Origin of the sequence: Ensifer sp. (genome assembly GCF_031989085.1) — a bacterium.
Classification (GTDB): Bacteria; Pseudomonadota; Alphaproteobacteria; order Rhizobiales; family Rhizobiaceae; genus Ensifer.
Map to the genome: position 1 here is coordinate 2,591,831 of NZ_DALZXU010000001.1, position 55,346 is coordinate 2,647,176.

Annotated in this window: 56 protein-coding genes and 1 riboswitch (1 of these 57 cut by a window edge); of the genes, 33 read left to right on the plus strand and 23 right to left on the minus strand. The window is 62.8% G+C overall.

The genetic code is table 11. The features are described from left to right. The 7 genes from RTP54_RS12620 to RTP54_RS12650 all read left to right on the plus strand — a co-directional run. Window positions 1-1,154 carry the 3' portion of an ABC transporter substrate-binding protein gene (locus tag RTP54_RS12620; protein WP_312362995.1) on the plus strand. 439 nt of this gene lie to the left of the window's left edge, so the window shows 1,154 of its 1,593 coding nt (coding positions 440-1,593); its start codon lies beyond the left edge, outside the window; it ends in the stop codon at window positions 1,152-1,154. A gap of 111 nt (window positions 1,155-1,265) precedes the next feature. Further along, window positions 1,266-3,260, plus strand: coding sequence for a CocE/NonD family hydrolase (locus RTP54_RS12625; protein WP_312362996.1), 1,995 nt, complete (start codon window positions 1,266-1,268; stop codon window positions 3,258-3,260). Window positions 3,261-3,326: 66 nt separating this feature from the next. Further along, window positions 3,327-3,821, plus strand: coding sequence for an HPP family protein (locus RTP54_RS12630; protein ID WP_112818040.1), 495 nt, complete (start codon window positions 3,327-3,329; stop codon window positions 3,819-3,821). Further along, complete coding sequence (locus tag RTP54_RS12635; protein WP_312363000.1) at window positions 3,818-4,384, plus strand: TetR/AcrR family transcriptional regulator; 567 nt, start codon at window positions 3,818-3,820, stop codon at window positions 4,382-4,384. The genes RTP54_RS12630 and RTP54_RS12635 overlap by 4 nt, the downstream gene beginning before the upstream one ends. A gap of 134 nt (window positions 4,385-4,518) precedes the next feature. Further along, window positions 4,519-4,986: an SRPBCC domain-containing protein gene (locus RTP54_RS12640; RefSeq protein WP_312363002.1), complete on the plus strand. Its 468-nt coding sequence runs from the start codon at window positions 4,519-4,521 to the stop codon at window positions 4,984-4,986. 13 nt (window positions 4,987-4,999) lie between these two features. Continuing rightward, window positions 5,000-6,574: an MFS transporter gene (locus RTP54_RS12645; RefSeq protein WP_409517124.1), complete on the plus strand. Its 1,575-nt coding sequence runs from the start codon at window positions 5,000-5,002 to the stop codon at window positions 6,572-6,574. A gap of 107 nt (window positions 6,575-6,681) precedes the next feature. Further along, complete coding sequence (locus RTP54_RS12650; RefSeq protein ID WP_312363006.1) at window positions 6,682-7,113, plus strand: GFA family protein; 432 nt, start codon at window positions 6,682-6,684, stop codon at window positions 7,111-7,113. Here the strand turns inward: RTP54_RS12650 and RTP54_RS12655 are convergent, their stop codons facing one another. Beyond that, a complete protein-coding gene (locus RTP54_RS12655) occupies window positions 7,114-7,515 on the minus strand; it encodes an ACT domain-containing protein (protein WP_312363008.1) in 402 nt (133 codons plus the stop codon). It abuts the gene before it with no gap. Window positions 7,516-7,723: 208 nt separating this feature from the next. Between RTP54_RS12655 and msrA the strand changes: the two genes are divergently transcribed. Further along, entirely contained in the window at window positions 7,724-8,428 is a 705-nt protein-coding gene (msrA, locus tag RTP54_RS12660) for a peptide-methionine (S)-S-oxide reductase MsrA (RefSeq protein WP_312363261.1), read from the plus strand. A gap of 28 nt (window positions 8,429-8,456) precedes the next feature. On the opposite strand, the gene RTP54_RS12665 is transcribed toward msrA, so the two are convergent. Continuing rightward, on the minus strand, window positions 8,457-9,380 hold the full coding sequence (locus RTP54_RS12665; protein WP_409517105.1) for an alpha/beta hydrolase: 924 nt from the start codon (window positions 9,378-9,380) through the stop codon (window positions 8,457-8,459). A gap of 160 nt (window positions 9,381-9,540) precedes the next feature. On the opposite strand from RTP54_RS12665, the gene RTP54_RS12670 reads away from it, so the two are divergent. The 10 genes from RTP54_RS12670 (at window position 9,541) to RTP54_RS12715 (ending at window position 19,600) form a co-directional block, all read left to right on the plus strand. Continuing rightward, a complete protein-coding gene (locus tag RTP54_RS12670) occupies window positions 9,541-10,449 on the plus strand; it encodes a LysR family transcriptional regulator (protein ID WP_112810366.1) in 909 nt (302 codons plus the stop codon). Between the two features lie 212 nt (window positions 10,450-10,661). Beyond that, entirely contained in the window at window positions 10,662-11,822 is a 1,161-nt protein-coding gene (locus RTP54_RS12675) for an ABC transporter substrate-binding protein (protein WP_112810367.1), read from the plus strand. Window positions 11,823-12,012: 190 nt separating this feature from the next. Continuing rightward, window positions 12,013-13,011: an ABC transporter ATP-binding protein gene (locus RTP54_RS12680; protein WP_112818046.1), complete on the plus strand. Its 999-nt coding sequence runs from the start codon at window positions 12,013-12,015 to the stop codon at window positions 13,009-13,011. Further along, complete coding sequence (locus RTP54_RS12685; RefSeq protein WP_112810368.1) at window positions 13,008-13,958, plus strand: ABC transporter permease; 951 nt, start codon at window positions 13,008-13,010, stop codon at window positions 13,956-13,958. The genes RTP54_RS12680 and RTP54_RS12685 overlap by 4 nt, the downstream gene beginning before the upstream one ends. After that, a complete protein-coding gene (locus RTP54_RS12690) occupies window positions 13,948-14,760 on the plus strand; it encodes an ABC transporter permease (RefSeq protein ID WP_112810369.1) in 813 nt (270 codons plus the stop codon). The genes RTP54_RS12685 and RTP54_RS12690 overlap by 11 nt, the downstream gene beginning before the upstream one ends. 25 nt (window positions 14,761-14,785) lie before the next feature. Beyond that, a complete protein-coding gene (locus tag RTP54_RS12695) occupies window positions 14,786-16,213 on the plus strand; it encodes a gamma-aminobutyraldehyde dehydrogenase (RefSeq protein ID WP_112810370.1) in 1,428 nt (475 codons plus the stop codon). A 70-nt stretch (window positions 16,214-16,283) separates the two neighbouring features. Continuing rightward, entirely contained in the window at window positions 16,284-16,775 is a 492-nt protein-coding gene (locus tag RTP54_RS12700) for an ester cyclase (protein ID WP_312363017.1), read from the plus strand. 241 nt (window positions 16,776-17,016) lie between these two features. Beyond that, window positions 17,017-17,772: a siderophore-iron reductase FhuF gene (gene fhuF / locus RTP54_RS12705; protein ID WP_312363019.1), complete on the plus strand. Its 756-nt coding sequence runs from the start codon at window positions 17,017-17,019 to the stop codon at window positions 17,770-17,772. 1 nt (window position 17,773) lies between these two features. Beyond that, window positions 17,774-18,919, plus strand: coding sequence for an ABC transporter substrate-binding protein (locus RTP54_RS12710; protein ID WP_312363020.1), 1,146 nt, complete (start codon window positions 17,774-17,776; stop codon window positions 18,917-18,919). A gap of 159 nt (window positions 18,920-19,078) precedes the next feature. Then, complete coding sequence (locus tag RTP54_RS12715) at window positions 19,079-19,600, plus strand: hypothetical protein (protein WP_112810373.1); 522 nt, start codon at window positions 19,079-19,081, stop codon at window positions 19,598-19,600. Between the two features lie 15 nt (window positions 19,601-19,615). Here RTP54_RS12715 and RTP54_RS12720 read toward each other — a convergent pair whose 3' ends face one another. After that, the gene (locus RTP54_RS12720) at window positions 19,616-20,200 is read right to left on the minus strand and encodes a cysteine hydrolase family protein (RefSeq protein WP_312363024.1); all 585 of its coding nucleotides are present in this window, start codon (window positions 20,198-20,200) and stop codon (window positions 19,616-19,618) included. A gap of 123 nt (window positions 20,201-20,323) precedes the next feature. Here RTP54_RS12720 and RTP54_RS12725 point away from each other — a divergent pair, with 123 nt between their 5' ends. Continuing rightward, window positions 20,324-20,758 (plus strand): Lrp/AsnC family transcriptional regulator, encoded by a 435-nt coding sequence (locus RTP54_RS12725; RefSeq protein ID WP_312363026.1) that lies wholly within the window; start codon window positions 20,324-20,326, stop codon window positions 20,756-20,758. A gap of 156 nt (window positions 20,759-20,914) precedes the next feature. Here RTP54_RS12725 and RTP54_RS12730 read toward each other — a convergent pair whose 3' ends face one another. The 3 genes from RTP54_RS12730 to RTP54_RS12740 all read right to left on the minus strand — a co-directional run bounded on the left by RTP54_RS12730 (window position 20,915) and on the right by RTP54_RS12740 (window position 27,358). Continuing rightward, window positions 20,915-22,198 (minus strand): aromatic ring-hydroxylating dioxygenase subunit alpha, encoded by a 1,284-nt coding sequence (locus tag RTP54_RS12730; protein ID WP_312363028.1) that lies wholly within the window; start codon window positions 22,196-22,198, stop codon window positions 20,915-20,917. 268 nt (window positions 22,199-22,466) lie between these two features. After that, window positions 22,467-24,914 (minus strand): FAD-dependent oxidoreductase, encoded by a 2,448-nt coding sequence (locus tag RTP54_RS12735; protein ID WP_312363030.1) that lies wholly within the window; start codon window positions 24,912-24,914, stop codon window positions 22,467-22,469. After that, complete coding sequence (locus tag RTP54_RS12740) at window positions 24,911-27,358, minus strand: FAD-dependent oxidoreductase (RefSeq protein WP_312363032.1); 2,448 nt, start codon at window positions 27,356-27,358, stop codon at window positions 24,911-24,913. The genes RTP54_RS12735 and RTP54_RS12740 overlap by 4 nt, the downstream gene beginning before the upstream one ends. Window positions 27,359-27,486: 128 nt before the next feature. On the opposite strand from RTP54_RS12740, the gene RTP54_RS12745 reads away from it, so the two are divergent. Then, window positions 27,487-28,353 (plus strand): LysR family transcriptional regulator, encoded by an 867-nt coding sequence (locus RTP54_RS12745; RefSeq protein WP_112810432.1) that lies wholly within the window; start codon window positions 27,487-27,489, stop codon window positions 28,351-28,353. A gap of 2 nt (window positions 28,354-28,355) precedes the next feature. Here the strand turns inward: RTP54_RS12745 and RTP54_RS12750 are convergent, their stop codons facing one another. From RTP54_RS12750 to RTP54_RS12765, 4 genes are all read right to left on the minus strand, one after another. Beyond that, complete coding sequence (locus RTP54_RS12750; RefSeq protein ID WP_312363033.1) at window positions 28,356-29,027, minus strand: amino acid ABC transporter permease; 672 nt, start codon at window positions 29,025-29,027, stop codon at window positions 28,356-28,358. Between the two features lie 82 nt (window positions 29,028-29,109). Beyond that, window positions 29,110-29,925 (minus strand): transporter substrate-binding domain-containing protein, encoded by an 816-nt coding sequence (locus RTP54_RS12755; RefSeq protein ID WP_312363034.1) that lies wholly within the window; start codon window positions 29,923-29,925, stop codon window positions 29,110-29,112. Between the two features lie 16 nt (window positions 29,926-29,941). After that, entirely contained in the window at window positions 29,942-30,241 is a 300-nt protein-coding gene (locus tag RTP54_RS12760; RefSeq protein ID WP_112810378.1) for a GYD domain-containing protein, read from the minus strand. A gap of 61 nt (window positions 30,242-30,302) precedes the next feature. Further along, window positions 30,303-30,968 (minus strand): isochorismatase family cysteine hydrolase, encoded by a 666-nt coding sequence (locus RTP54_RS12765; RefSeq protein WP_312363035.1) that lies wholly within the window; start codon window positions 30,966-30,968, stop codon window positions 30,303-30,305. A 149-nt stretch (window positions 30,969-31,117) separates the two neighbouring features. On the opposite strand from RTP54_RS12765, the gene RTP54_RS12770 reads away from it, so the two are divergent. Further along, the gene (locus RTP54_RS12770) at window positions 31,118-32,008 is read left to right on the plus strand and encodes a LysR substrate-binding domain-containing protein (RefSeq protein ID WP_312363036.1); all 891 of its coding nucleotides are present in this window, start codon (window positions 31,118-31,120) and stop codon (window positions 32,006-32,008) included. Window positions 32,009-32,019: 11 nt separating this feature from the next. Here the strand turns inward: RTP54_RS12770 and RTP54_RS12775 are convergent, their stop codons facing one another. Continuing rightward, window positions 32,020-33,711: an alpha/beta-hydrolase family protein gene (locus tag RTP54_RS12775; RefSeq protein ID WP_312363037.1), complete on the minus strand. Its 1,692-nt coding sequence runs from the start codon at window positions 33,709-33,711 to the stop codon at window positions 32,020-32,022. 152 nt (window positions 33,712-33,863) lie between these two features. Then, on the minus strand, window positions 33,864-34,496 hold the full coding sequence (locus RTP54_RS12780; protein ID WP_112818053.1) for a LysE family translocator: 633 nt from the start codon (window positions 34,494-34,496) through the stop codon (window positions 33,864-33,866). 447 nt (window positions 34,497-34,943) lie between these two features. Here RTP54_RS12780 and RTP54_RS12785 point away from each other — a divergent pair, with 447 nt between their 5' ends. After that, on the plus strand, window positions 34,944-36,227 hold the full coding sequence (locus RTP54_RS12785; protein WP_112810383.1) for a cystathionine gamma-synthase family protein: 1,284 nt from the start codon (window positions 34,944-34,946) through the stop codon (window positions 36,225-36,227). 56 nt (window positions 36,228-36,283) lie between these two features. Here the strand turns inward: RTP54_RS12785 and RTP54_RS12790 are convergent, their stop codons facing one another. After that, window positions 36,284-36,634 carry a VOC family protein gene (locus RTP54_RS12790; protein ID WP_312363264.1) on the minus strand — a complete coding sequence of 117 codons (351 nt, stop codon included), beginning with the start codon at window positions 36,632-36,634 and terminating at the stop codon, window positions 36,284-36,286. A 116-nt stretch (window positions 36,635-36,750) separates the two neighbouring features. Beyond that, a complete protein-coding gene (locus RTP54_RS12795; protein WP_112810384.1) occupies window positions 36,751-37,332 on the minus strand; it encodes a TetR/AcrR family transcriptional regulator in 582 nt (193 codons plus the stop codon). A gap of 95 nt (window positions 37,333-37,427) precedes the next feature. Here RTP54_RS12795 and RTP54_RS12800 point away from each other — a divergent pair, with 95 nt between their 5' ends. The 4 genes from RTP54_RS12800 (at window position 37,428) to RTP54_RS12815 (ending at window position 40,133) form a co-directional block, all read left to right on the plus strand. Continuing rightward, on the plus strand, window positions 37,428-38,243 hold the full coding sequence (locus RTP54_RS12800) for a crotonase/enoyl-CoA hydratase family protein (RefSeq protein ID WP_112810385.1): 816 nt from the start codon (window positions 37,428-37,430) through the stop codon (window positions 38,241-38,243). Between the two features lie 62 nt (window positions 38,244-38,305). Then, window positions 38,306-38,671: an ArsR/SmtB family transcription factor gene (locus RTP54_RS12805; RefSeq protein ID WP_409517106.1), complete on the plus strand. Its 366-nt coding sequence runs from the start codon at window positions 38,306-38,308 to the stop codon at window positions 38,669-38,671. Then, window positions 38,668-39,228 (plus strand): SRPBCC family protein, encoded by a 561-nt coding sequence (locus tag RTP54_RS12810; RefSeq protein WP_312363043.1) that lies wholly within the window; start codon window positions 38,668-38,670, stop codon window positions 39,226-39,228. The genes RTP54_RS12805 and RTP54_RS12810 overlap by 4 nt, the downstream gene beginning before the upstream one ends. 107 nt (window positions 39,229-39,335) lie before the next feature. Beyond that, window positions 39,336-40,133, plus strand: coding sequence for an SDR family NAD(P)-dependent oxidoreductase (locus RTP54_RS12815; RefSeq protein ID WP_112818057.1), 798 nt, complete (start codon window positions 39,336-39,338; stop codon window positions 40,131-40,133). Between the two features lie 49 nt (window positions 40,134-40,182). Here the strand turns inward: RTP54_RS12815 and RTP54_RS12820 are convergent, their stop codons facing one another. Beyond that, entirely contained in the window at window positions 40,183-40,662 is a 480-nt protein-coding gene (locus RTP54_RS12820; protein ID WP_312363045.1) for an anthrone oxygenase family protein, read from the minus strand. Continuing rightward, entirely contained in the window at window positions 40,659-41,489 is an 831-nt protein-coding gene (locus RTP54_RS12825; protein ID WP_312363046.1) for an NAD(P)H-binding protein, read from the minus strand. The genes RTP54_RS12820 and RTP54_RS12825 overlap by 4 nt, the downstream gene beginning before the upstream one ends. 106 nt (window positions 41,490-41,595) lie before the next feature. On the opposite strand from RTP54_RS12825, the gene RTP54_RS12830 reads away from it, so the two are divergent. From RTP54_RS12830 to RTP54_RS12840, 3 genes are all read left to right on the plus strand, one after another. Next, a complete protein-coding gene (locus RTP54_RS12830; protein WP_409517125.1) occupies window positions 41,596-42,285 on the plus strand; it encodes a TetR family transcriptional regulator in 690 nt (229 codons plus the stop codon). After that, window positions 42,285-42,555, plus strand: a riboswitch (cobalamin riboswitch). It overlaps the preceding gene by 1 nt. A 42-nt stretch (window positions 42,556-42,597) precedes the next feature. Further along, window positions 42,598-42,774 carry a CbtB-domain containing protein gene (locus RTP54_RS12835; RefSeq protein WP_025427862.1) on the plus strand — a complete coding sequence of 59 codons (177 nt, stop codon included), beginning with the start codon at window positions 42,598-42,600 and terminating at the stop codon, window positions 42,772-42,774. Between the two features lie 197 nt (window positions 42,775-42,971). Continuing rightward, complete coding sequence (locus RTP54_RS12840) at window positions 42,972-43,766, plus strand: CbtA family protein (RefSeq protein ID WP_112833196.1); 795 nt, start codon at window positions 42,972-42,974, stop codon at window positions 43,764-43,766. 73 nt (window positions 43,767-43,839) lie between these two features. Here RTP54_RS12840 and RTP54_RS12845 read toward each other — a convergent pair whose 3' ends face one another. Beyond that, window positions 43,840-44,706, minus strand: a complete 867-nt coding sequence (locus RTP54_RS12845; protein WP_312363058.1) for a (2Fe-2S)-binding protein — start codon at window positions 44,704-44,706, stop codon at window positions 43,840-43,842. After that, entirely contained in the window at window positions 44,703-46,013 is a 1,311-nt protein-coding gene (locus tag RTP54_RS12850; RefSeq protein WP_312363059.1) for a glucoamylase family protein, read from the minus strand. Before RTP54_RS12850 ends, RTP54_RS12845 begins: the two co-directional genes overlap by 4 nt. A 160-nt stretch (window positions 46,014-46,173) precedes the next feature. Between RTP54_RS12850 and RTP54_RS12855 the strand changes: the two genes are divergently transcribed. From RTP54_RS12855 to RTP54_RS12865, 3 genes are all read left to right on the plus strand, one after another. After that, the gene (locus tag RTP54_RS12855; protein ID WP_112810394.1) at window positions 46,174-46,968 is read left to right on the plus strand and encodes a DUF1194 domain-containing protein; all 795 of its coding nucleotides are present in this window, start codon (window positions 46,174-46,176) and stop codon (window positions 46,966-46,968) included. Window positions 46,969-47,085: 117 nt separating this feature from the next. Beyond that, window positions 47,086-47,790 carry a GntR family transcriptional regulator gene (locus RTP54_RS12860; RefSeq protein WP_312363061.1) on the plus strand — a complete coding sequence of 235 codons (705 nt, stop codon included), beginning with the start codon at window positions 47,086-47,088 and terminating at the stop codon, window positions 47,788-47,790. Between the two features lie 242 nt (window positions 47,791-48,032). Then, entirely contained in the window at window positions 48,033-48,272 is a 240-nt protein-coding gene (locus RTP54_RS12865; protein WP_312363063.1) for a DUF982 domain-containing protein, read from the plus strand. Between the two features lie 152 nt (window positions 48,273-48,424). Here RTP54_RS12865 and RTP54_RS12870 read toward each other — a convergent pair whose 3' ends face one another. Together RTP54_RS12870 and RTP54_RS12875 are read right to left on the minus strand one after the other, a co-directional pair. Further along, a complete protein-coding gene (locus tag RTP54_RS12870) occupies window positions 48,425-49,441 on the minus strand; it encodes a glycosyl hydrolase (protein ID WP_312363064.1) in 1,017 nt (338 codons plus the stop codon). 182 nt (window positions 49,442-49,623) lie between these two features. Continuing rightward, the gene (locus RTP54_RS12875; protein ID WP_312363065.1) at window positions 49,624-49,953 is read right to left on the minus strand and encodes a hypothetical protein; all 330 of its coding nucleotides are present in this window, start codon (window positions 49,951-49,953) and stop codon (window positions 49,624-49,626) included. Between the two features lie 757 nt (window positions 49,954-50,710). Between RTP54_RS12875 and RTP54_RS12880 the strand changes: the two genes are divergently transcribed. Beyond that, the gene (locus RTP54_RS12880) at window positions 50,711-51,028 is read left to right on the plus strand and encodes a hypothetical protein (RefSeq protein WP_312363067.1); all 318 of its coding nucleotides are present in this window, start codon (window positions 50,711-50,713) and stop codon (window positions 51,026-51,028) included. A 158-nt stretch (window positions 51,029-51,186) separates the two neighbouring features. Here the strand turns inward: RTP54_RS12880 and RTP54_RS12885 are convergent, their stop codons facing one another. The 3 genes from RTP54_RS12885 to RTP54_RS12895 all read right to left on the minus strand — a co-directional run bounded on the left by RTP54_RS12885 (window position 51,187) and on the right by RTP54_RS12895 (window position 55,152). Beyond that, complete coding sequence (locus RTP54_RS12885; protein WP_312363069.1) at window positions 51,187-51,837, minus strand: hypothetical protein; 651 nt, start codon at window positions 51,835-51,837, stop codon at window positions 51,187-51,189. Window positions 51,838-52,057: 220 nt separating this feature from the next. Further along, a complete protein-coding gene (locus tag RTP54_RS12890; RefSeq protein WP_312363070.1) occupies window positions 52,058-54,247 on the minus strand; it encodes an SEC-C metal-binding domain-containing protein in 2,190 nt (729 codons plus the stop codon). A gap of 122 nt (window positions 54,248-54,369) precedes the next feature. Beyond that, window positions 54,370-55,152 carry a hypothetical protein gene (locus RTP54_RS12895; RefSeq protein WP_312363071.1) on the minus strand — a complete coding sequence of 261 codons (783 nt, stop codon included), beginning with the start codon at window positions 55,150-55,152 and terminating at the stop codon, window positions 54,370-54,372. Window positions 55,153-55,346 lie beyond the last annotated feature (194 nt).

Consider the following 55,346-nt stretch of genomic DNA (forward strand, 5'->3'; position numbering starts at 1 on the left):
ACGAAGGCTCGAAGTCGGGTGCGCTCGGCCTGATGCGCTCGATCAAGGCCATCGAGGAGAAGGCAGGCGCGCTGGTGCTGACGCTGACCGAAGGCAACGCCGACCTGCCGCTGCTTCTGACCGACTATCACCTGATCATCCAGCCGCGCGGCGGCGTCGACAATCCCGCCTCGCCCATCGGCACCGGCCCCTACAAGCTTGCAAGCTACGAGGCGGGCCTACGCTCGACATTCGAGAAGAACACCAATGACTGGCGCCAGGATCGCGGCTTCGTCGACAGCGTCGAGATCATCGTGATGAACGACACGACGGCGCGCATCGCAGCACTCTCCTCCGGCCAGGTGCATTTCATCAACAACATCGACCCGAAGACCGTGCCGCTCCTGAAGCGCGCGCCGCGCGTCGAGATCCTGCGGACCGCCGGCAAGGGTTTCTACAGCTTCCTGATGCATTGCGACACGGCCCCCTTCGACAACAACGATTTGCGGCTGGCACTGAAATACGCCGTCGATCGCCAGGCCATCCTCGATCGGGTCGTCGGCGGGTTCGGTACGCTCGGCAACGACTACCCTGTCAACGAGAACTATGCGCTGGCGCCCGAGGGCATCGAGCAGCGCGCCTATGACCCCGACAAGGCCGCCTTCCACTTCAAGAAGTCGGGCCACGACCGGCCGATCCTCTTGCGCACCTCGGATGCCGCCTTCCCCGGCGCAATCGATGCCGCCGTCCTGTTTCAGGAAAGCGCCAAGAAGGCCGGCATCGAGCTCGAGGTTCGCCGCGAGCCGGAGGATGGCTACTGGACCAATGTCTGGAACGTCCAGCCCTTCTGCGCGTCCTACTGGGGCGGCCGCCCGACACAGGATTCGCGCTACTCCACCTCCTATCTCTCCAGCGCCGAGTGGAACGACACCCGCTTCAAGCGCGAAGATTTCGACAAGCTGCTGCTCCAGGCCCGCGCGGAACTCGACGATGCCAAGCGCAAGGAGATGTACCGCACGATGGCGATGACCGTGCGCGACGAAGGCGGCCTGATCCTGCCGGTGTTCAACGACTACGTGAACGCCGCCACCGCATCGCTGAAGGGCTTCGTGCACGACATCGGCAACGATCTTTCGAACGGCTACGTCGCCAGCCGCGTCTGGTTCGACAGCTAAGACGGCGGCTTTTTTGGCAGTCAGAGTAAGAAACAGGTCATTTCCGGCAAAAGCGCGTGGCGGTTGTGCCGGAAATGCCTGAAAACCATGAGAATGAGCGGAACAAGCGATATGTCAGACCGTGACTTCACCCTGATCGAGAACGAGTGGATCCGATTGAAGGACGGCACCCGCCTAGCCGCCCGGATCTGGATGCCCGCAGGCACGGATGCCGATCCGGTTCCCGCCGTCCTCGAATACCTGCCTTACCGCAAGCGCGGCGGCACGAGCCTGCGCGATGAATCGACCTATCCGGTGTTTGCCGGCGCCGGCATTGCCGGCGTGCGCGTCGACATCCGGGGCTCGGGCGAAAGCGACGGCGTCATCGACGGCGAATATACGCCGCGCGAACTCGCCGATGGCTGCGAGATCATCGAATGGATCGCCGCCCAGCCCTGGTCGAACGGCAAGGTCGGCATGATGGGCATCTCCTGGGGCGGCTTCAACTGCCTGCAGGTGGCGGCGCTGAAGCCGCCTGCACTGAAAGCCGTCATTTCCATCGCCTCGACGGTCGACCGCTACAATGACGACATCCATTACAAGAACGGCTGCCATCTCTCCGCCCAGCTTTCCTGGGCGGCGACGATGCTCGCCTATCAGTCGCGCTCGCCGGACCCTGAAATCGTCGGCGACCGCTGGAAGGAAATGTGGCTCGAACGCCTGGAAAACGAGCCCTACTTCATGGAGGAGTGGCTTGAGCACCAGCGCCGCGACGCCTTCTGGCAACACGGCTCGATCGCAGATGACTTTGACAGCTTCGACACGCCGGCGCTCGTCATCGCCGGCTGGGCCGACGGATATCGCAACACGCCGCTCAAAGCCGCCGATGGCCTGGGCTCCAAGGCCAAGGCGATGATCGGCCCCTGGGTGCACAAATATCCGCATTTCGCCTGGCCGAAGCCACGCGCCGATTTCCACGGCGAGGCGATCCGCTGGTGGAACCGCTGGCTGCGCGACGAGAACAACGGCGCCGAGGGCGGGCCGCAGGTGCGCGCCTATATCCTCGACGGTCCGCGCCCGGCTGTCAGGCGCGACAATGACCCGGGCCGCTGGGTCGCCAAGGATGTCTGGCAGACGCCGGAAATGCAGGTTCTCGGCGTCACGCTCGACGGCCGACTGGCCGTCAACACCAACGGCAAGGGCATCGGCGACGTCTATCTGAAGTCGCCGCTCGACACCGGCACCGCGTCTGGCGAATATTTCACGCTCAAGCCCGATGCCGAAATGGCCGGCGACCAGCGCATCGACGATGCCGGTGCGCTGACCTTCGAAACGCGGCCGCTGCTGGAGGCTGAGGATTATCTCGGTCAGGCACGCGTCTCCGTCGACATCACCTGCGGCGCCGATATCGCCAACCTCGTCGCCCGCATCGTCGACGTGCATCCGGACGGCACCTCCACCCGCATCGCCTTCGGCGTTCTGAACCTGGCGCACCGCGACGGCAATGCCGAACCCCGGGCGATGGAAAAGGGCCGCAAGACACGGATCACGCTTGCGCTCGACGCCTGCGGCTATCGCGTGCGCGCCGGCCACCGCATCCGGCTGTCGCTATCGACCTCCTACTGGCCGATGATCCTGCCGCCGCCGAGCGATCCCGGCCTGACGATCGACACGGCCTCTCTGTCGCTTTCGCTTCCCTTGCTTGGAGAGCACGCTGAGATCGTCGTGCCCGAGCCGGAAAACCCCGATCCGCTGCCGAAATACATCGAGCGCACAGCCGGTAGCACCAGCCGCACCGTCGAGCGCGACATGAGCAATGGCGTCACCCACTACCGGATCTACGAGGATGGCGGCTTGAGCGAGCACCCCGATACCGGGCTCGCAACGCAGGACATTCGCGACGAGACCTGGTCGATTGCCGCCGACGATCCGCATTCGATGGTCGGCACCTCGACCTGGACCTGCATTGCCCGGCGCGAAGGCTGGTCGGTGCGCACCGTCTCGACCTCGGTGCTCACCTGCGACGCCAAGGACTGGATCACCGAAGCCAAGATCGTCGCCTATGAAAACGACGCGCCGATCTTCGAAAAGAGCTTTGCCAAACGGGTTGCGCGCGATCTGATGTAACGCCGCCTTGACAACAAGCGCGCATGACTGTACCAATCGGTAAACAATTTACCGATTGGTACAGTCATGCGCCATTTCTTCTTTCGTCACCAGCCCGCAATCCAGATCGGCCGTGGCCTGATCGCCGGCATCGGCGGTCTTGTCGCCATCGCCGCCGTCGGCGCGCTCACCAACATCGTCGGCGAGCCATTGCTGATGGCACCGTTCGGTGCCAGTTGCGTGCTGATCTTCTCGGTGGCGGCAAGCCCGCTGTCGCAACCCGCCAACGTCGTCGGCGGCCATCTGGTCGCGACATTCGTCGGCCTCGTCCTGCGCGCGCTCCTGCCTAACGAATGGTGGGCGGTCGGCCTTGCCGTTGGTGCTGCGATCGCGCTGATGGCGGCGCTGCGCATCACCCATCCGCCGGCCGGCGCCAATCCGCTGGTGGTCTTTGCCAGCGACCCCGGCTTCGACTTCCTCATCTTCCCCGTGCTCACCGGTTCGCTGATCCTGGTCGCAGTCGGCACGCTGTTTCATCGGTTCGGCAAGGTCGAGTATCCACTGCAAAGGAAACCCGCATGAGCCGCGTCGTCGCCGAACGCCAGGACGTCATCGCCACGCTCGCGGAGGTCTTTCGCGAGCACGGCTATGACGGAGCGAGCCTTAGCCTGATCACCGAGAAGACCGGGCTCGGCAAGGGCAGCCTCTATCACTTCTTTCCCCGCGGGAAGGAGGAGATGGCCGAGGCCGTGCTTGCCGATATCGCCTCATGGTTCCAGACCCACATCTTCGACCGGCTGAACGGCGATGACAGGCCGGCCGCCGCCGTGGACGACATGTTTGCGGCCGTCGACGGCTATTTTCGTCAGGGCCGCCGCCTCTGCCTGATGGGCGTCATTGCCGCAAGCGGCGCCCATGATCGCTTCTCCGTCGAGCTCAACCGCTACTTCGTCGAGTGGCGTGCGGCGCTGGCCGCAGCGCTCGGCCGCCGGGGTATCGCCGAAGGAGACCGACAGGCGCTGGCCGAGGAGGTGATCGGCGGCATCCAGGGCGCGCTCATTCTTGCCCGCAGCCTCGATGATCCCGAAGCCTTCGGCCGGGTGCTGGCCCGTCTGAGGACCCGCTGCCAACCGTCGCCGAACTGACAAAAATCAGCTCGCAAGCGCCTCCTGCCTTGACAATTCGGCGCGCGCGCAGTTATTAACCGACGAGTTAAATAACTTTCGAGTTAAAGAACGGCCGCGCATGACGATTGCGCTGGCCACTGGAGGAGTTCGTCATGGCATTGACCGGTGAAAGCGCGTCGCGCGAACACAGACTGAGCCTTGAGATCACCAGGATCTTCGACGCGCCGCGCAGTCTGGTGTTCAAGGTCTGGTCGACGCCCGAGCATGCCTTGCGTTGGTGGGGACCGCGCAACTTCACAGCCCATTCCATGAAGATGGACTTCCGCCCCGGTGGCGCCTGGCGCGGCTGCATCCGCTCGCCCGAGGGCCGCGACTATTGGATGGGCGGCGTCTATCGCGAGGTGATCGCGCCGGAAAAGCTCATCTTCACCTTCGCCTGGGACGAGGACAACGAACCGGGGGCCGATACGCTGGTCACGGTCTCCTTCACCGATGTCGGCGGCAAGACGCGCCTGACCTTCCACCAGACCCCGTTCGACAGCGCAGACGAGCGCGACTCGCACCAGGAAGGCTGGGGCGAGTGCCTCGAAAGACTGCAGGAGTATGTTTGCAATGTCTGAGACACGCGACAGCATGAACGCCGCACCCGGCCCGAAGGCCACACGGCGTGAGTGGATCGGCCTTGCCGTCCTCGCCCTGCCCTGCATGCTCTATTCGATGGACCTGACGGTCCTGAACCTGGCCGTGCCGCAGCTGACCGAGCAGATGAAACCCTCGGCATCGCAGCTCCTGTGGATCGTCGACATCTACGGTTTCATGGTGGCGGGCTCGCTGATCACCATGGGCACGCTCGGCGATCGCATCGGCCGGCGCCGGCTCTTGATGATCGGCTCCGTCGCCTTCGGCATCGCCTCGGTGCTCGCCGCCTTCGCCTGGAGCGCGGAGACGCTGATCCTGGCGCGCGCCATCCTTGGCGTCGCCGCCGCCACGCTCGCACCCTCGACACTGTCGCTGATCCGCAACATGTTCCTCGACGACAAGCAGCGCACATTGGCGATCGGCATCTGGATCGCCAGTTTCTCGGCCGGCGGCGCCATCGGCCCCGTGGTCGGCGGTCTGATGCTGTCGCAGTTCTGGTGGGGGTCAGTCTTCCTGTTGGCGGTGCCGGTGATGATCCTGCTCCTGATCCTCGGCCCGATGCTGCTGCCGGAATTCCGCGATCCCAATGCCGGCCGGCTCGATCTGGTTAGCGCAGGGCAATCCCTCGTGGCCGTCCTCTCGGTGATCTACGGCATGAAGCGCATCGCAGAAGACGGCGTCGACGTGACCGCCGTGGTCTTCATCCTGCTCGGGTTCACCGTCGCCATCCTGTTTGCCAGGCGCCAGAGCCGGCTTGCCGATCCGCTGATCGACCTTGCCCTGTTCAGGACGCCGGCCTTCAGCGCGGCGCTCGGCGTCAACATCCTAGGCCTCTTCGTCGGCTTCGGCGCCTTCCTGTTCGTGGCGCAGTACCTGCAGCTCGTGCTTGGCCTGTCGCCGTTCGTGGCCGGTCTCTGGTCGGTGCCGACGGGTGTTGCCATGGTGCTCGGCTCGATCCTCGTGCCGTCTCTGGCCGCACGTTACGCGCCCTCCAACCTGATTGCGGGCGGCTTCGTCCTGACCGCCATCGGCTTTGCCATCTGCACCCAGGTCGAAACCACGAGCAGCCCGCTGCTCGTGACGACGGGCCTCGTCGTGCTCTGCCTCGGCTTTGCGCCCGTCGGCACGCTGACGACGGACCTGATCGTCGGATCCGCCCCACCGGAGCGCGCCGGCGCCGCCTCGGCGATCTCGGAAACCAGCTTCGAATTCGGCGGCGCGCTCGGCATCGCCGTGCTCGGCAGCATGTTGACCTCAGCCTATCGCAGCCGCATGGACGAGGTGGTGGTAACCGGCGTTCCCGAAGAAACCGTAGCGACCGCACGCCAGACACTCGGCGGCGCCGTTGCGATCGCCGAGCAGCTTCCGGGCGACCAGTCCGCGCGGCTCTTGTCGGCCGCCCGCGACGTGTTCACCAACTCCTTCGCCTTCACCGCATCGATCTGCGTCGCCCTCTCGCTGCTGACGGCGCTGCTTGCCTTCCTGCTTCTGCGCAAGGCGACCGACGACGGCGCCGACAACGATCCTGTTGTCGCCGACGATACGGAAATCTCGGCCAAGGCCGGATAGCCCGGAAAGCCACCGCCTAGCCACGCATCGACATGCACCCTGGCAGTGTCCTCCCCGGTCGCAAGTCCGGGGCCAGGCGACGCCTGCCCAACGACTGGAGAGCTCCGATGAAAAAGCCCTATCGTGGCAGCTGCCACTGCGGCGCCGTTACATTCGAATGCCAGCTCGATTTTGCCGAAGGCATCCGCCGCTGCAATTGCAGCTTCTGCGCCAAGACACGCATGCAGAAATCCTTCGCGCTTCGCGATGAGTTCGCGATCACCAGTGGCAAGGAAGCGCTGACGAGCTATCGAGCGGTGCCATCGAACTGGCGCGAGGGCGACGTCGATCACTATTTCTGCAACCGCTGCGGCGTCAGGCCGTTTTCCCGCGGCTATCTCGAGGATTTTCTCGGCCACTTCTATGCCGTCAACGTCGCCTGCCTCGACGGCGTCAGCGACGAGGAGCTGGGCACGGCCCCGATCATCTACGAGAACGGCCGCCACGACGATTACGAAAACCCGCCGGCCGACATCCGCTTCATGGGATCGGCGGCATGATTACGCCGGGCTCAGTGCCCTGAGCGCTGCAAGCGCCCGCTCGGCGTCCGCCTTCGGCAGGAAGATGTGGTCGTGATAATAGGCCGCAACGACATTGGCGCTGATGCCTTCGCGCGTCAGCGCGGTGGCCACGGCCGCCGTCAAACCGACGGCTTCGAGCGCGGAATGCACGTTGAGCGTGATGCGGGCGAGCACGGGGCCATAGGTGAGGTCAGCCGCATCGGCCGCATGACGCTCCAGGATCAATGTCACCCCCTCGTCCTCTCGATAGGTGGCAAGCGGCGCGAGCGACATATAGCGCTGCGCCTCGTCATGGGGCACGGTGCAATAGACGTAGGTTTGCGGAAACAACACCGGCGCCATCGTCGCCAGCAACTTCGCAAGATCCGTTTCCCCAGCCATCGTCCCTCCTCCGGAATATCCCTGGTCACCGCTCAACGCGATCACACCGCCATTCGTCTGGTAGCGGATCGTCACATTGCCGTGAAGCACGCGTTTGCGATTTGCTTTCGAAGGGTCTGGCGAAAAGCATGGGAGCATCACGGCCGCCGCCCGACCGCGGCAAGGGAACCGACCGATGGTTGCAGAACGCGATATGCATCCGCTCTCCATGAAGACCAGCCGCCGCTTGCGGCGGATCGCTTGTGCCATTGCGCTCGGCGCGACGCTTTCCATTTCAGCAGTGGCAAAGGCCGCGGAACCGGCCGTGTCCATTCCGCCGCCATCGCTGGACGAGAAGGCGGTGAGCGGATCGGAGACCGCCGTCTTTGCCGGCGGCTGCTTCTGGGGCGTGCAGGGCGTGTTCCAGCATGTGAAGGGTGTCCGCAAGGCGGTCTCCGGCTATGCCGGCGGCAAAAGCAGTACGGCATCCTACGAGGCCGTCAGCAATGGCGACACCGGCCATGCGGAATCGGTGGAGGTGACCTATGACCCGGGCCAGGTGAGTTACGGAAAGCTGCTGCAGATCTTTTTCTCGGTCGGCCATAACCCGACGCAGCTGAACTACCAGGGACCGGATCACGGCACGCAGTACCGCTCGGCTCTCTTCGTCGCGACGCCGGAGCAAAGGAAGATCGCCGAGACCTATATCGCCGAACTCGGCAAATCCCGCGTGTTCCCGGCCGAAATCGTCACCGAAATCACGCCCCTCAAGGGCTTCTATGCCGCCGAGGCCTACCACCAGGATTTCCTGACGCGCAATCCGACCTATCCCTACATCGTCTACAACGACATGCCGAAGATCGAGAGCCTGCGCCAACTGTTCCCGCAGAGTTTCCGCGCCAACCCGGTGCTGGTGCTCAAGGCAAAGAGTTAGCGTAACTCCGTGGAAGCCGGCGGTACGCTCAGCCGGTGCCGACCAGAACGGCAATGCCCGCTGCGAGCCGGCGAAAGCCTTCGCGCGCGCCCTCGCTCATGTGCCGGGCCCTGAGCCAGGCATGGATCATCTGCGGCTCCTCGCGAAAGGTGACATCGACACCCGCGCTTGCCAGCCGCGCCGCATAGGTTCGGGCATCATCCCGCAACGGATCGAAAAAGGCGCCGGTGATGTAGGTCGGCGGCAGCCCGGAAAGATCCTTCTCGACCAGCGGTGCGGCAAACGGATTGCCGGCGGGCGCCTGCAGGATCTCCCGGTAGTACTTGGTATCGGCCGTCGTCAGGCCCGGCGCGTCGGACATCTCGACATAGGAACCGGAAACGAGATCGCCGCCGAGGCCCGGATAGATCAACGCCTGCCCGACGACACCGGGCAGCCGATCTGCCCGCGCCTTCAAGACGACCCCGGCCGCGAGATTGCCGCCGGCGCTATCACCGGCGATGACAACAGGTCGACCATCGGCCAGCAAAACCTGGAGAACCGCGTAACAATCCTCGAACGCGGCCGGCCAGACATGCTCCGGCGCCAGGCGGTAGTCGACACTGACGAGTTCGGCCCGGGCAAAATCGGCAAGCTCGGCGCAGATGGCATCATGGCTGTCGAGCGAGCCGACGACGAAACCGCCGCCATGAATGTAATAGATCCGGGTGTCGGTGGAGATCGTCGCCGGCCTGTAGCGCCGGATCGGAATGCGGCCGTCGACCAGCGCGTCCTCGCGCGTCAGGCCTTCCGGCGACGGCGCGTCGAACTCGGCACAGAGCGCATCGTACCATTTGCGCTGCTGCTCGATCGGCGCATCGACCGCGTCTGCAGGATAGAACGCCTCGCAGCGCTGGTGGAAGGCGAGGATGCCTTCCTCTGTCGGCATCGGTCTTGCCACGAGCTGATCCACAATCCGCCTCCCTGATGTGTCCGGCGCAAGTCTAACATTGCTCGGCCCGCCATCTGTCCGGAAACCGACATCGGCGCGAAAATCCCGCCGCAGTTGCGTTGTCGGGGATGACCGCTCTGCTGCGCTTGCAAGCACGCCGTGACAACGATTAACTCGTGCCATGGCCTTCACCTTCAGACAGTTGCAGTATTTCGTCGCCGTCGCCGAGCAGGGCTCGATCACCCGCGCGGCACAAAACCTGTCGATCTCGCAATCCTCGATCACCGAGGCGATCAAGGAGCTGGAAGGCGATCTCGGGGTCGAGCTGTTCGACCGGCATCCGCGCGGCCTGTCGATCACCCACAACGGCCATCAGTTCCTGCGCCACGCCACCAAGATTCTCTCCAGTGTTTCCGACGCCCGGCGCAGTTTTTCCGACAGCCGCGAAGAAACCGGCGGCAAGCTCAATCTCGGCGTCACCTCGCTGGTTGCCGGTTACGTGCTCTCCGATCTCCTGGCCCGCTACCGCCGCGCCTGCCCCGGCGTCGATGTCAGCGCCATCGAGGACAATGGTTCCTATCTCGAACACCTCTTGATCGGGGGCGAACTCGACGTCGCCGTCATGGTCATCTCCAATCTGCGCGACCGCATGGCGCTGCAGGCCGAGATTCTCGAGACCTCGCCCTACCGGCTGTGGCTGCCGATCGGCCATCCGCTTGTCAGCGCCGACATCATCTCCATCAGCGATATCGCCAAGGAGCCGCTGATCATGCTGACGGTCGACGAAATCGAGGAAAACACCGGCAAGTTGCTGTCGGCGCTCGGCGCCCGCCCTCATGTCGCCTTCCGCACCCGCTCCGTGGAAGCGGTGCGCAGCCTGGTGGCAACGGGTGCCGGCATCGCCCTTCTGCCCGATCTCGTCTATCGCCCGTGGTCGCTCGAAGGCGACCGCATCGAAAGCCGCGACGTCTCGGGCGCGCTTCCCGTCGTCCAGGTCGGCATGGTCTGGCGCAAGGGTTCCAGCCTGCCGCAATCGGCCCGCGATTTCGTCGGTATCGCCGAAGCGCTGCGCAGCGCCCGCCCGCGCTGACGCGCCCATCTTCGGCGCAGGCGCCTCCATCTCTTTGTTTTCACGCAATTCCGTACGCTACACCGCTGCGCACTGTTGCTGGAATTACTCCTGATATCGGCAAAACCGATAGCGGCATTCTGATTAATGAATTTGCGAATGCGGAGAAATCAAGGCACGCTTCAACCTGGGAACGAAGCCGTAAAATGCGGCTCTAAACTGGGAGAATTCAGATGAAGCAGATCCTGAAATCCTGTACCGCGCTGACCCTTTCGCTCGGCCTCGTGGCACCCGCTTTGGCGCAGGAACCGCTGAAGGAACTGGGCAAGGGCGAAGGCGAACTGTCGATCGTCGCCTGGGCCGGCTACATCGAGCGCGGCGAGACAGACAAGAACTACGACTGGGTCACCGACTTCGAAAAGCAGAGCGGCTGCAAGGTCTCGGTCAAGACGGCTGCGACATCGGACGAAATGGTGGCGCTTATGAACGAAGGCGGCTTCGACCTCGTCACCGCCTCTGGCGACGCCTCGCTGCGGCTCGTCGCCGGCAAGCGCGTCCAGCCGATCAATACCGATCTCATCCCCAGCTGGAAGACCATCGACGAGCGCATGCAGAATGCGCCCTGGTACACGGTCAACGGCGTTCACTACGGCACCCCCTATGTCTGGGGCCCGAACGTGCTGATGTACAACAAGGATGCCTTCAAGGGCGAGGCACCGAAGAGCTGGAATGTCGTTTTCGAGGAAATGACCCTGCCCGACGGCAAGTCCAACAAGGGCCGCGTCCAGGCCTATGACGGCCCGATCCATGTGGCGGACGCCGCCAACTACCTGATGAAGCACAAGCCCGAGCTCGGAATCAAGGATCCCTACGAGCTCAACGAGGACCAGTACAAGGCTGCCCTCGACCTGCTGCGCACCCAGCGCACCCTCGTCGGCCGCTACTGGCACGACGCGATGATCCAGATCGACGACTTCAAGAACGAAGGCGTCGTCGCCTCCGGTTCCTGGCCATTCCAGGTCAATCTGATGGAAGCCGAAAAGCTGCCGATCGCCTCGACCATCCCGGAAGAAGGCGTGACCGGCTGGGCCGACACCACCATGCTGCATGCCGAAAGCGCCCATCCGAATTGCGCCTATATGTGGATGGAGCACTCGCTGTCGCCGAAGGTTCAGGGCGACGTCTCCGCCTGGTTCGGCGCCAACCCCTCCGTCGGCGCCGCCTGCAAGGGCAACGAGCTCCTGACCGACGCCGGCTGCAAGACCAACGGCTACGAGGACTTCGACAAGGTCAAGTTCTGGAAGACGCCGGTGACGAAATGCGCAAGCCAGGGCGAGTGCGTACCCTATCACCGCTGGGTCTCCGACTATATCGGCGTCATCGGCGGCCGCTGAGCCTTAGCGACCGTATCGCAAGCATTTGCCCCTCACCCTGACCCTCTCCCCGCACGCGGGGAGAGGGAACGCCCCCGGCAAACCTGCCGGATGAGCTATGGGCGAGACGCCAACCGCAGGAACCCTTCGCCCCGCAAGCGGGGAGACGGTCGCGGCAGCGGATGAGGGGCTGGAATCCTGGAGCAATCTGATGTCCACCGCCGTACTTTTCGACAATGTTTCCCGCCACTTCGGCGCCGTGCGCGCCGTCGATGGTGTGAATCTCGAGATCGCCGAGGGCGAGTTCTTCGCCATGCTCGGCCCCTCAGGCTCCGGCAAGACCACGTGCCTGCGCCTGATGGCCGGCTTCGAGCAGCCGAGCGGCGGCCATATCGAAATCTTCGGCGAGACGGCCGAGGGCGTGCCGCCCTATCGCCGCAGCGTCAACACCGTATTCCAGGACTACGCCCTCTTCCCGCATCTCTCGATCCTCGACAACGTCGCCTATGGGCTGATGGTCAAGGGCGTCGGCCGCGAAGAGCGTCGCAAGGCGGCCGAGGACGCGCTCGCCATGGTCAAGCTGCCGAACTACGGCAGCCGCCGCCCCGGCCAGCTGTCCGGCGGCCAGCGCCAGCGCGTGGCGCTCGCCCGTGCGCTCGTCAACAAGCCGAAGGTCCTCTTGCTCGACGAGCCCCTCGGCGCGCTCGACCTGAAGCTGCGCGAGCAGATGCAGGAGGAGTTGAAAAGCCTGCAGAAGTCGCTCGGCATCACCTTCGTCTTCGTCACCCACGACCAGGGCGAAGCCCTTTCGATGGCCGACCGCATCGCCGTCTTCAACGATGGCCGCATCCAGCAGCTCGGCAGCCCCGAAGAAGTCTACAAGCAGCCGAAGACGCGCTTCGTCGCCGATTTCGTCGGCTCGTCCAACGTGCTGCCGGCAAAGCTCTGCCAGAAGCTGGGGGTCAGATCCGCCTACGCGAGCCTGCGTCCCGAAGCGATCGCGCTGTCGGCACCGTCCGAAGGTGCGCTCAGCCTCTCAGGCACGGTGGCCGCCCATAGTTTCCTCGGCGCGGTCAACCGCGTCGTCGTCGACGTCGATGGCGCGCGCATCGCGGTTGCAAGCCCCGCAGCACTTGCCGTTCCCACGATCGGCAGCCCCGTCACCATCAGCTTTGCGGCCAACGAGCTGCACCCGATGGAGGACGCATGACCGCCCTTGCTGAAAACCTCAACGCGGTCGACCGCCGCGGCGCGGCCGGGCGGCTGTCGGACTTCTTCTGGAAGCACCCGCATGTGCTCCTGACGGTGCTCCTGGCACCGCCGCTCCTGTGGCTCGGCGTCGTCTATGTCGGCTCGCTCTTTGCGCTCTTGCTGCAGAGCTTCTTCTCGATCGACGATTTCTCCGGCCTCATCAGCTACGAGTTCACGCTTGCGACCTATCGCCAGCTCCTCAGCGAAACCAATCTCGACATCATCCTTCGCACCGTCTCGATGGCGGCGATCGTCACCATCGCCTCGGCGCTCATCGCCTTCCCGATCGCCTATTACGCGGCACGGTATGCCCAGGGAAAATGGAAGGTGCTGTTCTATCTCGGCGTCATGCTGCCGCTCTGGTCGAGTTACCTTGTCAAGATCTATGCCTGGAAGCTGATCCTCGCCAAGGAAGGCATCGTCACCTGGTTCCTCGGAAAACTGCATCTGCAGTGGCTGCTTGACGCCTGGCTGTCGCTTCCCGTCGTTGGCGGCAACTCGCTCTCGGTCAGCTATACCGGCACCTTCATCGTCTTCGTCTATGTCTGGCTGCCCTTCATGATCCTGCCGATCCAGGCAGCACTGGAGCGCGTGCCGACCAACCTGATCGAGGCCTCCTCCGATCTCGGCGGCACGCCGGCCCAGACCTTCCGCCACGTGCTCTTTCCCCTGGCGCTTCCCGGCATCGTCGCCGGCTCGATCTTCACCTTTTCGCTGACGCTCGGCGACTACATCATCCCGCAGATCATCGGCTCGTCCCGGCTGTTCATCGGCCAGGCGGTCTATGCCCAGCAGGGCACGGCCGGCAACATCCCGCTTGCCGCCGCCTTCACCGTCGTGCCGATCGTCATCATGGGCGCCTATCTCTTTGTAGCCAAACGCATGGGGGCCTTCGATGCGCTCTGAACGCAACCGCTCCCCTCTCGGCCTGAAGATCGCGGCTGCCGCCGGCCTTGCCTTCATGCATGTGCCGATCCTCCTGATCTTCCTCTATGCCTTCACCACGGAGGAAAAGAGCTACCAGTTCCCGCCGCCGGGCCTGACGACGCAATGGTTTGCCGTCGCCTGGAACAGGCCGGATGTCTGGGCGGCGCTGACCCTGTCGGTCAAGGTCGCCTCGATCGCCACCGCGATTGCCTTGGTGCTGGGCACGCTTTGCGCCGCCGCCGTCAGCCAGACGCGGTTCTTCGGCCGCGAGACGATCTCGCTGCTGGTCATCCTGCCGATCGCGCTTCCCGGGATCATCACCGGCATCGCGCTGCGCTCGGCCTTCTCGATGGCGGAGATCCCGTTTTCGTTCTGGACCATCGTTCTCGGCCACGCGACCTTCTGCATCGTCGTCGTCTACAACAATGCGGTCGCCCGCTTCCGCCGCATCTCCGGCTCACTGATCGAGGCGTCGATGGACCTCGGCGCCGACGGCTTCCAGACCTTCCGCTACATCATCCTGCCGAACATCGGCACGGCGCTTCTGGCCGGCGGCATGCTCGCCTTCGCGCTTTCCTTCGACGAGGTGATCGTCACCACCTTTACCGCCGGCCAGCAGTCGACGCTGCCGATCTGGATGCTCGAAGAGCTCATCCGCCCGCGCCAGCGCCCGGTGACCAATGTCGTCGCCATGATCGTGGTGCTGGTCACCTTCCTGCCGATCCTCGGCGCCTACTACCTGACCCGCGACGGCGACCAGATCGCCGGCGCCGGCAAATGAACAAGACGTTCAAGGGAGAACAGACATGGACACCCAGCTTTTGATCGGATCGCGCTTCGAGGCCGGCACCGAAGCAGACGAGCTCATCCTCAACCCGCGCACCGGCGCAAAGATCATCGATCTTGCCGAAGCCTCGCACATGCAGGTCGAGGCGGCCGTCGACGCGGCGGAACGCGCCTTCGTCTCCTGGTCGATGACGACGCCGGGCGAACGCTCCGGCTACCTCCTGAAGATCGCTGACGCGATCGAGAAGAACGCCGATGATTTTGCAGCGCTCGAAGCGCTCAACTGCGGCAAGCCAATCAATGCCGTCAGGAACGACGAACTGCCAGCGATCGTCGACTGCTGGCGTTTCTTCGCCGGCGCCATCCGCAACCTGCATGCGCCGACGTCAGGCGAGTATCTGCCCGGACACACCTCCATGGTCCGCCGCGACCCGGTCGGCATCGTCGGCTCGATCGCGCCCTGGAACTATCCGCTGATGATGATGGCGTGGAAGCTGGCGCCAGCGATCGCCGGCGGCAACACCGTCGTCTTCAAGCCGTCGGAACAGACGCCGCTGACGGCGCTGAAGCTTGCCCGGCTGCTGGCCGACATCCTGCCGGAAGGCGTCGTCAACGTCGTCACCGGCCGCGGCGAAACCGTCGGCAATGCGCTCATCAACCATCCGAAGATCGCGATGGTCTCGATCACCGGCGATATCGCCACCGGCAAGAAAGTGCTGACGGCCGCTGCCAAGACGGTCAAGCGCACCCATCTGGAGCTCGGCGGCAAGGCCCCCGTCATCGTCTACGACGACGCCGACCTCGAAGCGGTCGTGAGCGGCATCCGCACCTTCGGCTACTACAATGCCGGCCAGGACTGCACCGCCGCCTGCCGCATCTATGCCGAGGCCGGCATCTACGAAAAGCTCGTCGCCGACCTGAGCTCGGCCGTCTCGACCATCCGCTACAATCTTGCCGACGATACCGAAAACGAAATCGGCCCGCTGATCTCGCGCCGCCAGCGCGACCGTGTCGCCAGCTTCGTCGAGCGCGCCGCCGACCAGAAGCACATCGAGATCACCACCGGCGGTGCGCCCGGCAGCGCCGACGGCTTCTTCTTCCAGCCGACGGTGATCGCCGGCGCCACCCAGGAGGACGAGATCGTGCGGCGCGAAGTGTTCGGCCCCGTTGTCTCCGTCACCCGCTTCACCGGCAACGACGATGCCGTCGCCTGGGCCAATGACAGCGATTACGGCCTCGCCTCATCCGTCTGGACCAAGGACATCTCCAAGGCGATGAAAGCCGCCTCGCGCCTGCAATACGGCTGCACCTGGATCAACACCCACTTCATGTTGACCAACGAGATGCCGCATGGCGGCGTCAAGCAGTCCGGTTACGGCAAGGACATGTCCGTCTATGCGCTGGAGGATTACACTGCCGTCCGTCACATCATGATCAACCACGGCTAGGCGTTCAGGCGTGGCGCGATGTCCGTTCGGCGGCGCCACGCCTGAAACCATGACAACGGGAGGAAATGCCATGTACCGCCGCCAATTGCTTGTCGCCTTGGGTGCTCTGGGTCTGAGTGCCGTTGTCCACGTGTCCCCAGGCTTTGCCGCCGAGGCGGCGCCTGATGTCGTCAAGGCCTATGTCGCCGCCTGGAATGCCCATGATGCGGGCAAGGCCGCCTCCTACTTTGCTGATGACGTCAGCTATTACGACGCCTCGGTCGGAAAGCCCGTCACCGGCAAGGATGCCGCCAAGACCGGCGTCATCGACAATTTCCTCAATGCGGCGCCCGACGCCGTCTGGACCATGAAGGGCGACCCGATCGCCGCCGGCGACAAGGTCTCCTTCGAATGGGAATTCTCGGGCACCAATTCCGGCGCCTGGGCCGACGGCACGGCGGCGACCGGCAAGAGCTTCAAGTTTACCGGCGCCTCGGTGTTCACGGTCAAGGACGGCAAGATCGCCGCGCAGAACGACTATTACGACGCCCTCGGCTTCTACAAGCAGCTCGGACTGCTGTAGCCGCGACAGCGCCCAGCCTTGACGAACCGCGAGGGAAGGCTCGCGGTTCGTCCTTCTTCCCCGGCCCGGGATCAAAACATGGTTGCAAAGTCACGAAATTACTTGCACCTGCTAAAATCATGAGTATCACGTTCACCTTATGAGTTTCTGACGGGGTTCAGACGGTGTATCGCATGCTCGCAACAAGGTTCGCTGCTTCGGTCGGGTTGCCGGCTGTGTCACGCTCACACCGGGTGACGCGATGACGGCGGCTGCGTCCGAAGCGCTCATGGAGACGGGCGGCATCAAGGTGCTCTCGTCCGCCTTTTCCGGCCCGCATGCCTGGTGCAACGAAAAGATGATGCTGTCGGACGACCTTGCCGATGGCATCGCGCTGCCCGAGTTCTTCGGCTCCGGCGCCTTCGACCAGGCGCTCGACATCTACGCTGCGGCATCTGGCGGCAGCGACCGCCGCGCGGTCGCCTCCATGTGGTCGCTCTATTATTTCTCGGCGCTGACGATCCCCTACATCGTTGCCCGCGTGCTCGATCACCAGGTGCTGCCGGTGTCGTTCGACCGCATGAAGGTGGCACTCGCCGAGGACGGCCTGCCGCGCGCCTTCGGTGTCGCCGATGCCGGAGACTGGCAGGCAAGCGACGACGAAGACGTCTTTGCCACCCTGGCGCCGCTGATGGGAGAGCACCTGCGCGAGGTCGTCGGCTACCTCAAGTCGAGCGGCGGCATCGCCCCGAAGCTCGCCTGGAACAACGCGGTCGTCTACATCGACTATGCGCTGCGCGCCGCCGGCGTCGAGCCGCTTCATGCCCAGGCCGAAGCCCTCACCGGCCGCAAATCCCTGCCCGACGGCTCGCCGAACCCCTTCTTCGATTGCCTGCGCCACGAGGAAGAGGACGGCGCACGCGTCTGTCGGCGCAAGATCTGCTGCCTGCGTTACCTGCTCCCGGGCGTGCGCAGCTGCGGCAGCCTCTGCGCCCTGCCCAGCCAACGGAAACAGTAGCTTGCTTCATCTCGCCTTGCGCTTCGCGACCCGTGCATTCCTGACGCTGCTCATTGCCCTGACGGTCTTCGCAGCACCTGTGCAAGCCGAGGGCAAATGGCCGATGACGGTCACGGGCGCGGCCGGACGCGAGGTGACGATCCCCGCGAAACCGAGTGCGATCCTGCTCGGCAGCGGCTTCAACCTGATCGCGCTTTCGCTCATTCACCCGGATCCCGTCAGCCTGCTCGCCGGCTGGTCCAGCGACATGAAGGGCGCCAATCCCGAGATCTACGAGAGTTTCCGCCAGAAGTTCCCCGCGATCGCGGACGTGCCGCTGATCGATGACGGCACGCTTCCGGGCCTGTCGAATGAAGCGCTGCTGACGCTCAAGGCCGACCTCGCCATCCTCGCCAACTGGCAGGCCGACACCGAGCCGGGCCAGCGCACGATCGACTACCTTACCAGCATCGGCGTGCCCGTTATCGTCGTCGATTTCAACAGTGACCCGCTCAAGACCACGCCGGACATGATGCGGCTTCTCGGCAAGATCCTGGAGCGCGACGAGCAGGCCGAAGCCTTCGCCCGCTACTACGAGGACAAGCTGGCCCTGATCCGCGCGCGTGTGGCCGCCAAGCCGGAGCCGCGGCCGAGCGTGCTGATGCATGCCTTCCCCAAGCCCGACCAGTGCTGCTGGGCCTTTGGCGTCGGCGGGCTCGGCGAATTCCTGACGATCGCCGGCGGCCGCAACATCACCGAAGACGCGCTGCCGCGAGCGGGGGGCACGGTGGGTGCCGAAGCCGTCATCGCCGCAAACCCCGAGGTCTATATCGCGACATCGTCTCCCGGCGGAACCTATAGCGGCTTTTCCATCGGGCCGGGCGTTGCAAGGGATGAGGCGCAGCAGACCTTGGCAGCGGCGGTCGAGGCGCCAGCCCTCTCCGGCATCGCGGCCGTCGAAGGCGGCCGTGTCCATGGCATCTGGAACTTCTTCAACGCCATCCCGCTCAACATCGTCGCCGCCGAAGCCTTCGCCCATTGGCTGCGGCCCGACATCTTTGCCGATCTCGACCCGGAAAAGAGCCTCGCCGAGATCAACGAGCGCTTCGCTGCCGTGCCCTTCGAAGGCACGTTCACCGTCAGCCTTGGTGCCGATTCCGCTCGCTAGAGGGTCAACTCTGGCCCCTGCATTCACAATCGGCGCAAGGGGTTGGCGAAAAGACCGGCGGCGCGAACGGCCAAATGCCGAAGGCGTGACCGCCGTGCGCACCCGGCGATGTTGCCACCTGCGGCTCACCCTATATAAGGGTCGATAGGGAGGAGCTTCATGCTTTGGTTGGTAGCGTTGGTTGGCGTGGCGGTCGTGTATCTGGCGGCGCGTTTCAGTCGCTTTCGTCGGTGGGCCGAGCCCATCCTGTCGGTCGCAGTGGCAATCGCCCTGCTCTCCGCCTTCATCGTCTGGATCAGCGACCGCAGCGAGCGCAAGTCGCCGGCACCCGAGCCGGTCGCAACTGAGCCTGTAACGCCTGCCGCCGAAAACATAGCGCTCACCGACATGACCTTCGAGCAGAGCCAGCCGGAGCGGAGCTTCCGCCTGCGCGGCACCGTCACCAACAACGGCGCGACGCCGCTTGAATATTTCCGGCTTGCCGTGACGCTCGAGGATTGCCCCGAAGACAGCTGCACCAAGATCGGCGACGACACGGCACTTTTGCTTTCGCGCGTGCCCGTCGGCCAGGCCAGGCCGTTCGAGACCTTCCTGACCTTCCCGAGCCGCGAGGGCGTAAGCCTGACGACGCCGAAATGGACCTACCAGGTGCTGGAAGTCCGCGGCGCCGCCAGCAAGTAGCGCGCCGCAGTATTCCTACGCTGCCGCCGCCGGCCGCAAGGCGGAGACGATCTCCGCCGTCGTCGTCAGCTCGGCAAATTCCGCCCTGAGCGTCGCGACATGCGCCCGGTGGATATCCCGCGCCGGGATCGTGCCGCCGGCACCATCCGGCTGGTCGAAACAGTCGCAGGCATCCTCCACCAGGATCACTCGATAGCCGAGATTGGCGCCGACCCGAACGGAGGTCGAGACGCACATGTCCGTCGAGATGCCGAAGAGCACGACCGTATCGACGCCGAGCCGGCGCAGGCGCAAGTCGAGATCGGTGCCGATGAAGGCGGCGTTGACGCTCTTGCTGACAAGCGGCTCGTCGCCCTCAGGCGCGAAACCCGGCCGTGGCGCGTTGCCGGGAGCACCGGGCGCAAGGGTCGAGCCCGGAGCGACACTGTCGTGGCGCACGTGGATGACCGGCCGTCCCGCCGCCCGCCACGAGGCGAGCAACGCGCGCCCGTTGTCATCGACGGCATCATTCCAGCGCGGCGGCCAGGGTGCCGCGTCGAACGCCTGCTGCATATCGATCGGGATCAGGACGGCATTGTCGGGAAGTCGCGGTGTGGTCATGGCTGAAGCTCCTTGGTTGCCTGAAGAAGCTAGCTGCCCTATCGTCCGGTTTCACTGGACAAGATGACGCCTGGCCGGACGAACTTCCGGCTTTGCGTGCATAGGGGCGACATATTGACAGACATGGATGAGAAAGACCGTTTGCTGGTCGCTGCGCTTCGACAGGATTCGCGTCAGAGCCTGGTGGCGCTCGCCCGCCATTCAGGCCTGTCGCGCAGTGCTGCCCACGAGCGTCTTCGGCGGTTGGAAACGAAGGGCGTGATTGCCGGATATACCATCCGCCTGGGGATCGAGGACAAGGCACCGGTGGTGCGCGCGCTGATCGCCGTCTCCTTCCAGCCCGGCAAGAACTGCGATCACATCGTGCCGCATCTGGCCGGCATGCCGCCTGTCGTCAGTTGCTGGTCGCTTGCCGGCGAGACCGACCTGATGCTCCTGATCGAATGCGCCTCGAACGGCGATCTCGACACCATCCGCCGACAGATTTCGCTGATCTCGGGCGTGGCCACGGTGCAGACCCATGTGGCGCTGCGCACTCATTTCGACCGACAGGAGTAATCGCGCACTGGCGCACCACGACGGCGGGCACTTTTCCGGCCCCAATCCGCCGCTGGGCCATGGAGCCTCATTCCTGTGCTCGTCACAGAAATCCAGCGACGGCGCGTCCGCGCCGTCAGCCATAGGCTTCGCCAAGCCGCAGTGTTCGAATGTCTCTCACACCGCCGCAGCGGCAACGCTCCCACCCTGCGCAGCTGCCGACGACACAAGGGTCGGCCGGCTGATCTCGTCCAGATACCAGTTGATGTATCTGAGCTCGTTCTGCTCCATCGGCGCGATCGGCCCCGGCACGAAATAATGCGAGCGCACGCCGCGCGAGGTGTGTTCGATGATCGTCTTGTCCTCGTCCGTCGTCACCGTCCACAGCCAGATGAGCTTTTCGAGGTCGTAGTCGCGCCCCGCCTCGGCCTTGCCGTCGACGAGCCAGATCAGTTCCATCTCGCAGGTGCCTGCCGTCTTCGGAATGAAGCGGTAGATCATGCCGTGATCGGGATAGCAGACCAGGAATGTCGTGCCGCCGAGATGGATGGAGGTGACGCCGCCGTCGAAATCGCTGAAGCGGCCCATCAGGGTGCTGAGCGGCTGGCCGTCCTTGCTGCCGGTCTTGACGCCGTCATAGAGCGCATAGCGAAAAGCGTGCACCGTCTCCTTGCCGCCGGCCGAGGACTGCCAGTGATCGCCGGAGCCGACCTCGATGCCGAGCGCGCAGGTGCGCTCCTCCATCCGGGCGTTCAGTTCCTCGATCATGTGCAGTGGCTGTTCCAGCGCGTGGGTTTCGGAATATTCCGGATGGGCCGGGCCGCAATGGTAACACTCGACATAGTTCTCGACAGCGAGCTTCCAGTTGGCATCAACGGGATAGGACTGCCGGTGCGCGACCTTGGCTTCCGCCCAGCCATATTGGCCGCAAGTGGCATGCAGCAGGTTCTCGACCTCGGTAAAGTCGAGCGGCTGTTCGGCGAAGGAAATGAAGATCAGCCCTTCCACCACGCGCACGTGAAGCTTCTTCAGCCCATGATCCTCGCGCTTGAAGTCCTTCGGCATCAGCCTTGCTGCCTTCAGCGCCCCGTCATTGCCATAGGTCCAGGCGTGATAGGGACAGACGAAGGCGCGGGCATTGCCCTTGTCCTTGGTACAGACCTCGGCGCCGCGATGACGGCAGACATTGAGCATTGCATGGATCGCGCCGGTGGCGGTGCGGGTGACGATCACCTGCTCGGAGGCCATGCGAAAGACTTCGAAATCATTGGGGTTGGGGATCACGCTTTCATGCGCCACGCAGTGCCAGTGGCGGCGGAACACCCGGTCGAGATCGCGCTCGTAGATATCCTCGTCGTGGTAGAAGGCGCGGACGAGCCCATGGCCCGGCCGATGCGCGGCGACCAGCTGATCGATGCGGTCGCCCGCTATGGCGGTATTGGAAAGGTCCGATGCGAACATGGGCCTGAACTCCCGAAAGATGGACCGGAAGAACCGCGTTCCGGCGCGCGCATTTTCGTTGTGCCTCGAAAGGCCCCTCATCCGCCTGCCGGCACCTTCTCCCCGCAGGCGGGGCGAAAGGACATCGCAGCACCCACTCGTTCCCCAACTCCATTTGCGGCTCTGCCATTTCGACGACTGCCATCGTATGGCAAGCATGCCGCATTCTCGTCCCCTCGCCCCGCCTGCGGGGAGAGGGTCAGGGTGAGGGGCAACCCCAAGCGCGAGTTCACATCCTCACCCGCTCGGAGCGCGGATCGTACATCGCCTTCAGCGACGCCTCGGCCTTGACCCGCGTGCCGGCGATCTCGATCTCGAAGCTTGAGCCGAGCACATCGGCATCGCTCTCGCCTTCCGACGGCACGTAACCGAGGCCGATGGCGCCGCCGAGATGGTGGCCGTAATTGCCCGAGGTGATGGTGCCGACGATCTTGCCGTCGCGCACGATCGCCTCGTTGTGGAAAAGAAGCGGTTCGGGATCGGTGAGACGAAACTGAACCAGCCGGCGCGACAGCCCGCGATTGTGCTTGGCGAGTACAGCCTCGCGGCCGATGAAATCGCCCTTGTCGGGCTTGACGGCAAAGCCGAGCCCGGCTTCGAGCACGTGATCCTCGTCGGTGATATCATGGCCGAAATGGCGGAATGCCTTCTCGATGCGGCAGCTGTCGAGCGTGTGGATGCCGCAAAGCTTCAAGCCCAGATCCTGGCCCGCCGCCTCCAGCGTCTCGAATACATGCGCTGTCTGGTCGGTGGAGACATAAAGCTCCCAGCCGAGTTCGCCGACATAGGTGACGCGGTGCGCCCGAGCCAATCCCATGCCGATCTCGATCTCGCGCGCCGTGCCGAAGGGATGGGCCGCATTGGAGAAATCGTTCGGGCTCACCTTCTGCAGGAGATCGCGTGCCTTCGGCCCCATGACGCAGAGCACGCTTTCCCCGGCTCCGACATCGGTGATGACGACGAACTCATCGCGCACATGCTTGCGCAGCCAGGCAAGATCGCGCTGCAGCGTGGCGCCGGGCACCACCAGCAGGAACGCCGTCTCAGAAAGACGCGTCACCGTCAGGTCGCTTTCGATGCCGCCGCGACCGTTGAGCATCTGGGTGTAGACGATGCGGCCGGCCTCCACGTTCATCTCGTTGGCGCAGAGCCGCTGCAGGAAGGATAGCGCATCGCGCCCCTCCACCCGGATCTTGCCGAAGGAGGTCATGTCGAACAGGCCGACGCCATTTCGCACGGCGAGGTGTTCGGCCTTCTGGTTTTCGAACCAGTTCTGTCGCTTCCAGGAATAGCGGTATTCGCGCTCCTGGCCGTCATTCGCAAACCAGTTGGCCCGCTCCCAGCCGGCGACTTCGCCGAAGACAGCACCGCGGGCTTTCAGGTGTTCATGCAGCGGCGAGCGGCGCACGCCGCGGGCCGTCGCCATCTGGCGATAGGGGAAATGATCGGCATAGAGCAGGCCGAGCGTCTCGGAAACGCGATCCTTGAGGTAGGCGCGGTTCTTCTGGAACGGCTGCGCCCGGCGGATATCCACTTCCCAGAGATCGAAGGGCGGCTCGCCGTCGTTCATCCACTGGGCCAGCGCCATGCCGGCGCCGCCAGATGAAACGATGCCGATCGAGTTGTAACCGGCCGCGACCCAATAGCCTTTCACCTCCGGCGCTTCGCCGAGATAGTAGCGGTCGTCAGGCGTGAAGCTTTCAGGGCCGTTGAAGAAGGTATGGATGCCGGCCGTTTCCAGCATCGGCATGCGGTTGACCGCCATTTCGAGGATCGGCGAGAAATGATCGAAATCGTCGGGCAGCTGGTCGAAGCAGAAGTCCTCGCGGATACCCTCCATGCCCCAGGGCTTGGCCTTGAGCTCGAAGGCGCCGACCAGCATCTTGCCGGCATCCTCCTTGTAATAGGTGCATTCGTCCGGCACGCGCAGCACCGGCAGGCGGGTCAAGTTGGGGATCGCCTCGGTGACGATGTAGAAATGCTCGCAGGCATGCAGCGGCACGGTGACGCCCGATTGCCGCGCAAACTCGCGGCCCCACATGCCGGCGCAGTTGACGACATGATCGGTCTCGATCGTGTAGGTCTCGCCGTTCTGCTCGCAGGTGACCCCCGTCACCCGGCCGTCCTTCTTCAGAACGGCCGTGACCTTGACGCCTTCGATGATCGTCGCACCGTTCTGGCGCGCACCCTTGGCGAGCGCCATGGCGATGTTGGCCGGGTCGCACTGGCCGTCGAGCGGCAGATGCACGGCGGCCTTCACGTCGGAAGTGTTGAGGTGCGGATACATCGCCTTCACCTCGTCGGGCGTGATCTCGCGCACGTCGACATTGAAGGCACGCGCCAGCGATGCCTGGCGATAGATCTCTTCCTTTCGCTCCTCCGTCAGCGCCACGGTGATCGAGCCGTTCTGGCGCATGCCGGTGGAAATGCCGGTTTCGGCCTCCAGCTTGACGTAGAGGTCGGCGGAATATTTCGCCAGCCGCGTCATGTTCTGCGAGGCGCGCAGTTGGCCGATCAGGCCGGCCGCATGCCAGGTCGTGCCCGAGGTCAGCTGCTTGCGCTCAAGCAGCACCACGTCGGTCCAGCCGAGCTTGGCCAGGTGATAGGCGACGGAACAGCCGGAGACGCCGCCGCCGATGATGACGGCCCGGGCTTTCGAGGGGATGGGCTTGGTCATGCGCGCAGTCTTTCATTGGAGGGATCCCAGAGCGGCTGGTCGGCCTCGACGGTCGCCTTGAAGCGATCACCGAAGATCTCGACCTCGATCTCGTTGCCGGGCACGGCGAGATCGGCCCTGAGCATGCCGAGCGCGATCGACTTGCCGACGCGGTAGCCCCAGTTGCCCGAGGTGGTCTCGCCGACCACCTGGCCGTCCGACCAGAGCGTCGACATATAGGGCGCATCGCAGCCGTCGGCGGCGACCGTCAGGGTGACGAAGCGCTTGGAAACGCCCTGCTGTTTCTCGCGCTCCAGCGCCGCCTTGCCCTTGAAGCCCGGCTTTGCCCAGTCGACGAAGCGCTCGAGCCCGCCCTGCAGGATGGTGTAGTCGGTCGACAGGTCACCCTTCCAGGCGCGGTAGCCCTTCTCGATGCGCAGGCTGTCGAGCGCCTCCATGCCGAAGGGTTTCAGGCCATGTTTCTCTCCAGCGGCCCAGACGGCATCGAAGATGACCGCGGTGTCGTCCACCTTGGTGTGGATCTCCCAACCGAGTTCACCGGCAAAGGAGACGCGCACCAGCTGGCAATAGCGCCCGGCGATTTGCGCCGTCTGGTGCGTGAGCCAGCCCTTGGCGAGATCCGCGTCGCTGACCTCGGCGAGGATGTCGCGCGATTTCGGTCCCGTCAGGATCTGGCAGCTGAATTGCGTGGTGACGTCGTCGAGCGTGAAGGCGGCATCCGCAGGCAGATGTTTTTGCAGCCATTCGAGATCGTGCCACTGCGCCGTTGCCGCCGTGATCAGGAAGAAGAAATCCTCATCCAGCATCATGACCGACATTTCGGTGACGATGCGGCCCTTGTCGTCGGAGAAATAGGCAAGGCCGATGCGGCCGGGCTTCGGCACGCGCCCGGTGATCAGGCCTGCGAGCCACTCGGTCGCGCCCTTGCCCCTCACCCGGAAGCGCGAGAAGCCCGGCAGGTCGAGGATGCCCGCCGCATCGCGCACGGCGAGGCATTCCTCCTCGATGCGCTTGGCCCATGGCCCTGCCCGGCCCCAGGTCTGCGTCGCCTCTTCCGAGGTGTCGTCGCCGGGCTTGGCATACCACATCGCGCGTTCCCAACCGTTATAGGGCTTGAACTGCGCACCGAGCGCCGCAATCCGGTCGTGGATCGGCGACAGCTTCTTGCCACGGCCGGCCGCCCAATAGTGCTTGGGAAAATGCATCGCATATTCGTGGCCGTAGATCTCCATGCCCTTGGCGATGCAATAGTCCTGGTCGGTATAGTCGGTGTAGCGCCGGGGGTCGCAGGACCACATGTCCCACTCCGTCTGGCCCTCGGTGATCCATTCGGCGAGCACCTTGCCGGCACCGCCCGCCTGGCAGATGCCGAAGGTGAAGACGCAGGCCTCGAAGGCATTGGGCACGCCAGGCATCGGCCCGATCAGCGGATTGCCGTCAGGCGCATAGGGGATCGGGCCGTTGATGATCCGTGACAGCCCGGCGGTTCCGAGGATCGGCACGCGCTCGACGGCATCGTTCAGGTACCATTCCAGCCGATCGAGATCGTCGGGGAACAACTGGAAGGAAAAATCCTCCGGCATCGGGTCGTCGGGTGTTGTCCAGTGGGCGCGACAGTTGCGCTCATAAGGCCCGAGGTTCATGCCGTTCTTCTCCTGCCGGAGATAGTAGGAGCTGTCGACGTCGCGCAGGAGCGGCAGCTTGTGGCCGGCTTCCTTCGACCAGGCGGCGAGCTCCGGGATCTCGTCGAACAGGATGTACTGATGGCTCATCACCATCATCGGCACGTCGCGGCCGAACATCTTGCCGACCTCGCGGGCATAATAGCCGGCGGCGTTGACGACGTATTCGCAGCGGATTTCACCCTGCGGCGTGGTGATCACCCACTCGTCGTTTTCGCGGCGCGCCGCCGTGACGGGACAGAAGCGGATGATCTTCGCGCCCATGTCGCGCGCGCCCTTCGCCAGCGCCTGCGTCAGCTGGGCCGGGTCGATGTCGCCGTCATAGGGGTCGTAGAGTGCGCCGGTCAGGTCATGGGTTTCGAGGAACGGATAGCGGCTGCGCATCTCCTCGGGCGAGAGGATATCGAGATCCATGCCCTGGTATCGGCCCATGCCGACGACGCGCTTGAACTCCTGCAGCCTCTCCTTCGAATGACCAAGCCGGATCGAGCCGGTGACGTGGTAGTTCATCGGGTAGTCGACCAGCGCGCCGAGATCGCGATAGAGCGAGGCGGAATAGCGCTGCATGTTCATGATCGACCAGGATGACGAGAACGTCGGCACGTTGCCGGCCGCATGCCAGGTCGAACCGGCCGTCAGCTCGTTCTTTTCCAGAAGCACGCAGTCGGTCCAGCCGGCCTTGGCAAGATGGTAGAGCGAGGAAGCGCCGATCGCTCCCCCGCCGATGATCACGACACGCGCGTGAGACGGCAAATTCGACATGCACTGTTCCCTCGTTTTGCCGGAATTCTTGCCGTTGAAACGATGCGCCATCAAGCGATGGAAACAGGCTTTATTGATCGATGAATTCGATTAGATTGGACCGACCTTCAAAACCGGACAAGGCGCCGATGCAAGTCGACCTGATCGAAACGTTCCTGGACCTGATGGAGACCCGCTCCTTCAACCGCACCGCCGAGCGGCTGAACATCACCCAGTCCACCGTTTCCCACCGCGTCAAGGCGCTGGAGGCGCAGTTCAACCGCAAGCTCTTTACCCGCAACAAGGGCGGAACCGTACCGACGGCCGCCGGCCTCAGGTTTCTGGATTACGCAAAAGCGCTTCAAAACCAATGGCATGAGGCAACGCGCGCGGTCAGCAGCGCCGGCGCGCTGGAGCGCTCGATGCGGCTCGGCATCCAGCACGACCTCGCCGAGGCCTTTGCCGGCGCATGGCTCGCCACCATCAGGCAGGAGCTGCCGACCACCGAGATCTACATGGAGGCGGACTATTCCAACCAGATGAACCGGGATCTCGGCGCGGGCGATCTCGACCTCGCCTTGCTCTATACGCCGCATTATCTGCCCGATCTTCATTATGAACGGATCGGCGATCTGCATTACGTCATGGTCAGCAGCGATGCCGCTTCGCTGGCGGATATCAGGATTGAGACCTATGTCCAGGCGATCTATTCGCCGGCCTTCGATCGCGCTCACCGCCTCGCCTTGCCGCATCTCTCCGCAGCACCGGTGGCGTCAGGCCAGAACATGGCGATCACCATGCTGCTGCATTCTCTCGGGGGGGCCGCCTATGTCACCGTCGCGACTGCCGACCGGCTCGTCCAATCGGGCCGGGCCACTGTCGTTGCCGACGCGCCTGTGATCCCGCAGGCGGTCTATGCCGCCACCAGCCTTCGCACACGCCACGCCCACCAGCACCGCAAGATCATCGCCGCCATGCAGGCGCTGCTTTCCGCAGGCAGCGAGGCGGCGAACTGAAGCTAGGCCATGCGGCGCTGGATCAGCCGCTGCAGGACCATCAGGATGGAAACGATCGCCAGATAGTAGACGAGTGCTGCCGAATACCATTCGACGAAGCGGAAGCTCGAGGCGATCGCGTCATTGACGACCGCCATGATCTCCCGCATCGAGATGACATAGGCAAGCGACGTCAGCTTGATCAGATTGATGAACTCGTTGACGAGCACCGGCATGACGATGCGCAGGGCCTGCGGCAGGACGACGAGGAAGAAGGTCTGCAGCCGGTTGAGCCCGAGCGCGCGTGCCGCATCGGTCTGGCCCTGGCCGATCGCCGAAAGCGCGCCGCGCATCGCTTCGGCCATGTAGGCGGTGGTGACCAGCGTGAAGGCGATGAAGGCGGCGGCAAACGGCGTGTACCAGGGCGCCCGCGTCAGGCCCGGAAAGAGCTGCGGCGCACCGTTCCATACGATCAAGAGCACGAGGATCAGCGGGGCCGAGCGAAACAGCCAGACATAGACTTGGGCCGCCGTGCGGCGTACCGCTGCCATCGAGTTCAAGGCGACGGCAAGCGGCAGGCAGAGCAGGAACGAGGCGGCCTGCACTAGAATGGAGAGCAGGATGGCGATCGCCGCCCCCTGCAGCATCACCGGCATGGTCAGGGCATCGAAAAACAGTTTGGTGTCAAAGTTCATGCCCTGCCCGCTTCCCTGGGTTAAGCTAGCGCGGGATGCGGGCGGAAAACCGCCACACGTTTCCCCATCCCGCCCTCAAGCATCAACGATCGTAATCGACGTCGAACAGCGCCGGATCGAGGCCGTATTTCTTGGCGACGCCGGCAAAGAAGCCCTGATCCTTCAAGGTCTTCAGGCCCGCCTTGATCTGGGCGGCATCGCCGCCCTCGCGCCGGGAGTAGATGCCGTAGGTGAAATCCGAAGCCCAGGTGTAGGGAAGCTGCAATGTCCCATCGGAGCGCGAGGCGCGGTATGCGCCTTCGGCTTCCTCGGTCATCGTCGCATCGACACGGCCGACGAGCACCTGCTGGTAAGCCGCCTGCTGGGTCGGATATTCCTGCACCTCGACCGGCGGCTGCCCCTTGGCGGCGAGCGCCTTGTTCAGGGGCTCGATCCGCTCTTCCTTGTAATAAGCGCCGGCTTCGAGCGCGATCACCTTGCCGCTCAGGTCTTCCGGCACCTTGATGGCGTCGCTGCCGACCTTGGTCACCATCGCCGTTGCCGATTTCATGTAGGAGACGCCGTCATAGGTCTCGCGGCGCTTTTCGTTGATGTAGATGCCGCTGATGATCATGTCGCAGCGCCCGGCGCCGAGCGTCGGCAAAAGGCCGGCAAACTCCGTGACGGTATAGCTGACCTTGGCGTTCCAGAGACCGGCAAGCGCCTCGACGATTTCGATGTCGATGCCGCTCGGCTTCGCATCCGCCGGGCTTACCTTGAAGGTGAGCGGCGGAAAGGCGGCTGTGGTGCACACGCCGATATCACCGTCCGTTGCAAAAGCCGGCGGCTCCGCCTGGGCAAGTCCTGCAGACAGCAGGATAGTGGCGAGAAGGGTTGCATGCGATGCCAGTCTGATCATCTCTATTCCCCTCGATTTAGGTTGGTGAAACGCGCCCGACGATGTCGCCATAGGTCTGGCTGTCGAAGGCGGGAAGGATGAGCGGGTCGACGAACCCGTCGCGCCGCGCCGTCAGCACGTATTGCATCATCGACGCATTGTCGGGCATCTCGAAAACCTGGACGAAATCGTAGGTTCCGAGCGTGGCGTAGAAGGCGACCGAGCGGCCGCCGAGCGATGAGACGCGATCTTCGCTCACCTTGCGCCGCGCGCCGCTGTCGGCAAGTTCGGCCAATCCCTTGGCCGTCAGCTTCATCAGCGAGATATATCTTTGCATGGGGCATCATTCCGTTGGAACGGTTGGCAGAACGCTTTGAAATGGGGATGTGTTGTCGGCGCTAGCCGCTGGCTTTGGCCAACCCGGCAATGACGGCGTCGCTGGCCGAGACCGTGCCGAAAATGCCGTTCTCGATCGAGATCATGTTGATCGCCGCTTCATGCGCCCATTGCTCGCCGCTGGCGCAGCAATCCGAGATCGTCAGGCACTGGAAATTGCGATCGCAGGCCTCGCGCAGCGTCGTATGCACGCAGACATCGGTGGTGCAGCCGGTAAAGAGCATATGGGTGATGCCCCGCGCCCGCAGCACGTGTTCGAGATCCGTATAGGTGAACGAGCTGTTGCAGGTCTTGTCGACGATGACGTCGCTCTCCGCGACATCGAGCTCGGGCAGCAACTGGAAGCCGGGGCTTGAGCGCAGAAGCACCTGTGTGTTTTCAAGGCCCGAGCGCTTGCGCCGCCATTTCTCGTAAGGGGTCATGTCGGCGAGGTCGGCGCGATAGCCCTGGCGCGTATGGATGATCAGGCACCCGGCCTGCCGCGCGGCCGAGATCACCCGGTTGACCGCCGGCACGATGGCGGCGAGCGGCGCCGGATCGTAACCCATGGAGGCGAAGTAACCATTGGGCGAGCAGAAGTCGATCTGAAGGTCGATCACCATCAGCGCGGTCTGCGACGGCACCAGCTTGCCATCATAAGGAAAATCAAATGGTTGCGCTGCGATCATGGTGTTACTCCCTCTCTCCGATCCGGACCATAGGAGCAAAAATCGATTGGGAATAGCGATTTTTTATGCTTGATATTGTGCAGTTTTACTAAACAATTGTGGATAGCGGAAACGCATCAATCCGCGGCAGATCAGGGTTCGGAGGACGAATGAAAGCGCTGCACTTCCTGCCCTATATCAGGGTCTTCGAAGCCGTTGCCCGGATCGGATCGGTGCGCCAGGCAGCCGATGAGCTCGGCCTCAGCCCCGGTGCCGTATCGCTGCAACTGCGCCGGCTTTCGGAGACGACGGGACTGACGCTTCTGGAGAAATCGGGGCGCAATATTCGCCTGACCGCGGCGGGGCGCGATTTCGCCCAGACCGTCTCCCACGCCATCGGCAATCTTGCGGTTGCCGTCGAAAACAATGCGGAACGGCAGCTCGAAAACCAGCAGACGAAGCTGACGGTCGCCTTGCCGCCGGCGCTCGCAATCGCCTGGATGGCGAGCCTGCTGGTGCAATTCGCCGATGCGCGCGGGGTCAGCGATCTCGCCATGCGCAGCTGTATCCGCGCAGGCGACGTGCAATGGGACGATGTCGACCTGGCTGTGGTCTACGACAATCCACCCTTCAACGGGCTGTGGTGGCAGGTCGTCAGCGACGTGAAACTCAGGACCATCTGTTCGCCGCTTCTTTTTCCGCGGCTGGAAGGGTCGCATCGCGACCGCAAACTGCGCGACGTCACATTGCTGCACGAGGATGACGGCCGGGAATGGTCACGCTGGGCGGCCGCCGCGCGTATATCGCTGGAAGGCAGCCGCAGCGTCCGCGTCCCTTCCGTCGCCGTCGCGGTGGCGTCCGCCCTGCAGGGACAGGGCATCGCTCTCGTCTCCGATGTGTTGACCCGCTCCTACCTGCAGGAGGGCCGGCTGATCCAGCCGTTCGCAACGGCGATCCCGGCATCGGCAGGCTATTACCTCCTCTGCCCGACGGAAAAGGCCGAGGCACCGCTGATCCAGGCGCTTGCCCACCAGATCGCCGCCCACCTGCGCGGCGACTGAGGTCGTCGGTTTCAGTAACGCCCTTTGAGCTGCGCCTTCAACCGGGCGGCATCATCCTCGGTGACACCGGGTGGTGCGACCATCTGCATCCAGGCATCGATGTAATGTTCCGGCGCATAGACGTGGCCGTAGCCGATCGGCGTCGTCGTGGCCATCGCCATGTCGGCCAGGAGCTGGAACATGGTCACGACAGGGTACCACCTGAGCGCCGGCGAAACGTCGGGCCCACGCGGCGCCTTCATCCAGTCCGGTTCGCGGTAGAAGGAATACGGATCGAAGAAGGTGATCGGATCGCTGGCATACTGCAGGTAGACGATGCGGACATTGCCCCATTCCGCGCCCGGGATAGCGAGTGTGTTTTCCTGGTTGGTGAAGCGGATGACCGAGCCATCGCGATAGAGCGGGCGCCATTCCGGCGAGCCCGGATTGCGGTTGCCGGTGATCTGCAGCCATGTCTTTGTCGGGAACGGCGAGCCGACCCAGAGCGCGCCCTGGAACGGATCGCTGATGATATCGAACGGATCGACCGAACCTTGCGAATTCATCGAGCCGAGGCTGAGGCCGTAGAGGTAGAGCCGCGGGCGCTTGTCCTTCGGCAGCGTCGTCCAATAGCCATAGACCGCGTCGAACAGCGCATCGGCGGTCTCGGCGCCATATTCCGGTTCGACCAGCAGCGAAAGCCAGCTCGTCAGGTAGGAATATTGTACTGCGACGCTCGCGACGTCCCCCTTCAACAGATATTCGAGCGAATCGACACCCGGCGGGTCGATCCAGCCGGTACCGGTCGGCACGATGACCACAAGGTTGGAGCGCTCGAACCCGCCGACACGTTTCAGCTCGTCGAGCGCGAGCTTGGCACGCTCCTTCGCCGTCTCGGCCGAGTTGAGCCCGGCATAGACGCGCAAGGGCTCCTTGGCTTCGCCACCGAAGAAGGTGCCGATATCCCCGGCGCTCGGTCCGGAGGCGATGTACTGCCGCCCCTGCCGGCCGAGTTCGTCCCAGGTCATCAGCGACGCGCCGCTGCCCGTTTTCATCGGGTCGGTCGGTGGCGCCACATCCGGGTCGATCAGCGCGTCGAGCCGCTGGAAAGAGCTGTCGGCCGCATGCAGGGCGTAGCGGAAGATCACCCCGTCGGTCGCCGACCAGAACAGTGCGACGGCCGCGGCAATGGCGGCAAACTTTGCAAGCGGCCGGGTCAGCACATATTCGAAGCGCCTGGCGAGAAAGCGGAAGGTCAGCCGGAACAGGCGCGCCAGAAGCACGATGACGATGAAGACGACGGCGGCGATAAGGCCAAGCTTGAAGGGTTCGGCGCTCTCGACCGGCTCAAGACCCATGATCGTGCGCACGGTGTTCTGCCATTCGGCCGTGCGCCAGAGGAAAGTCAGCACCACCAGACTGCAGCCGAGTGCTGCCAAAAGCTTGACGATCAGCCCCGTCTTCGGCCGCACATCCGGCAGTTCGAGATAGGACCACAGCCAGCGCAGGAAGACGCCGATGGCATAGCCGGCGGACAACGACAGACCTGATATCACCGCCTGGATGACATAGGGACGCGGGATCAGGCTCGGCGTCAGCGAAGCGGCGAAAAACAATACGCCGACAATCAGACCCGTCGTCGAAAATGACGCCAAAAGCCCGGTCACGAACTGTGGAACGGGCCATCTCGCCCTGCGCGCACCCGTCTCTTGAAGGTGATCCATCGGCAGGCTCCTTGTTGTCGGTCAGTCATCGAGCGCGGCAGAGGCGGTGGCGCGCTGCCCGATTGATAGCCGCCCGCCACTGCAACGACAACCGGCGATAGTCAGCGCAAGGGCCAAAACGGCGGGCATGCCTTCGCCCGCAGCCCCGCCGATCAGCTCTTCTGGAACGCCAGGTGCACGCCGAGCCCGACGAGCACGCCACCGCCGACGCGCTGCATGGCGCGCTGCGCCATGCTCGAGCGCTTGAGCCGGGCCATCAGCACGCCCGCCAGAATGACGCAGACGATATCGGCGGAAGAAAACATCAGGTTGACGATCGTGCCGAGAATGACGAACTGCAGCCAGACGGGGAACGCCGCCGATGCGTCGATGAATTGCGGCAGGAAGGCGACGAAGAAGATCGCCGTCTTGGGGTTCAGCACTTCGACGGTGATGCTTTCGAAGAAGGCCCGCCGGCCGGATTTGACGCCTATGCCCGGCAGGTCGCCCGCCCCTTGCGCCTTGGCGCGAAACAGCGAAATCCCGAGCCAGACGAGATAGGCAGCGCCTGCAAACTTGACGATCATGTAGAGCACCGGCACCGCATGAAACAGGACGGAGAGGCCGGCGGCCGCCGCAAAGACATGCACATAGCCGCCAAGGTGAATGCCGAGCGTCGCCATCAGCCCCGACCAGCGCCCACGCGCCATCGTCTGCGCCGCCGCATAGAGCATCGCCGGCCCCGGGATATAGGCGAAGATCGCGGTGGTCACGACGAAAGCCAGAAGCAGTTCCATAGATGGCATCGCAATGCTCCCAGAAGGTCGGATGATGTGGAATATCCGGCAATAGACAATGCCGCGGCGCGCTTGGCAAGGCGAGATCGATGACCGCTCGCACGCAGGCATTGAAGCGGCCGGAGCGCGCCGCCTTGAACCTGCAGGCGCCGCCGACCTGTCTCCGCTGACATCGGTCCCTCCTTGATCGTATTCTCACGAAGGTCACCCGCCCCCGACCGGGCAAAGCCGACGGCCGACACGTTCGGCAAGGTCGTGGTCGACGATGCGGGCGACAACCGCGAGGCGCGCAGAATTCCACTGCCCGTCTCGCCGGCAATTTTCTGCGTTATATCCGTTCGATCCTGGCGATATCTTGCGCAACGCAAGGCCTTGGGATCGCAAATAGCAAGGATCGGCCCAAGCGTCTGATATAACTTGCCTGTCAGTCGCCCCGTTTCGCTTCAGGAGAAAGCCATGACCGCGCCGCACCCCTCCAAGACCCATATCGGAAATCACAAGCTGCATCCCGAAACGCTGATGCTGAACTACGGCTACGATCCCGAACTGTCCGAGGGGGCCGTCAAGCCGCCGGTGTTCCTGACCTCTACCTTCGTCTTCCGCTCCGCCGAGGAAGGCCGCGACTTCTTCGATTTCGTCTCCGGTCGGCGCGAGCCGCCGGCCGGTGTCAGCGCCGGCCTGGTCTATTCGCGCTTCAATCACCCCAACAGCGAGATCGTCGAAGACCGCCTCGCAGTCTACGAGCGCACCGAAAGCTGCGCGCTGTTTTCCTCCGGCATGTCGGCGATTGCAACGACGCTGCTCGCCTTCGTCAAGCCCGGCGATACGGTGCTGCACAGCCAGCCGCTCTACGGCGGTTCGGAGACGCTCTTGGCCAAGACCTTCCTCAATCTCGGCGTTTCGGCGGTCGGCTTTGCCGATGGCGTCAATGAGGCGGCCGTGACGGAGGCCGCCGAAGCGGCGATGGCCAAGGGCCGCGTCTCGGTCATCCTGATCGAAACACCGGCCAACCCGACCAACAGCCTCGTCGACGTCGCCATGATCCGCCGCGTCGCCGACGCGATCGGCGCCAAGCAGGGCCACACACCTGTCATCGCCTGCGACAACACCCTGCTCGGCCCAGTCTTCCAGCGGCCGATCGAGCATGGCGCCGATATCTCGCTCTACTCACTGACGAAGTATGTCGGCGGCCATTCCGACCTGATCGCCGGCGCGGCACTCGGCTCCAAGGCGGTGATGAAGCAGGTGAAGGCGCTGCGCGGCGCCATCGGCACGCAGCTCGACCCGCATTCCTGCTGGATGCTCGGCCGCTCGCTCGAAACCCTGTCGGTGCGCATGCACAAGGCAAACGACAATGCCCGCGTCGTCGCCGAGTTCCTGCGCGACCACCCGAAGGTCGAGCGCATCCACTATCTGCCCTTCCACGACGAAGCCTCGCCGCTCGGCAAGGCCTATGCGGCGCAGTGCACCGGCGCCGGTTCGACTTTCTCCTTCGACATCACGGGCGGCCAGGAGGCAGCGTTCCGGTTCCTGAATGCGTTGCAGATCTTCAAGCTCGCCGTCAGCCTCGGCGGCACGGAATCGCTCGCCAGCCATCCCGCGGCGATGACCCATTCGGGCGTACCGATCGACGTGCGCCGCCGCATCGGCGTCCTCGACACCACGATCCGGCTTTCGATCGGCATCGAACATGCCGATGATCTGGTCGCCGATCTCGCCAATGCGCTGACGCTCGCCTGATATGGAAGTGCCGGCCGACGACGCGTTCGCCGGCCGGCACTTCGCCTTCGATCTCGTCAATGAGACAGGATGTTGATCACGTTGCCGAACGGATCGCGCAGATAGAAGCGCCTGACACCCCAGGGCTCGTCAGTGATGTCATAGACGATCTCAGCGCCCTTTTGGCGGGCCACGGCATAAACAGCATCGGCGTCGTCGACCTCGACCGACAACACCGGCACCGGCGTACCGTTGCCACCTTCGCTTGCCACGCCCACCTGCGGCATCGCCGCCTGCCCCTTGGCCGCAAAGGTCAGGATCCAGCCATGATCCATCACCAGCTCAAGCCCGAGCAGGTCGGCATAGAAGGCGTGCGCGGCCTGCGGATCGGCCGCGTACAAATTGGACACGATGCGTTTGACTGCCATGCTGTCCTCCCGGTTTTCGTGCGGCGCAATCTGTCTCGCGCGCGCCGGTTTGCCAAGCCCCGCCATCTCGATGCCGGCCTGACGCCATCCGAACTGGCGACCCGGCCGGATGCCGCTCAAGAGGTGGCGGTCGCCCCACGAACGAGCGCCGCTGCCGCCTTGCCCGCGCTTTCCATGTAGCTCGCATCCCGGTGCAGGAGCACGACGGCAAAACTGCCGTCGAGCAAGAGCAGCATCTGCCGCGCCAGTTCACCGGCATCATCAATGCCCGCATCGCAAAACACCTGCGCCAGCCAGGTTTCGAACTTCTTCTTGTGGGCAGCGCCGATGCGGATTGCCGGATGGCCGGGCATGTTGGCAAGCTCCGCCGTGGTCCGCAGAAAGCCGCATCCCTTCCATTTCGGATGCCGGGCGACACGGGCGAGATTGACGAAGATCGCCTCGACCTTTGCGGCGAGATCGCCGTCGGCCGCCTCGAACCACTTGCGGAAGAGCGAAAGATTGGGCTGGTCACGGCCCTCGAGATAGGCGGCGATCAGGTCGTCCTTGCTGTCGAAATGGTAGTAGAGCGTGCGCTTGGTCACCCCCGCAGCCTCAGCCACGGCATCGACGCTGACGGCGCGGATACCCTCGGCGTAAAACAGTTTGGATGCGGCATCGACGATGCCTTCCCGGGTGGTGCGCTCTGGTTTCGCCATCTCGATGTATACCGACTAGTGAATATACATGCGATCTTCCCTCACCTAGCCTGCCCTCGTCAATGGCTCGCTCGATGCGACGACAGGAGAACACCATGTCCGATACCGTATTGCTGCAGATTTCCGAAGGGATAGCGCTTCTGACCCTGAACCGGCCCGGGAAGCTGAATGCGCTCAACTACGCGCTGATCGACAGGCTGATGGCCCTGCTCGACGCCATCGAGGTCAACGACGCGGTCGGCGCGGTCATCATCACCGGCGCGGGCGAGCGCGCCTTTTCCGCCGGCGGCGATATCCACGAATTTTCCGAGAGTGTGGCCAAGGGCGTAAATCCGGCCGTGCGCGATTTCGTCCGTCGCGGCCAGAGGCTCACGGCGCGGCTGGAAGCCTTTCCGAAGCCGGTCATCGCCGCCGTCAACGGCATCGCCTATGGCGGCGGCTGCGAAATCACCGAGGCCGTACACCTGGCCATCGCCAGCGAGCGCTCCCGCTTTGCCAAGCCCGAAATCAGGCTTGGCATGCCGCCGACCTTCGGCGGCACCCAGCGCCTGCCGCGGCTTGCCGGCCGCAAGCGCGCGCTCGAACTTCTGTTGACGGGCGAGGATTTCTCGCCGGACCGCGCCCGGGACATGGGCCTCGTCAACCACGTGGTGGCCCATGAGGAACTGATGCCCGTCGCCCGCGACCTTGCCAGACGCATCATGGGCCATTCCCCCCTTGCCGTCCGCTCGATCATCACCGCCGTCACCCGCGGCCTCAACATGTCGATCTCAGAGGGGCTGCTGGTGGAAAGCGAGCAGTTCGCGCAGATGGTGCCGACCGACGACCTTTCCGATGCGCTTGCCGCCTGGAAGGGACGGCGCATCCACGACGACCCGCCGCGTGACCGCCCATTCTCGCGCTACTACTAAATTCAACCAATCGGTTGACAATCCCAAGGGCATCGGCGATATTCAACAACATGGTTGAATATATGAACGATAGGCTCGACGCCGTTTTCCATGCGCTCTCCGACCCGACGCGGAGGGCGATGCTGCAGGATCTGTCAGCAGGCGAAAGGCTGGTGGGCGAGCTTGCCGCCCCCTTCTCCATTTCGCTTGCCGCCGCCTCGAAACACATCAAGGTGCTCGAAGGCGCAGGCCTCGTGCGCCGCGAGGTGCGCGGCCGCGCGCATGTCTGCCGGCTCGACGCCGAGCCGATGCATGCCGGCATGGAATGGATGCGTCACTACGAAGCCTTCTGGCGCGGGCGCATCGACGTGCTGGAGGCACTGCTCCTGGCCGAGGATGCGGCAAAGGGCGTGGATACCCAGCCCCGGGAAACGGAGATGAAGCGATGACTGCACCAGCCGGCACCGGCGACGGCCTTGCCCGGATCGTCGCGCCGGATACGGCGCGCATCGAGCGCCTGCTGCCGGGGCCGATCGAGCGCATCTGGGCCTACCTGACGCAGGAAGACAAGCGCAGGCAATGGATGGCGTCGGGGATCATCGGTGATGCGACGGGCGCCGGCGTCGAACATATCTTTCGCCACGAGGAACTGGGCAGCGACTGCGGCGAACCGCCGCCAAAATATGCCGCTCTGGCCGGCGAAAGCCGGATCCATGGCCACATCATCGCCTGTGAGCCCCCACACCTTTTGGCCTACACGTGGGGCGAAGGCACGCCGACGCCGTCGCAGGTTCGTTTCGAGTTGAAAGCAAGGGGCGCCGAGGTGCTGCTGGTCGTCACCCATGCGCGCATCGCGGCGCCGGAGATGATGGCGAGCGTCGCCGCCGGCTGGCATACCCATCTCGACATTCTTGCCAATGTCGTCTCCGGCCGCCCGTCAAGCGGCTTCTGGGAGAAGCATACAAGGCTGGAGCAGGCATACGCGCAGCGGATGACTGCGCGCTAGCAACCCGACGCATCAGACGTACTTCATGGTTTTCCGCCCGGATCGGTGTCGCTCCGGGAAACCATGCCGCATGCCCACGCACCAACAACGGATCAAGGGAGGTTTCCATGTTGCTTCAGGATAAGGTGGCGATCATTTATGGCGGCAGCGGCGCGATCGGCGGCGCCGCGGCGCGTGCCTTTGCGCGCGAAGGCGCCCGTGTCTTTCTGGCCGGGCGAACGGCTGAAACCTTAAGACGCTCGGCCGAAGCAATTCGCGCCGCGGGTGGAAAAGCGGAATTCGACGTTACCGACGTGCTCGATCAGGCAGCCGTCGAGCGGCATGTGCAATCGGTCGTCGATCGCGCCGGCCGGGTCGATGTGGTGCTGACGGCCGTCGGCTTTGCCCATGTCCAGGGCCCACCCCTGTCGGCGCTGACGCTGGAGCAGTTCGAACGACCGATCGCCGCCTACACCCGCGCCAATTTCATCACCGCCAAGGCGGCCGCTACGCATATGGAAAAAAACGGCAGCGGCGTCATCCTGACGGTGTCGACGCCCGGCTCGCGCATGTCGGGCTCGGGCTTCCTTGGCTACGGCACCACCTGCGGTGCAATCGAGACGTTTTCGCGCATTCTCGCCGGTGAAGTGGGCAGCCATGGCATCCGTGTCGTCTGCCTGCGTCCGGACGCCATTCCCGAGGCGCTGCCGGTCTCACACGCCCGGGCCGTGTTCCAGGGCTTTGCCGACCGTTTCGAGACGACCGTGGAGGAGATGATCGAGGGCCGGGCAAAGACCGGCACGCTGCTCGGGCGCTTCCCGAGGCTCGACGAGGTCGCCGACTATGCGGCGTTCATCGCCTCGGACCGGGCGGGCGCCATGACCGGCGCGATCGCCAACCTCACCTGCGGTTCCCTTGTCGACTGACGGCAACGACGACCGGCGCACCTCTGGAAGGTACGCCGGTCGTCCTGTTTCAGGCGCGTGCAAACCCAAGGACGAACAGCGCCAATGCCGCGATCGAGGACACGGTGCGCACATGGTTCCACCAGACCCAGTCGGTCAGGTAGCGCTGCTGCCAGAATTCGGCGGCGGCCTGGCCAGGCGTCGTCGCGACCAGCGCGTCGTTCATCGGCACGTTGAACACGATGGTGACGATCAGCACGCCGGCGACATAGATAATGCCGCCCGCCGCCAAAAGCAGGCTGCCATTGCCGCCCGAGAAGAAGGCGACGACCACGAGGGCGAGTGCCAAGAGCGCCGTGCCCATGAAGACGCTGAGAAAAAGCGGATTCTGGATCACGACGTTGATCGCATTCATCGCGGCGATCCCCTGCTCCGCCGGCAGCCGCCCCAGCGCCTGCATGATGCAAACCGAGAAGATGAAGAACAGCCCGGCCATCAGGCCGGAGCCGATCGCGGCGGCAAACGCCAAAGCGGGGATCAGCGGGATCATGCGGCAAGACTCCAGACATCTGTTGCGGCGGTCTCCCGGGCATAGTCGGCGAAATCGCGCGGCCTGCGCCCAAGCACGTGTTCGACATCGGACGTCAGGTGCGAATTGCGTCCGTCGAGCACCGACGTGAAGAGATAACGGATCAGCGCGACATAGTCATCCGGCACGCCGTCCGCCTTCAGCTGCGCGGCAAAATCGTCGACCGGAACGGACTGATAGCTGATCCGGCGATTGGCGGCAGCCGCGATCTCGCCCACCGCATCGGCAAAAGTCATCAACCGCGGCCCGGTCAGCGAATAGACCTTGCCGACATGGCCATCGTCCAGAAGTGCCGCAACCGCGACATCGGCAATGTCGTCGCAACTGATGAAGGGTTCGGTGACCGCATCCGTCGGCAGGAAGACCGAACCGCCCACGATGCCGTCGGCAAGGAAACCTTCGCTGAAGTTCTCGAAGAACCAGCTTGCGCGGATGATCGTCCAGTCGGCGCCGGAGGCCTGCAGCGCGCGCTCGGCGGCTTCCGCCTCGTCCTCGCCGCGGCCCGACAGAAGCACCAGCCGCTTGATACCAGCGTGAACCGCAAGCGCGGAAAACCGGCGCATGGTGTCAACCGCTCCCGGCGATGCGAGGTCGGGCTGGAAGCAGACATAGACGCGGTCGACATTTTCCAGGGCCGCCGCCCAGGTCGCCTCGTCCGTCCAATCGAAGTAAGGCGATGTCGAACGGGCGCCGATGCGCACCGCGATGCCCCGTTCCTGAAGGCGGGCTGCCACGCGCCGCCCCGTCTTGCCGGTGCCGCCCAGAACCAGTGTGAGTTTGTCCGTCATCGCTTCCTCCTGAGGTTGATCTACAAACATGAGCATCTCTCACATTTGCAAATGTGATAAATCCTCGTATTTTAGGAGTCAAGACAAAATGTGAGCATTACTCATGATGCCAGAGACAAGCCCGGCCGCGATCCCCGCCGACGACGAACCGGCGCTGCGCCGCACACCGAGCCAGAAGCGCAGCCGCGAGCGTGTCGAGCAGATCCTTGCCTGCGCGACGGCGCTCATCCAGGAGAAGGGCAGCGACGCGATGCGCATGAGCGAAGTCGCTGAAAAGGCTGGCATCTCGATCGGCTCGCTCTACCAGTACTTCCCCGACAAGGCGGCGATCGTGCGCACGCTGGCCGAGCGCTACAATGCCGTGTGCAACGAGTGCATCGGATCCGAGCTCGCCAGGGTCACCTCGATGGCCGAGTTGCGCGAGGTCTTCTCCGGACTATTCGACATCTACTACGACATGTTCCTCGCCGAACCGGTGATGCGCGACATCTGGTCGGCGATGCAGGCCGACAAGGCGCTGAGGGAGATCGACCTGCAGCAGAGCCGTGCCGGCGGCAAGCTTCTTGCCGACGTCTGGGCCCGGTTTGCGCCCGACACGCCGCGCGCGACGATCGACAGCGCCGCCTTTCTGATCATGCATCTCGGCGATTGCACCATGCGTCTTGCGGTCTCCGTCGAACGGGCTGAGGGCGACCAGATCGTCGAGGCCTATAAACGCATGATTGTCAGGGATCTTGTCGCGGATGGACCGGGCGGCGGCGCAAGTTCAATTGACATCTCCGGGGCGCAATCCTAATCATCATGGGATCGATTGGTTCCCGCAACGCGAACGCGTTTCGGGAGTAAACGGGAACGTGACGGATGGACCCATGCTGGGCATTCAAATCACGGCCGACCCCGCGACTGTAGAGCGACGTGAATGCGCCGTTCCGGAGCGATCCGGAAGAAGCCACTGGAGACGAGACCGCGAGAGGGCGGACCTTGGCTCTGGGAAGGCGAGGCAAATCCAGGGTGATCTCACCCGACGTCCTGAGCCAGGAAACCTGCCAGTCGATGCGGGCATAGGGCCCAAACCGGGAAACATCCCGATGCCATCACGGAGGTTGTCATGGCTACGTCTACAGTTTCGAGCATTCCGCTCTCCCTCAGCGATCGTCTGACCGCGGGTATCATCGCGCTTCTCATTGGCGGCTTCCTCGTCTTCGGCGCAGGCCTGGCGAATTCGGCCGTGCTGCACGACACCGCGCACGACACCCGCCACTCCTACGGCTTCCCCTGCCACTAAGCGATGGTGAGGGACGCTGCCTGCGTTCCGCATCGACATAGCAGCGGACAGAAACGCTTCCGGCTTACGGCCGGACGCGTTTGCTCGCGTCTGATGCAGACGATTGATCTGCCGGATCGAGCCGCTCACGGAATTGCCAATGGGACACGGCGCCGCCTGCCGGATGCGCGGCGCGCCGATAGCGAGGGATATCGAAAATGATTGTCAGAACGCTTCTGGCCGCGATCGTGGCTGGATTGATTGCCGGTGTCTTCATGACCGGCGCCCAGGAGTTGCGGGTCGTACCGCTGATCCTGCACGCGGAAGAATTTGAAGGCGAGGCGCCAGCAGCCGGCGAACAGCCGGCCGTCCAGCCGGGAACGGCAGACCCCGCCGCAACCAACCACGACCAGCACTCGTCGCTGAAGGCTAAATCTCCGATTGGTGCCCTGCTTGATGCGCTGTCGCCCATCACGCCGGCCTATGCCCATGAGGGCGAACACGAGGAAGGCGGCATCATGTTCGGCATGAGCCGCTTTTCCGGCACGCTGATCGCCAATCTGGTGACCGGTTCCGGCTTCGCGCTGCTGCTTGCGGGCGTCAGCCTCGTCATCGGCTACCCGATCACCCTCAGGAACGGCGCACTCTGGGGCGCCTGCGGCTGGCTGGCCGTGCACATGCTGCCGGCCATCGGCCTGCCACCGGAACTGCCGGGCTTTCCGGCCGCCGAGCTCGGCGACCGCCAGACCTGGTGGTTGGCGACTGTGGCGCTTTCGGCCGTCGGCCTCTATCTCGTGGTCCTGCGCCAGGAGATCGTCGCCAAGGTCGTGGGCCTGGTGCTGATCGCAGCGCCTCACGTCTATGGCGCGCCGCAGCCGTCGGACATTTCCAGCAACGTGCCTGCCGTGCTCGGCGCCGAGTTCGCCGTGGCGGCGCTCGCAACCACGCTTGCCTTCTGGATCGTGCTCGGCGTCGTCTCGGGCTTCATCAACGACCGCTTCGCCAAGGCATAAGCGGGCCGGCATGGCAGCAGACAGGAGCCCCCGGTATCCGACGGAGACCGGGGACTTTTTCGTTCGCGTCGCTTCAGACGGCCCGCGATGCCAGAAGATGCGCCTGCAGGCGTTCCCGGCGCTCCCCCGGCGAAAGCAGCACGCAGCTGTCGCAGAAGCTGCCGCCTTCGGTTCGGTAATAGAGACAGCAGCCGCCACGCAGGCGATAGATCCGCGACAACGGCGGTTGGCCTTGCCCCTCGCCGATCGCGATGGCCTCGTAAGTCAGCTTGTCGGAATAAAGCGGCGTGCCTTGCCGCTTGACGATCGCCAGCGCCTTCGAAATCGCATTCGCCTCGTCGCCGAGCGTCCGCCCAACCTCGAGGAAAGCACCTGCGAGCGAATCCGCCGCAAGCCGCCACTGCGCGCCGGAGGATAGCCCCGTGCGGCGTTTCAGCGAGGCAATCACCGGCGCAAGTTGCGCTGCGAAGGCCTCGCCGAAGACGTCCGCATCCGCACGCTGCCGCGGCGAGCGTCTGGACAAGGCCAGATGGAAATGAAACCGCTTGGCCGCCACGGTGCGTTCGCTATGACATCGGGAGACATCGTAAAAGCCAAGACCACGCAGCTCGGGCACGATGTCCGCCCCAAGATAAAGGCAAGCGAGCGCCAGCGCGAGCTGGTTGCCATAGAAGGCGATCAGATGCGCGGCACGGACCTTGTCGTCCATGCCGGTGGCAAAACAATCCTGATAGGCAAGCGCCACATCGATCCCGGCACCGCCTTCTGCCCAGAACTGGGCCGGGGAGAGCGCCTCGTCGCCGCCTTCGTCGAGCGAAAACCCCACCTCGGGAAAGCAGGGCTGCAGGCGCGCGATGGCGGCAAGCGCACGCTGCCGCACGCCTTGTTCCGTCCGGTCGCTCTGTAAGCGATCGTCCTGACGCTCGTGGCCGAAACTCATGCCATCTCCGTGCTATCGAGCCAGCCGCCGCGAAAATCCGCCCGCTGCAAGCCGCGCCGGATGGCCAGGATATCGCGCATCAGGCCCCAGACGAAGCCGTTTCTGGCATTCTCGATCATCATCACGACGAGCCCCTGGTCAAGCCCGACCACGCGGTCGTCGACCCAGCCCTCAGGCCCTACGCCCGGCAGGCTCGGATTGAACCCGCCGGGAAAGCGTCCTTCACACAGGATATCCGGATAGCGGCTCTCGAGCGCGGCCAAGGCCGTCCGCGACCCGTCCGCATCGAAGGGCAGTGAAGCAACAGCCGCCCACGGCGCCAATGTGCCGTCGTCAGGCCCGCCGGGCGCGCCGCGCGCGGCATAGCCGAGCATCTGCTGCCAGCGCCCGTCGACGAGCCGCAGCTTGCCGGTCGGCCCGTCGCAGGCACTGAGGCCCCAGATGTCGCGCCCGTATCCGGCATAGCCGCCCGGATTGTCCTCGGCGTAGCGGCGCTGCAATGAAATCGCCCGGCAGCTGTTGTCGAAGTAATCCGTCGCCTTCTCGCGCATCGGCTGGTCGCGAAGGCCGCGAAGGTCGAGCCAGGCCTGCGGAAACAGATGAATGAACAGCGGCGCGGCTGGCAGATGCGGCATGGCATCCACGGTGGTCCAATCATAGGCGGCGGTAAAGGCGCGGTAATGTTCGGGCCTGATCGCATGATGCGGCGCGCCGAGCGCCAGCACATAGAGCAGCAGCGCCTCGCTATAGCCCTGCCAGCGATACTTCAAAAATCGCCCAGGCGGCCGCCAGCCCATCGTCAACGTCTCGCCGCGGCCAAGTGCCCAATGCCAGTCGACACGGGAATAGAGCGCTTCCGACAACGTGCGAATTTCCGTCTCGGCCGCGTCCTCGCCGGAAAAATAGGCGGCAGCGGTCAGGACGCCCGCCATCAGCAGCGCCGTGTCGATGGTGGAAAGCTCGCACTGCCACACCCGTTCGCCGGTCTTCATGTGGAGAAAATGATAGTAGAAGCCGCGATAGCCGGTCGCGAGCGGATCGCGCCCCTGCCGGCTATTGGCGAAAAACCGCAACGCGGTCAGCACTCTTCCGGCCGCGTCTTTGCGGGAGATCCAGCCGCGCTCGACGCCGACAGGATAGCAGGAAAGCCCGAAACCGGTCGCCGCTATACTCGATGGCGCGTCGGCAAGCGACGTATCGGCCACCAGCCCCGTATCCGGGTCGCTGTATCTGAGAAAATAGCCAAAGGCGGCAGACTGCAGCCTATCGACCTGAAAACATTCGGTATTCCGCGTCTGTTGAAGCATATACCCGGCTCATGTGGACTAATCTGCACAGTAGCTTGAGCCCGATGCCGATGTCGATATCACCTTTTATTGAAGGCCGGTCGGCCCCAGGCAGTCGCCGAAAGCCAATCCTGTGTTACATTTCGTGGAATGACGCGGCTCGCAATGACGGGTTGAAGCTATGTTGAGCATGCTGGCGTTTATCCTTTCCCTCACCGGTAGCCCGGCCCAGACGGCAGGCGCTGCGACCGATGTCGATGTCGAGCTGGTGCTGGCCGTCGACATGTCCGGATCGATGGATCTGGACGAGGCGCGCGTCCAGCGATCCGGCTATGTCGAAGCGCTGCGCCATGCCGATTTCCTCGACGCGGTGACGGGCGGGCGCTATGGCCGCATCGCGCTTGGCTATTTCGAATGGGCGGGCACGGTCAACGAATCCTCCGTCGTCGCCTGGCGGGTCATCTCCAATGCCGCTGAAGCCGAAGCCTTTGCCGCGATGATCGAAGCGCGCCCTGTTGGCACCAGGCGCGGCACCTCCATTTCCAATGCCATCACCTACGGCACGGCGCTGATCGATTCCAACGCCTTCTCCGGCATGCGCCGCGTCATCGATGTTTCCGGCGACGGACCCAACAATATCGGCCCGCCGGTCACCCCTGCCCGCGACATCGCCATTGCCCGCGGCATCATCATCAATGGCCTCGCTATCCTGATCCGGCCGTCGGTTTCGACCGGACCGCTCGACCAGTATTATGCCGAATGTGTCGTGGGCGGTCCCGGCTCCTTCGTGCTGCCGGTGCACGAGCCGGAGGACTTTGCCGTCGCCATCCGCCAGAAGCTGATCCTCGAAGTGAGCGGCCTGCCGCCGCCACCGCGCGTGCGCCTCGTCGATGCCGCGCCGGCACCCGACTGTCTGATCGGAGAAAAGCTGCGCCCCGGCTTCCTCGATCGCGTCTATCCCGAACTCGACAAGTAGACGGCGACGGCGCGGCGGCACGATCCACCGCCATGCGCGCCACCATGCCAGATTGTCGTTTCCCTTCGCTTCGCGCGGCGATAAGATGCCGAACTCATTCGCGGATCGATTTCATTCATGCCTCCCACCTCCCCTGCGGCGCCAGCCGATGCCACCACCGATAGCCAGCAGATCCGTGACAGGCTGCGCGACGCGATCGTCGAGAGGCGGCTTGCGCCGGGAACCAAGCTGTCTGAAAGCGATGTCGGCGACCTCTTCAAGGTCAGCCGCACGCTGGTGCGTGCCGCCCTGCAGGCGCTCGCCTATGAGGGGCTGGTGACTGTCGAGAAGAACCGCGGCGCCTTCGTCGCCCACCCCTCGCCTCAGGAAGCCCGCCAGATCTTTGCCACCCGCCGGCTGATCGAGCCCGGCCTGCTCAGCGCCGCTGCAGCGCGCATCGGCCCCGGCGAAATCGCAGCCTTGCGCAAGCTCCTTGCCACCGAAGAGCACCTGACTGCACAGCGCGGCCGCTCGGCCCGCCGCGCCGAGATCAAGGCATCCGGTGATTTCCACCTGGCGCTCGCCGACCTCACCGGCAACGCCATCCTCAGGCGCTTCATGGACGAGCTCATCGCGCGCTCCTCGCTCGTCATCGCACTTTACGGACAATCCACCGTCTCGAGCTGCGGCCATAGCGAACACGACGACATTCTGACCGCCATCGAAAAGGGCGACGTCGACACGGCTTCATCGCTGATGATCCGCCATATCGACCACATCGAGGCCGACCTCGATCTTCGGGAGCGCAAGCCGACCGACCTCAGGGCCGCGCTCGACGTCTGAAAGCCGCCGATCGCACTTCCGAAGCGGCCGGACTGGAAAATTTTCCGAGAAAGATGTCCCCGCCGCGATCTCCTGTGCAAGATCTGGAAATGCCTGCGATTGCTGGCTTCTCGCCTGGTCATCGATTTCCGATCAGGCCAACTCGCCATCGCCATGGTTAAAAAACTGCAGCGCCCAGGGGAACCATCGGCGATCCCCCGCGTTGCCCTCCCGCTCAAAAGACCATGAAAAAGGAATGCAAGATGAGCGAGAAAACCTTCGCAACACCGATCCACCTGAAACTGTCGTCCAAGCGACAGACCGTCGTTCGCACGGTCTGGGAGGCGCTTGAGCTGCTGCGGCATTGGCCCGGCAGACGGGGACGGGAGTATCGCGCCGCCCTTCAGCGCTGCCTGGATGCGCTCGACGGGCTGACCAGCGTCAGCAGGGCCAGCCACTGCTTCACCGCGGCTGCCCGTGAATCAGGCCTTCTGCTCGCCTGAAAATATCCAGTCTTCCAAACCTTACGCACCGGCTGCAGGGCCGGTGCGTCCATCGTAGCGTCCCACGAGCAACGGTCCATGTCGCGACGGGCAAAGCCTGGCGCCGCCCATCGGCTGCATCGTATATAGACGACCGGGAGAACCCCCCGTCGCTACTGCGTCGGCCGGCCGGTGGCTTCGCCCCTGCCGGCAACCAGCGCCGCAAGCGTGGCCTTGTCCAGCCGCCAATCTGGCGAACCATAGCCGAGCGGCCACGCATAAGGCTCCCTGCCGTTGAAGAACACCACTGCCGTCAGCAGCGGGAACCGATCGCGATAGGTGCTGCGATCGAAGATCTCGGCATACCAGGCACGCCTGTATTCGGAAGAGCCGGAAACCCCGAGTTCGGCCACCATCACCGGCTTGCCGAAGCCTTCGACCCGTCGGTATTTTTCACCGAGCGTCTCGCCAAAGCTGCGTTCGCGGCCCCAATAATCCAGATCCATCTTCTGCAGGCCCCAGACGGGAATGCCGATGGCATCGACCACGTCGTCGCCGGGATAGTAGCCGCTCAGGTTGCGATGGCCCTTGGGTGACCAGACGAAGCACACGTCGGGCGCAAGCTCCCGGCAGCTTTCGACGAAATAGCGAAACGCCTTCTTGTATCCGTCCGTGTCGCGCCGCGCCCAGGGGTAACGCCCATCGGCGTCCTCCATCTCGTGGCCCCAGCGCATGTAGACAGGTGCGGCCACAGCACCGGCGCGCTTGCAGATGTCGCGGATCTCGCGGTCGAAGCGGCCGCGGCCGATATCGGCAAACAGCCGCTCGCCGCCCGCCCGCCAGTCGCTCGCATGGGTATAGGGCTCGACGGAGATCATCAGCGCCCGGCCTTGCGCCTCGGCAATGGCGATCTTGCGCTTCAGCATCGCCGTGTCGAGCGCCTGCCAATAGACGAAGACGTGCTCGATCGTCAGCGCGTCGCTGTTTGCCACCGCGTCGTGCGGATCGTAAACGCCGATCGCGACCTGCCTTTCGCCAGCAGCCTTGCCCGCCGTGCCGATCGAGGCGGTCGTCAGCACGCGATCGACCGTATTGCCGAGATCGGCAGCCGCGGCACGCGTGCAGGCGATCGCGGGCGAAAGCGCCACGAGGCCGGCCAGAACCACCGATCTGAACATCGCAATCGACAAGGTTGTCTCCGACGGAGGATCTGAAACATGGGCCGGAACGGGCCGATCGGCTCTTTTCCGGAGGAGAGGCATGTCTGCTAGATGGGCGTGTTTCCATCATTCAAACCCAGGGAGGAAACACGCTGACGGCACGGTATGAGGGCGAAGCCTGCAGAGCGCATCACCCAATTGTGGGAATGGCTCTAGAGCGAACTTCTGAGGAAGCAGCGCGACGTGTGGCCAAAGCCGCTCGGCGAGCAGATATAGGGCGCGCGACCGATATAGGCGGTGACGCGCTTTCTGGCCGGTAGCGGCTCGACGATATCGTCGCCGTCCGCGACCTGGATCACCTTGCCTGCCTTTACAGCAGCGCCCTTCGGGCCGGCAGAAGCAAACAAGGGGCTTTCCGCCATGCCCGCCGACGAACAGCCGGCCGTAACAAGCAGAAGACCGAGAAAAGCGGGAGCGACGAGAAACTTGAAACCCGAAACGGTGGTGCGGCAGGCGCCGCTTGGCGCGGTTAGGCTTCCCATAAGCATCCTTTCGAACGAGCGGCTCGCCGCCTGGAAATTTTCCGAAAGCGCCCGCGCGCCGGTTCACGTGCGCAAGAACCCATACGCCTTTTGAGTGGCTGCAATCCCAAAATGGGACAGTCCCCGTGGAGAAATGCAGTAGCGGGAAACGGCCGCGACGTTCAACCCCAACTTCTTATTATTGACAGCTAAAATTAAGAGTTTCTTTCGGAGCGCCGCTTTTTCGCGCACGTGATCCGTCTTCCACCTTCGCCGCCAACCCCGGGGCCATGCCCCACAACCGGCCTCGAAAGCGCCTTCCGAAGCAGACCAAAGACGAGGAAATCCCATAAAATCATGAGGTTGGATCGCCAGAACCTGCGCGCGCCAAACTGAACCTGGCAGCGATATCTGCCCTTCCACCCTCCGTTACCGGACGGGCCGAAACCTTCGCCATCGCAGCTATGCACGCAGCCGCGCTGTCAATAGGGAACAAACGTTCCTCTGCGGGTGGCTGATTTGCGAGCGCAAAAAGCTAGCCGCCACTCGCTCCGACCAAAGTCCCCCTCATTTCTGGCCGCCCGCCGTTTACACAGTGTTGACCTTCGTGCCGCACCTTGGCTGCCAGGCGCAACATGTTTGAGCGTATGCGCCCACTCCAAAACTGCCCGCCACGTGCGGGCATTTTTTTGGTCGAGGCGTGGCCTGCATGTCCACGTCAACAGCGGCGCCTCGAGCGATCATTTCCAGCATGCGCCAACGGAATGGGATTGACCAAATGCTTGAGTTCCAGATCGGGGTCGTGATCGCGCTCGGCTGGGTGCCCATTGTCATGCCCTGGCTGATCCACTTCAAATGGCGCGGCGTGTGCTTCTGGACCGCCACGTTGGTGATGGCCGTAAACGCCATGTTGCCGCTTATGTTTACGCGCTCCAGCGGCGACATCGCGGTGGAAGCCTTGGCCTGGCTTTTCTATGTCATCACTCCAACGGCCATTCTTCTCTTCATTGGCCTGATGTCCTGCTACGCAAGAATCTTGGTCCAACGCTCCAAGGATACGGGGGATGCGCTTCACGAAACCGTTCATAGAAAATGACATTGGTGGGCCCGGAGGGAGGAAAAGAGGAAAAAATTTATTATTTAAAATCAATAAACTGAATGCCAATGTTTGACCAAATGTTGGAACTTTGAAATTTCTTGTTTTGCACCTGGTTTCAACATCGGTTCCGATTAGTGGAAATACCCGGCAAAGTGCTATCCACAATATGCGCATGTGGTCGCATCCGGCCTATAGAGGCTTCTCCCTTGCAGTGGATCGGGCAACTCTATTGGGTGGGTGTGACCCACAATGCACGACGCCGGAATGTCCGACCGAAGGCATATCGAGAAATCGATTGGAGCCGACCAGTCCGGCGTATTACAGGCAAATCGAGCCCACTCTTTCAGCATCTTGGAAGCCAGCTCCCTGCGAACGCCGGAACCAGCCATGGAAAGAGGGAGATCAATCTCCAACAAGGTTGGAACGCCAACGTTTCTTAGTATCCGTCGCCCCGGCTCACCAAGCACAGCTACAATCCACTCGCTTCCATATATAAGATAGTGCGCGGCGAACCTCAGGAGAGCTGTGTCATCAGCCACTACGTATAAGCGCCCCTCATCCGTGACGTTGTTGACCTCTTGAATTGCCGCCTCCATCCGATCCCGCATGAAGTCGAGTTCCGGGTTTTCCTCGATAATCGTACGGAGCTTCGCGGTTAGGGTACTGCGATCATGAACGCGGAGCCCTTCGCGGAAGTAGAGACCAGCATCATCGGTTCGGCAACCATGGAAAGTGCGCAGGGTCCCGTTTTCGATAGAATCCGCGAGTTCATCGACATGACTGTCAAAATCGCCGCGAAGTGACATTGCCAGTATGTCACCCCATTCCGGATCATCCCAGCAAACCTCGCGAAAGGTTCCAGGGCGTAGCCGATGCAAACCATCTTTACGGAATCGGGGAGAGAGCCACCTCTGAACCAGAGGCATCCAAGTGTCGGTCTTCTTCCAAGCAAACTTTTGACCGCGCCAAGCAGCATCCATCCTAACAACAGCGGGCTCAACGTTCATGATGAAACATCGCTAACAATTAAGCGTTCAAACAACATTTTTTATGCTTCTTTCCACTCCCGCACGAGCAAAGGTCGTTGCGCCCTAACTTGCGCTTACTCACGCCAGCGGAAAGGGCCGTGATTGGCATCAACGGCTTCCTTGGCCATGCAGCTAATGCCCTATCCATATTGCGATCGCCTTTCCACCTCCCCTCAATAGCCAGCGCACCCAGTATTTCGCCGCTTCCGGGCGAAAGCCATAGCCCGTACCAGCTATCCGCCTTGGTGTCGTATTTTCTCATCCCGCAATGGGAGGACAGCCGCTCGCGAGCTACGGCCTCTGGAAGCGAATTTACGTGGACAGTGAAGCCAGACTTGCCATGTATTGCGGGGACAGAAAAATCATGGGGTTGGCCGTCCGCAGCAGCGGCTGCGACCATTTTCTTTAACCCGACGTTAATATGGTCAGCAGTGTCAGAACTGAGCTGCAGGAAAAGCATACCGAGACCAACGAGCTCCGGAGTGGCGCTGGCCTCGATGTCAGATAGAAGCTTGCCTATCGGTGAGCCGTTGAAGCGAGTTAGAATTCCCTTGGGCGTACGAAGTCCGGGGACCCCAAGCCGACGTACCGACATAGCAACGTCCAGAGAACTGGTGAAATCATCCCCCAAGTTCACCATGCTGTATTTATCTTCGAGCCAAAGATTGTGCTTCAAGTGATAACCTAAAGTCGTCAACTCTTGCGTTACAAGAAGTTGTTGATCGAACTTTGACCGAAGCTCCAAATAATTAAAGAGATTAAGCGGAGTGCTCAAAATTTCTGTCAAAACATCAACAAAAAATACATCCGTAATGATGGGGCTTTCGATGATATCCGTTTTCTTAGTTTCTAGGAATTGCCGCACCTGCGCTGCCAGTGCAGGATAATGATCAGAAACCACACACAGCGGAAATATTTTCTTTGGCTTATTGGAGAATTTTATCTCTTCTCCGGATGCTAGAACAAACCTATAACCTTCGCCGAGTAAGGCCGTGCAGCACAAGCGCGACTGATCATAGGCGTCTTGAATAGCCTTCTTGAAATCGTCCTTTAATTGGAGGTCGTTTCCTTTTCGCGCTTCGATAGTTAGCCGTTTGGATTTGGCTTGAACCACGATCGCTCTGTCTCCGTAGAACACAAGTACGTCAACCTCAGCAAATCGGTCTTTACCTTTATAAATGTCAACGTTCGCAAATACCTTCTCGTGTCCGAATACTCCGCACAGTCTATCCGTTAAAAATTTCTCCGCGAAATCCCCACGATTCTTTGAAGCTATCGAACGATATTTTTTGTCTGCAACCATCCAGTAAAATGGTGCTTCATACAGAGCTTCGAACAGACTGTATTGTTGAAACAAGACATAAGAATTTTCTGATAGACATATAATTGGAGCAGCGTTCGCTTCGTTGAAGTCACTCAAGCTTGAAAATGAAACATTTTTCTTAGATGTATCTAGACATAATGCTGACACAACGAGTTTAACAGTTTCAAGCGGTAGTTTTGTTGGCTCGACCAGCTCCTCAGGGCTGAACACGAAGCCGGGCAAGAAACTCCATTGATCTGGATGAATAGAAAGCAGCGTCTTTCGGAGGCCGGCGATTCTCTCCAACTGCAATTTCCCAAGGGCGTTAGCAATGATACACGCCTCGTCAATCGTGAAGCCCATGTTGAGCTTTAACCAGTCGTTATCGTTCTGGTATTTTTTCCGCGCCAACTCCTCGTATTGGAAATTGTAGGCGGACTCGCCGCCGTAAAAGATAGGCTCCCGCAAGCCCTCCGCCGTGCTGAACGGGTCAATTCGCTTTGCTTTTGTTGGATTGCGCGCCATTTCCTTGAATGCCGCCATCCAGCTCTTTTGAAGGCTCATGTGCATCTCATGCAAAAGCGCCTCTGACCGATCGATGTAACTCTGAAGCATTTGGGGTGAGGGCATGCGGGGGTCCACCTCCCCCTTTGTCATCAGACCAATAAGCGTCGCAATTTCAGTTCTGATCAGTTGATCGTGAGAGTACTGATGCTGGAGGTCGTCTTCAGTTATCTGCTCACCCGAAAATGGGATTAGATTATCGCGCCAGCAAAAATATGCGATTGCGTGCAGATAGCCGGCAGAGGTGCAAAGTGTTTGCAGGTCGTTGAAAATGTCAGCCTCACCTCTAGCGGTTATTGGCGTAATTTTGTCTTTTTCCATGGTCAAGAACCGTTAGTAGAATCACAATGAAATGATGCAACCTAGCAGGAAGAATTGGCAATCAGTCGCAAAAAATCTGCGCCTCTTGCCGCGCGTTTCGCTCCGAGCTACTTCGCCCGAAGCTAAAAGAAAATCTTAGATCGCCTTAACTCTTGAATTTGTTGCAGCCGAGCCTGCCGCTCATGCTTGTAGTCGTATTCGCTATCCACAGCAGCTACAAAGCGTGACCCTGCAAAATACCAATCTGGCCCATTGCCGTCGCGGTCAACCAATAGCTCTCCCGCGACGAATTGCGGTACGCTATGGAACAAAAGCACCAAAGACGCCGCCAAACCTCGGGCGACGAGCTTGTTCAGTTCATCAATATCCTCTGGACTTTCCTTTCCAGATGTCCGTCCGGCATCAGTTGCCGCGATACGCTCATTCAGTTGCGTGGGTGTCAGGTGCACGTAACTTGACGTTAGTCCGTAAATGCGGCCGCATTCTTCAATAAATGGCCATCTTTCTTCCTCTGGAAGAAGAAAGAGATTTAGTTCTCGGTTGATGGATATTCGCTGGGATTTTAGTTCTGCGTCAAACTTCTCAATCTTTTCCCTTATCGTGAGCTGATATTCTTTTTGCTGAACGTAGCAAAGCTTAATCGTTGCCTCCAAGATAAATCGAACTTCTCGCCTGGCGACATTCAACAATCCCTCGGCACCCAACGTCACAATAGATATTGCAGATTGTAGTAAGTCCTGAACTAGGTAGGACAGAAAATGATTGTCGTTGTAGGATGGGTCTCTGGAAGTATCCATGTGAACGAAACCAAGACCCATGAGATACGAATTAATAATTATCCGCATTTCCATTAACGGCTTTCGCAGATTCTCAGGCAATTCTTCGATCGTGCTCTTGGTGATCATGTTTGCTTTTTAACTCCGCAACAACTTTTGTAGTGGGGCCGTGCGCGGTAATCTGCATACAGCGCCTCGCGACAGTATGGGTTGTCGTTATGACGAATGCCCCCCCACGGCGTCGATCATCATTTTGCAACGAGTTGCAGATTTTGACGCAGCCACAGGAAACGCCCGTCCTATGCCATTTTTTGCCGCCCAAT

Bases quoted from the DNA above. Each gene is read 5' to 3' on its own strand.
- RTP54_RS12815 (WP_112818057.1), top strand. From the start codon at position 39,336: ATGTTGCTTCAGGATAAGGTGGCGATCATTTATGGCGGCAGCGGCGCG.
- RTP54_RS12775 (WP_312363037.1), bottom strand. From the start codon at position 33,711: ATGGATCACCTTCAAGAGACGGGTGCGCGCAGGGCGAGATGGCCCGTT.
- RTP54_RS12890 (WP_312363070.1), bottom strand. From the start codon at position 54,247: ATGGAAAAAGACAAAATTACGCCAATAACCGCTAGAGGTGAGGCTGAC.
- RTP54_RS12670 (WP_112810366.1), top strand. From the start codon at position 9,541: ATGGCCTTCACCTTCAGACAGTTGCAGTATTTCGTCGCCGTCGCCGAG.
- RTP54_RS12765 (WP_312363035.1), bottom strand. From the start codon at position 30,968: ATGATCGCAGCGCAACCATTTGATTTTCCTTATGATGGCAAGCTGGTG.
- RTP54_RS12770 (WP_312363036.1), top strand. From the start codon at position 31,118: ATGAAAGCGCTGCACTTCCTGCCCTATATCAGGGTCTTCGAAGCCGTT.
- RTP54_RS12810 (WP_312363043.1), top strand. From the start codon at position 38,668: ATGACTGCACCAGCCGGCACCGGCGACGGCCTTGCCCGGATCGTCGCG.
- RTP54_RS12625 (WP_312362996.1), top strand. From the start codon at position 1,266: ATGTCAGACCGTGACTTCACCCTGATCGAGAACGAGTGGATCCGATTG.
- RTP54_RS12690 (WP_112810369.1), top strand. From the start codon at position 13,948: ATGCGCTCTGAACGCAACCGCTCCCCTCTCGGCCTGAAGATCGCGGCT.
- RTP54_RS12825 (WP_312363046.1), bottom strand. From the start codon at position 41,489: ATGACGGACAAACTCACACTGGTTCTGGGCGGCACCGGCAAGACGGGG.
- RTP54_RS12640 (WP_312363002.1), top strand. From the start codon at position 4,519: ATGGCATTGACCGGTGAAAGCGCGTCGCGCGAACACAGACTGAGCCTT.
- RTP54_RS12720 (WP_312363024.1), bottom strand. From the start codon at position 20,200: ATGACCACACCGCGACTTCCCGACAATGCCGTCCTGATCCCGATCGAT.
- RTP54_RS12630 (WP_112818040.1), top strand. From the start codon at position 3,327: ATGCGCCATTTCTTCTTTCGTCACCAGCCCGCAATCCAGATCGGCCGT.
- RTP54_RS12675 (WP_112810367.1), top strand. From the start codon at position 10,662: ATGAAGCAGATCCTGAAATCCTGTACCGCGCTGACCCTTTCGCTCGGC.
- RTP54_RS12835 (WP_025427862.1), top strand. From the start codon at position 42,598: ATGGCTACGTCTACAGTTTCGAGCATTCCGCTCTCCCTCAGCGATCGT.
- RTP54_RS12790 (WP_312363264.1), bottom strand. From the start codon at position 36,634: ATGGCAGTCAAACGCATCGTGTCCAATTTGTACGCGGCCGATCCGCAG.
- RTP54_RS12685 (WP_112810368.1), top strand. From the start codon at position 13,008: ATGACCGCCCTTGCTGAAAACCTCAACGCGGTCGACCGCCGCGGCGCG.
- RTP54_RS12780 (WP_112818053.1), bottom strand. From the start codon at position 34,496: ATGCCATCTATGGAACTGCTTCTGGCTTTCGTCGTGACCACCGCGATC.
- RTP54_RS12830 (WP_409517125.1), top strand. From the start codon at position 41,596: ATGCCAGAGACAAGCCCGGCCGCGATCCCCGCCGACGACGAACCGGCG.
- RTP54_RS12650 (WP_312363006.1), top strand. From the start codon at position 6,682: ATGAAAAAGCCCTATCGTGGCAGCTGCCACTGCGGCGCCGTTACATTC.
- RTP54_RS12855 (WP_112810394.1), top strand. From the start codon at position 46,174: ATGTTGAGCATGCTGGCGTTTATCCTTTCCCTCACCGGTAGCCCGGCC.
- fhuF (WP_312363019.1), top strand. From the start codon at position 17,017: ATGACGGCGGCTGCGTCCGAAGCGCTCATGGAGACGGGCGGCATCAAG.
- RTP54_RS12875 (WP_312363065.1), bottom strand. From the start codon at position 49,953: ATGGGAAGCCTAACCGCGCCAAGCGGCGCCTGCCGCACCACCGTTTCG.
- RTP54_RS12820 (WP_312363045.1), bottom strand. From the start codon at position 40,662: ATGATCCCGCTGATCCCCGCTTTGGCGTTTGCCGCCGCGATCGGCTCC.
- RTP54_RS12745 (WP_112810432.1), top strand. From the start codon at position 27,487: ATGCAAGTCGACCTGATCGAAACGTTCCTGGACCTGATGGAGACCCGC.
- RTP54_RS12725 (WP_312363026.1), top strand. From the start codon at position 20,324: ATGGATGAGAAAGACCGTTTGCTGGTCGCTGCGCTTCGACAGGATTCG.
- RTP54_RS12845 (WP_312363058.1), bottom strand. From the start codon at position 44,706: ATGAGTTTCGGCCACGAGCGTCAGGACGATCGCTTACAGAGCGACCGG.
- RTP54_RS12850 (WP_312363059.1), bottom strand. From the start codon at position 46,013: ATGCTTCAACAGACGCGGAATACCGAATGTTTTCAGGTCGATAGGCTG.
- RTP54_RS12785 (WP_112810383.1), top strand. From the start codon at position 34,944: ATGACCGCGCCGCACCCCTCCAAGACCCATATCGGAAATCACAAGCTG.
- RTP54_RS12750 (WP_312363033.1), bottom strand. From the start codon at position 29,027: ATGAACTTTGACACCAAACTGTTTTTCGATGCCCTGACCATGCCGGTG.
- RTP54_RS12885 (WP_312363069.1), bottom strand. From the start codon at position 51,837: ATGTCACTTCGCGGCGATTTTGACAGTCATGTCGATGAACTCGCGGAT.
- RTP54_RS12695 (WP_112810370.1), top strand. From the start codon at position 14,786: ATGGACACCCAGCTTTTGATCGGATCGCGCTTCGAGGCCGGCACCGAA.
- RTP54_RS12635 (WP_312363000.1), top strand. From the start codon at position 3,818: ATGAGCCGCGTCGTCGCCGAACGCCAGGACGTCATCGCCACGCTCGCG.
- RTP54_RS12805 (WP_409517106.1), top strand. From the start codon at position 38,306: ATGAACGATAGGCTCGACGCCGTTTTCCATGCGCTCTCCGACCCGACG.
- RTP54_RS12680 (WP_112818046.1), top strand. From the start codon at position 12,013: ATGTCCACCGCCGTACTTTTCGACAATGTTTCCCGCCACTTCGGCGCC.
- RTP54_RS12865 (WP_312363063.1), top strand. From the start codon at position 48,033: ATGAGCGAGAAAACCTTCGCAACACCGATCCACCTGAAACTGTCGTCC.
- RTP54_RS12860 (WP_312363061.1), top strand. From the start codon at position 47,086: ATGCCTCCCACCTCCCCTGCGGCGCCAGCCGATGCCACCACCGATAGC.
- RTP54_RS12735 (WP_312363030.1), bottom strand. From the start codon at position 24,914: ATGACCAAGCCCATCCCCTCGAAAGCCCGGGCCGTCATCATCGGCGGC.
- RTP54_RS12645 (WP_409517124.1), top strand. From the start codon at position 5,000: ATGAACGCCGCACCCGGCCCGAAGGCCACACGGCGTGAGTGGATCGGC.
- RTP54_RS12895 (WP_312363071.1), bottom strand. From the start codon at position 55,152: ATGATCACCAAGAGCACGATCGAAGAATTGCCTGAGAATCTGCGAAAG.
- RTP54_RS12655 (WP_312363008.1), bottom strand. From the start codon at position 7,515: ATGGCTGGGGAAACGGATCTTGCGAAGTTGCTGGCGACGATGGCGCCG.
- RTP54_RS12795 (WP_112810384.1), bottom strand. From the start codon at position 37,332: ATGGCGAAACCAGAGCGCACCACCCGGGAAGGCATCGTCGATGCCGCA.
- RTP54_RS12760 (WP_112810378.1), bottom strand. From the start codon at position 30,241: ATGCAAAGATATATCTCGCTGATGAAGCTGACGGCCAAGGGATTGGCC.
- RTP54_RS12800 (WP_112810385.1), top strand. From the start codon at position 37,428: ATGTCCGATACCGTATTGCTGCAGATTTCCGAAGGGATAGCGCTTCTG.
- RTP54_RS12880 (WP_312363067.1), top strand. From the start codon at position 50,711: ATGCTTGAGTTCCAGATCGGGGTCGTGATCGCGCTCGGCTGGGTGCCC.
- RTP54_RS12715 (WP_112810373.1), top strand. From the start codon at position 19,079: ATGCTTTGGTTGGTAGCGTTGGTTGGCGTGGCGGTCGTGTATCTGGCG.
- RTP54_RS12755 (WP_312363034.1), bottom strand. From the start codon at position 29,925: ATGATCAGACTGGCATCGCATGCAACCCTTCTCGCCACTATCCTGCTG.
- RTP54_RS12700 (WP_312363017.1), top strand. From the start codon at position 16,284: ATGTACCGCCGCCAATTGCTTGTCGCCTTGGGTGCTCTGGGTCTGAGT.
- RTP54_RS12840 (WP_112833196.1), top strand. From the start codon at position 42,972: ATGATTGTCAGAACGCTTCTGGCCGCGATCGTGGCTGGATTGATTGCC.
- msrA (WP_312363261.1), top strand. From the start codon at position 7,724: ATGAAGACCAGCCGCCGCTTGCGGCGGATCGCTTGTGCCATTGCGCTC.
- RTP54_RS12730 (WP_312363028.1), bottom strand. From the start codon at position 22,198: ATGTTCGCATCGGACCTTTCCAATACCGCCATAGCGGGCGACCGCATC.
- RTP54_RS12740 (WP_312363032.1), bottom strand. From the start codon at position 27,358: ATGTCGAATTTGCCGTCTCACGCGCGTGTCGTGATCATCGGCGGGGGA.